We start from the raw sequence: 56926 nt of genomic DNA, 5'->3' as shown, positions 1-56926 counted from the left end.
TTTGGTGGTTTTCATCTTGCGCAGGCGGAACCCTGGTTTGAGAGCAGATCCATGATGCCCGGTTCAGGAGTCCGGTCCCACGTGCATTCTCGCATGATTTAAAGGAATGTGAACCGGCTTATAAAGGACGTTGACGGTGCGTTTCGACGATCCAATACTCAACGCCATATCAGTGCCGCGAGCGCTGCGAAACGTTCTCACCACGAGGTCCACCATGTCTGAAGTTCAGCTTCAAACGCATCGCGAACTGATCGAAAGCCGCAAGAAGGGACACGGCATGCCCGGCGCGTTGTTCGGGCGTCATGACGTCTTCGAGACGGACGTCGAGGTGTTCTTTCACAAGCTCTGGATTCTCGTTGGCGTCACAGCCGATGTACCGGAACCGGGCGATGTCCACACGGTCGACATCGGCCGGGCATCGATCGTCATCGTGCGGGACGACGACGAGAACGTGCGCGCCTATCACAACGTTTGCCGCCATCGCGGCTCGCGGATCATGAAGAAGGCCGGCAAGGCCAGCGTGGGGATGCTCGTGTGCCCATACCATCAGTGGACCTATGATCTCGACGGCAGCCTCAAGCATTCGACGCATATGGGCAACGACTTCGACGCAAGCTGCCACAGCCTGATTCCCGTCCATGTGAAGACGGTGGGCGCGCATATCTTCGTTTGTCTCGCCGACGATCCGCCCGCTGATTTCGAGAAGCTCGAGACCGTGATGGCCCCGCGCTTCGCGCCGTACGATCTGACGCGAACGAAGATCGCCCATGAGATGGAGATCGTCGAAAACGGCAACTGGAAGCTCGTGATGGAAAACAACCGCGAGTGCTACCACTGCGCCGGCACCCATCCCGAACTGACAAACTCGTTCCTGGCGGAGGACTTCGGTTTTTGTCCGGACGGCCAGAGCGAAGAATCGCTGCGAAGCTACGAGGACTACCTGAAACGCAACGCGGCTTGCCGGGAGAACTGGGAAAAGGACGGCTATGCCTGCGCCACGTTCGCATCGCTCGACGAGAGTGTGGAGACCAACTTCCGGACCCAGCGCCTCGTCATCTCGGGGGCCAACGAATCGCAGACACTGGACACGAAAGTCGCATGCACGAAACTGCTCGGCGGAGTCAGCCGGCGCGACCTTGGTGACGTCCACATGTGGGGCCATCATTCGTGGACTCACGTGATGAGCGACCATGCGGTGATCGCCTATCTTTTGCCGCTCGCGCCGGACAAGACGCTCGTGCGCACGGTCTGGCTCGTCCACGCAGACGCGGTTGAAGGTGTGGACTATGACCTGAAGCGGCTAACCGAGGTCTGGATCGCGACGACGAACCAGGACGCGGAACTCGTCGCGAACACGCACGCAGGCACGCAGGATCCGGCTTATATCCCGGGGCCTTTTTCGAGCTATACAGAGGCAGCGCTGGACCAGTTTTCGCGGTGGTACGACGCGAAGCTGAGAGCGCACGGAGTTTGAGGTCGCCATGAACGTTGCCGTGGATTCATGTTTCATCGAGCCGGGTCGGGAAATGCCTGATCCCTTTTGCAGTGCGAGCACGTGGGAACTCGCGGACACGCAGTGGCCGAGTCACGAGCAGCGCACGCTCACGTGCACGCGGGTGTCCGCTGAAACGCACGATGTCCGGACATTCGTGTTTAGCGCCCGGGACGGCCGGCTCTTCAGCTTTGAGCCGGGGCAGTTCATCACGGTATCGGCCGAGATCGCCGGCAAGGAGGTCAGCCGTTGCTACACGATCTCTTCGCCGCCGACACGCCCCCATACGCTTTCCATTACGGTCAAATGCACGCCGGGCGGCGTCATGTCGAACTGGCTGCACGAGAACATTGGGGAGGGTGCCGTGCTGAAAGCCTTCGGGCCCTCGGGCGTATTCACACCTTCTTCGGGCCCCGCTGCAAAGCTTCTGTATCTTTCGGCGGGATCGGGCGTGACACCACTGATGTCAATGACGCGGGCGGCACTCGACCTCGGCCTGAATCGCGACATTGTGTTTATTCATAGCGCCCGGACGCCGGAAGACATCATCTTTCGCAACGAGCTTGCGTGCTTCTGCGCGCTCTCGGACAAGCTCCGGGTCGTGCACGTATGCGAGGCGCCCGGGAATGAGCCTGATTGGTCGGGTCCCGTGGGGCGTCTTGGCCTTGAACTGTTGAGCCAGCATGTGCCGGACTACCGCGATCGTGAAGTGTTCATCTGCGGGCCGGGCGGCTATATGGACGCTTGCAGAAAGATGCTCGAGGAAGGCGGGCACGATCCTTCCCGATATCATCAGGAAAGCTTCAACTTCGCGGAGACTGTGGAGTGCGCTGAAGGGCCGGGCGCGGAGCCCAGCGCAGAAGCGAGCGGGCAGATAGGCTATACGGTGCAGCTGGCGCGCTCGGGTCGCACGTTCACGATGGACGGATCGCAGACGGTGCTCGTCGCCGCGCGCAAGGCCGGTGTGCCCTTGCCATCGTCATGCAGCCAGGGCATATGCGGGACCTGCAAGACGAAAGTACTCGATGGCTCGGTGGACATGAAGCACAACGGAGGCATCCGCCCGCGTGAAATCGACAAGGGCATGCGCTTGATGTGCTGCAGCCGACCGACTTCGGATCTGATTCTCGATCTGTAGCTTTTACCATTCCGGAGGGGCTCAGGGCGCGGATAGCGCGGCCAGCCGCCGCTAAGAGCGGCGGCGCCCGCGAAGTTCGCGCGCCTTCCCGATGCCCCGGTTAGCCTGCCGAGACCAGGGCCTCTCTCGGTCCTTCGGTGTCAGTAATGAACCACGGTCCGGATCGATTTGCCCTCGTGCATCAAATCGAAAGCTTCATTGATGCCAGACAGCGGCCTCGTGTGGGTAACGAACGGCGCGAGTTGGATCTTGCCCTGCATCGCGTCTTCCACCATGCCGGGCAGTTCCGAGCGGCCCTTCACGCCGCCAAAGGCGGTGCCGAGCCAGCGGCGGCCGGTCACGAGCTGGAACGGACGGGTGGAGATTTCCTGACCCGCACCGGCCACGCCAATGACGACCGACTGGCCCCAGCCACGGTGCGCGCATTCCAGCGCCGCACGCATCACGTTGACGTTGCCGATGCATTCGAAGCTGTGGTCCACGCCCCAGCCCGTCATTTCGACGATGACTTGCTGGATCGGCTTTTCGTAATCCTTGGGGTTGATGCAGTCGGTCGCCCCGAAGGCGCGCGCCAGGTCGAACTTGCCCGGGTTGGTGTCAATGGCGATGATGCGGCCAGCCTTGGCGAGCTTGGCGCCCTGGATCACGGCAAGGCCAATGCCGCCCAGCCCGAATACGGCGACGGTATCGCCTTCCTGCACCTTCGCGGTGTTCTTCACCGCGCCCAGGCCCGTGGTCACGCCGCAGCCGAGTAGGCACACCTGCTCGGGATTGGCCTGCGGGTTGATTCTGGCGAGCGACACCTCGGCCACCACGGTGTACTCGCTGAACGTGGAGCAGCCCATGTAGTGATAGAGGGGCTGGCCGTTGTAACTGAAGCGGGTCGTGCCGTCGGGCATCACGCCCTTGCCCTGCGTGGCGCGCACGGACACGCACAGATTGGTCTTGCCGCTCTTGCAGAACAGACACTCGCCACATTCCGCGGTGTAGAGCGGGATAACGTGATCGCCGGGTTTGACGCTCGTCACGCCTTCACCCACTTCCACGACGATGCCGGCGCCCTCGTGACCGAGCACGACTGGGAAAAGGCCTTCGGGATCGTCCCCCGAGAGGGTGAATGCGTCGGTGTGGCACACACCAGTATGCGTAATCTTGATCAGCACCTCGCCCTTGCGAGGCGGTTCGACGTCGATCTCGACGATCTCGAGGGGCTTACCTGGCGCAAACGCAACTGCAGCACGCGATTTCATAGTGGTCCTGTTAAGAAAGGGGCGCCAATTGCGGGGTGGAATTCCCGCATTGAACTAGCGTAGATAGGTTCGAACGAGGGTCACGACATCTTCGATCGACCCCGATGAGGCATCCGCGGATCCCGCAAGGTGCGAGAACTCCTCGCGCAGATGGCTTTCGAGCACACCGGCCATCACACCGTTGATCGCCCCGCGGATGGCCGCCAGTTGCTGGAGCACCGGAGCGCAATCGGCGCCGTCCTCCAGCGCGCGCTCGAGCGCGTCCAGCTGGCCGCGAACCCTGCGCACGCGTGTCAGCACACGTTTCTTTTCTTCGGCGGAATGAGGCATGACGGCAGCGATGTGTTGATACTAGGGGGCAGTATAGGACAATACTTAGGGGGAGTATACGTGTCCCGGGGATTCGGCGGCCGAAACACCAGGTGAATAGCCGGACTGCTCCCATGGTGCATCCGGCGCATAATGAATTCCTATTGGTCGTGCCGCGACGAGGTTGTATGCGCTGCACAAACTGCGGATTCGATAATCTCAGCAGGGCCAGGTTCTGCGAAGCCTGCGGGACCATGCTGACGTGCGTGTGTCCCCGTTGCGGGCGCGAGTCCGCCGCAACCGCCCGATTCTGTAGCGAGTGCGGGGCGCCGCTCAGCGAAGCGCCTGAGCCGGCGAGGTCCGTCCAGCAACCACCGCCCGCACCGGTCAACTACACGCCCCATCATCTTGCCGAGCGTATCCGTGCCGAGCACGTCGCGATGGAAGCAAGAGGCGAAACTGCTGGCGAACGCAAAACCGTCACGGCGCTATTCGCCGACATGGCGGGTTCCACGGCTCTGATCCATGATCTCGACCCGGAAGAAGCCCACCACCTGATCGAGCCCGTCGTCGCGCTGATGATGGAAGCCGTCCACTACTACGAGGGCTACGTCGCCAAATCGCTGGGCGACGGCATCCTCGCGCTGTTCGGCGCGCCAATCGCCCACGAAGACCATCCGCAACGGGCGCTTTTCGCGGCGTTGCGGATGCAGCAGGCGATGCGCCGGCATGGCGACCGGATTCGCCTGGAAAAAGGCATTCCTCTGCAGGTGCGCGTGGGTGTTCACACCGGCGAGGTCGTCGTGCGCTCGATCCGCACCGATGATCTGCACACCGATTACGACCCGGTCGGCCACACGATCCACATTGCATCGCGCATGGAAGAGATCGCCACGCCTACGTCCATTCTCGTCAGCGAGTCGACTCACAGGCTCGCCGAGGGCTATTTCGAGTTCAAGGCGTTGGGGGCCGCCCAGGTCAAAGGCATCCCCGAGCCGCTGCCGGTCTACGAGGTGCTGGGCCCGGGCGCACTGCGCACGCGACTGCAACTGGCGGCGCATCGGGGCCTCGCGCGGTTCGTCGGGCGCGAGACCGAATTGGCGCACCTGAACCAGACGCTCGAAGCGACGCGGGCGGGTCGCGGGCAGGTCGTCAGCGTGGTCGGCGAAGCGGGCGTCGGCAAGTCGCGGCTCTTTCACGAATTCAAGGAGCGTTCGCGGCGAGGGTGTCTGGTGCTGGAAACGTTTTCTGTGTCGCACGGCAAGGCGTTTGCGAATTTGCCGCTGATCGAACTGATGAAGAGCTATTTTCAGATCACCGCCCGCGACGACGAACGACGCTGCCGCGAAAAAGTCATCGGCAAGGTATTGACGCTCGAGCGCAGTTTCGAGGATCTCGTGCCCTACCTGCTGTATCTGCTCGGCACCGGCGAGTCCGCTTCCGCGCTGGCGGACATGGATCCGAAGATTCGGCGGGACCGGACCTTCGACGCGATCACGCAGCTGTTGACGCGCGAGAGCCAAAGCCAGCCGATCGAGCTGCTGTTCGAAGATTTGCAATGGCTGGACCGGGAGACCGAGGCTTTCCTGGTCTATCTTGTCGAGCGCGTGCCGGCCAGCCGAATCCTGCTGCTCGTGAATTATCGGCCGGAATATCAACCAGCCTGGAATTGCAGCCAGCTTCGGCTCGAATCACTCGGTCCGAGAGAGGCCCATGGACTCCTTACGGCCCTGCTCGGCGACGATGCTTCGCTGCTGCCCCTCAAGCAGCGCATCCTCGACAAGACGGAGGGCAACCCGTTCTTCATGGAGGAAGTGGTGCAGACGCTGGCGGAGGAGCGGTCCCTGCTCGGCGAGCCGGGACACTACCGGATCGAACGAACGCCGACGGCGCTGCACATTCCGACGACGGTGCAAGGGGTGCTCGCCGCGCGTGTCGACCGGCTCCCGCTTGCGGAGAAGGACCTGCTGCAGACGCTCGCGGTGATCGGCAAGGAGTTTCCGTTCAGTCTGATCCAGCGCATTTGCGATGGCCAGCTCGCACGCACGGACGATGATCTGCGCGAACTGCTCGCCCACCTGGAAGCCGCGGAGTTCATTTATGAGCGGCCCGCATACCCGGAGGTCGAGTATTCGTTCAAACACGCGCTGACGCAGGAAGTGGCGGGGCACTCGCTGCTCACGGAGCGGCGCAGCGCGTTGCACGAGCGCACCGCGAAAGCCATCGAGGCGCTGTTCCCCACTCGTATCGCGGACTACTGCAGCGAACTCGCACATCACTACAGTCTGAGCGGCAATATTCCGAAGGCTGTTGAATACCTGCACAGTGCCGCGCAGCAGGCGCTCAGGCACGGCGCCCATCTGGACGCGATGCATCACCTCGGTGCCGCATTGGGTCTGCTCGATCGATTGCCCGATACGCCCGCACGCGCATCTCGTGAGCTGATGCTGCTGCTATCGCTGGGCCCTGCCTTGATGGACGTGCGCGGCTATGGGGCGCCGGAGGTGGGCGCGACCTATATGCGCGCACGGCAGTTGTGCGAACAGTTGGGTGAGACGTCGCAACTTTTCGCGGCGCTGCTTGGCTTGAGAATCCACAACGTTTCGCGCGCGCAGTACGCCGTCGGTCGCGAATTTGGAGAGCGGATGCTTCACATGGCGCAGCAAGCGCAAGATGCGGACTGGCTGCTGGAGGCGCACGGCGCACTCGGCGCCTGTATGTTCCCCCAGGGCGAATTGGGCGCCGCCGCCGCGCACCTGAAGCAGGCGCTCGCACTTTATGATCCTGAGCGGCATCAGGCCCACGTTTTTGCTCACGGCGTGGACCCGGGCATCCGCGCGTTGAACTTTCTGGCCTTGATCCTGTGGCTCCAGGGATATCCCGATCAGGCGCGCGAGCGCAGCATGGATGCGCTCGCGCTTGCGCAGAAGCTCGCCTACGGGCCGACGCTGGCGTTCACGCTGGCTTACGCGGCCGAGTTGCATCAGCTGCGGCGCGAGGCCCCTCTGGTTCGCGAGCGAGCCGAAGCGGCCATTGCTGTGTCGATCGAACATGGCTTGCCGTACTGGCTCGCCTGGGGAACCATCTTTTCGGGCTGGGCGCGAGTCCAACCGGGAAATCTGCAGGATGGCATCGCCCAGTTGCGCGAAGGGCTGAGGGCCGAACAATCCGCCGGCGGCGCGGAACAGCGCTCATACTTTCTGGCCACTCTTGCCGACTGTCTGTGGCGGGCCGGCGATGTGGAGGGTGGATTGCGCACGCTGGAGGAGGCCACGTCGATCGTGAACAAAACCGGCGAGCATTTCTTCGATGCCGAATTGCATCGGCTCAAGGGAGTGATGCTGCTAGCTTCGGTTAGCGAAGCTGAGCGTGTGATCGCGTCGAGCGATGAGGCGCAAGCCTGCTTTCTCAGAGCAATTGCGGTGGCTCGCGCGCAGGGCGCCAGAGCGCTGCAACTGCGCGCGGCAACGGATCTGGCCCGCCTGTGGCAGCGTGCGGGCAGACTGGGCGACGCGAGGCAGGTGCTGTCCGAAGTATTCGACACCTTCACGGAGGGTTTGGACACCGGCGACTTGCGAGACGCCAGGGCGCTGCTCGATGCGCTCCCATCGAGCAGCGCGCGAACGATCGATGACGTGCGCGGATAACGGTACTGGCCGTGGAGGTGGCCTATGGCGGTGAATCGTACAAGACGCCACGACGCGTCGGCGCCCAGGTCGATTGCGCTGGCTCTGCAGGGCGGCGGGATGCACGGCGCATTCACGTGGGGCGTTCTCGACCGGCTACTCGAAGACGACCGACTCGAGATCGAAGGCGTGAGCGCGACCAGCGCCGGCGCAATGAACGGTGCAGTGCTCGCATACGGGCTGTTGAACGGGGGCGAGGACGGCGCGCGTCAGGCGCTGCACGACTTCTGGCATGGGGTCGCGGAGTCGGCCGAGCGCTATAGCCCGCTGCGCTGGATGCCGTGGCTCAAGGGCTCGCACAGTTTCGGTCTCGATCATTCACCGCTTTATGCGTTCGCGGACATGATGCTGCGCGTGTTTTCTCCCTATCAGTTCAATCCGCACAATCTGAATCCGTTGCGCGAAGTGCTCGAACGCCAGGTCGACTTTGCGGCACTGCGCCAACGGTGTCCGATACTGCTATATCTGTGCGCGACCAACGTGGAGACGGGCAAGATACGCATCTTCACGGGTGAGGACATCTGCGCGGACGCGGTGCTCGCCTCCGCCTGCGTGCCGACGCTGTTCCATGCGGTGACGATCGCAGGCCAGCACTACTGGGATGGCGGCTATATGGGCAACCCCGCCATTTATCCGCTGATCTATCACTGCAAGACGCGCGACGTGGTGATCGTCCACATCAATCCGCTCGTACGCGCCGGCGTGCCAGTCACGGCCGCCGGAATTCTGAATCGGATCAGCGAAATCAGCTTCAATTCATCGCTGATGCGCGAGATGCGTGCAATTGCATTTGTCACCGATCTGATCCAGCAAGGTAAACTCGATCGGGACGAGATGAAGGAAATGCTGATTCATTCGATCCGCTCCGACGCCGCGATGTGCGCGCTCAGCCTGTCCAGCAAGTACAACGCGGATTGGAGCTTTCTCTGCGAACTGCGCGACAACGGCCGGAACGAGGCCGATGCTTGGCTCGCGCGGCACTACGCGGATATCGGTCGACGCTCCAGCATCGACATTCGCGCGGAGTTTCTCTGAGCAGCCTGCTGAAGAAAGCGGCGGACAGTCGCAGTGAGCCGACGTGCGCAAAGGAGCAGAGATGAGCCACTTGCAGGAACGCTTCGTCGAGTTATGGACGCGCTGCGGCGGCGCACGCGCCGAGGCTGTCTATGCCGATCTCGCGCAACGTTACAGCGAACCCATTCGTCACTATCACACGCTGCGTCACGTTCGCCGCTGTCTGCGCTATTTCGATGCGGCACGCAGCGCGATCCCGCATCCCGATCTCGTGGAACTTGCGCTGTGGTGCCACGACATCATCTATGTTCCAGGCGCAAGCGACAACGAGCGGCGCAGCGCGGACTGGCTTCGACGCTCGGCCGGCGATCGCATCGCGATGTGTGAGCGAATCTGCGCAATGATCCTCGCCACCCGACATACCGGCGCGCCGGAAGAGCTCGATGAGCGCTTTACATGCGACATCGACCTCGCTGTCCTGGGCGCCGCGAGATCCCGGTTTCTCGCGGAAGGAGTGCGCGTGCGCAGAGAGCGCTCGGACCTCGACGACCTCGCATATGACTTGCAGGAGCGAAAGTTCCTGGGCAGCCTGCTTGCACGACCTCGCATCTATTTCACGGACTATTTCCACGCGAGATGCGAGATGCGTGCTCGCGGGAATCTCACGTGGCGGCTCGCGTCGGAGACGCCGGGATCGCGGTAGACCCAGGCGGCCATTGCGACTCCAAGACGCGCACGTTTCATATGCATTTCCTACGCGTAGTAATTTGCTCAAAGTAACGCACATTTCCGAGACGCTCAACGTTTGCTCGGCTACGGGTGTTGCTCATCCAGGAGTTTTTATCACCGCGCTGTGAGAAAAAATCGCGTCGACCGGGTGTTTACGCCAATGTCATCGCGCTCGCCGGCGATGGTCTACTCATCACACCAGTTTTGACCATCCATCCAGCACAGCGGGAGGACGCGTGAACGTTGCAGATCCGGCGGCCGTCGAACGGTCGGCCATTCGAAAGGTGTCGTGGCGACTCGTACCGTTCGTCGCTCTGATGTTCTTCATCAACTTTCTCGACCGGACCGCGATCTCGTTCGCCGGACCCAACGGGATGACCAGGGATCTCGGTCTCAGCGCCGCCCAGTTCGGCCTCGCGGCGGGGGTGTTCTTCATCGGCTATATCGTGCTGGAGATTCCCAGCAATCTCGCTCTGCACAAATTCGGCGCCCGGCGTTGGCTCGCCCGCATCATGGTGACCTGGGGCATCGTTGCGTTGCTGTTCACCTGGGTCAGCAGCGTGAGCGGTCTGTATGCGCTGCGCTTTCTGCTCGGCGTGACGGAGGCGGGCTTCTTCCCTGGCGCGATTCTGTTCCTGAGCATGTGGGTGCCGGCGAGGCACCGCAGTCATATCCTCGCGCTGTTCTATCTCGCGCAGCCGCTGACGATCGTGATCGGCGCGCCAGTCGCCGCGTTGCTGATCGATGCACACGGTCTGTTCGGGCTGGCCGGCTGGCGCATCATGTTCTTCGGCGTCGCGATCCCCGCGATCCTGGTCGGCGTGCTCGCGTGGTTCTATCTGACCGACAAGCCATCGCAGGCTAGCTGGCTGAGTGCCGCCGAGCGCGACTGGCTAAGCACGGAACTCGCAACCGAGGAACGGCAGAAGGGCGCAAGCGCCGCGCCCGCGCAACATGGCAATCCGCTCGCCGCGTTGACCAACGGCCGGGTGTGGATGTTCTCGCTGATGTACTTCGGCCTGATCTACGGCCTGTATGCGCTCGCGTTCTTCCTGCCGACGATCATCGGCGGCTTCGAGACGCGCTTCGGCACCCACTTCAACGTGTTCCAGAAAGGCTTGATCACCGCGATTCCGTATCTGCCCGCGGCGCTCGTGCTGTTCCTGTGGAGTCGCGACGCGACCCGGCGCGGCGTGCGCTCGTGGCATATCGCGGTGCCGTCGCTGATCGGCGCTCTGAGTGTGCCGCTCGCGCTGCAAATGGGCTCGCCCGCCGCGAGCATCGCCGTCATCACCGTCACGGCCTGCGCGATTTTCGCCGCGTTGCCGAATTTCTGGGCGCTGCCCGCGCGCTTCCTGTCGGGCGCGGCGGCCGCGGCGGGCATCGCCCTGATCAACACGGTCGGCAATATCGCGGGCTTCGTCGCGCCGTACATCACGGGCGTCGCGAAGGACATGAGCGGCTCGTATCAACTGCCGATGCTGATCGTCGGCGCGATGATGCTGATGTCCGCCGTGCTCGCGCTGGCGATCGGCCGCACGAGTACCCGCGCGTCGCTCGAGCCGGCACAGGCACATTGAGATCAACCGATTCACGTTCCCGGAACCACGCGTTCCGGCGCATATCGACTGCTGAAGGAGAGTTGCAATGAAGGAGAAAATCGCATTGTTTGGCGCGGGCGGGAAGATGGGCGTGCGCCTGTCGAATAACCTGCTGAAGTCGGACTACCGTGTCGCGCACGTCGAGCCGGGCGCGGCGGGACAAAAGCGCCTGAAGGACGAACTCGGCATCGACGCGGTCGCTGCGGATGCCGCGCTCGACGGCGCCGACGTCGTGATTCTCGCGGTGCCCGATACGCTGATCGGCAAGCTGAGCCATGAAATCGCACCGAAGCTGCGGCCCGGCACGATGGTGATGACGCTCGACGCGGCCGCGCCGTTCGCCGGCCATCTGCCCGATCGCAAAGATCTGACGTACTTCGTTACGCATCCGTGCCATCCACTCATCTTCAACTACGACACCGACGAGAAATCGCTGCACGATCACTTCGGTGGCGCGCACGCGAAGCAGTCGGTCGTCAGCGCGCTGATGCAAGGTCCGGACGAGGCGTTCGATCTCGGCGAAGCGATCGCGAAGGTGATCTACGCGCCGATTCTGCGTTCGTATCGCTTGAGCGTCGATCAGATGGCGATTCTCGAACCCGGTCTGTCGGAAACGGTGTGCGCGACGCTGCTACACGTGATGCGCGAGGCGATGGATGAAACCGTGAAACGCGGCGTGCCGGAGCAAGCCGCGCGCGACTTCCTGCTCGGCCATATGAACATCCTCGCGGCGGTGATCTTCAACGAGATTCCGGGCGCGTTCTCCGATGCATGCAATAAGGCGATCGAGTTCGGCAAACCGCGTCTGATGCGCGATGACTGGAAGAACGTGTTCGACCGCGCGGAGATCGCCGAGAGCATTCGCCGCATTACGTAATCGCGCTGGAGTGCCAAAAGATATGAGCGAAGCCACCCACGCTCGCTGGCCGGACGGCCTGCTGCTCGCCTACTATGGCGACGACTTCACGGGCTCGACCGACGCGATGGAAGCGATGAGCGCCGCCGGCGTGTCCACGCTGCTGTGTCTCGACGCGCCAACGCCCGAACTGCTCGCGCGCTTTCCGGGCCTGCGTTGCGTGGGCCTCGCGGGATCGTCGCGGGGGCGCAGTCCGCAATGGATGGAAGACGAGTTGCCGCGCGCGTTTGCGAGCCTCGCCGCGCTCGGCGCGCCGATCCTCCAATACAAGGTCTGCTCGACGTTCGATTCGTCGCCGGAGACCGGTTCGATTGGCCGCGCAATCGATATCGGCGTGCGGCACATGCCGGGCAGATGGTCGCCGATGGTGGTCGGCGCACCGCGTCTGAAGCGTTATCAGGCGTTCGGCAACCTGTTCGCCGCGGTCGATGACATCGGCTATCGGCTCGATCGTCATCCGACGATGTCGCGCCATCCTGTCACCCCGATGAACGAAGCCGACCTGCGCATGCATCTGGCGCGGCAAACGCAACGCGATGTCGCGCTGATCGACTTCGTGCAACTCGCCGCGCCCGATGTCGCCGCGAAGTTGCACACGCTGATGCGGGACGACCCCGCCGTCGTGTTGATCGACGTGCTCGACGAGGCGTCGCTTGCCGCAGCCGGGCGACTCGTGTGGGAGCAGCGCGGCGCGGGCGTCTTCACCGCGTCATCGTCGGGCTTGCAGTACGCGCTCGCCGCGCACTGGCGCGCGAACGGGCTCGTGCCGGCAACGCCGTCTCTGCCCGTTGCCGGTCCCGTCGACGCGATCGCCGCTGTCAGCGGCAGCTGCTCGCCGGTCACGGCCGGGCAGATCCGCTGGGCGCGCGAGCACGGCTTTCGCGTTGAGCGGCTCGATCTGCGGCGCGCGCTGGATGCCCACACGCGCGAGGCGGAAGTGGAGCGCGGGGTGCGCTTAGCCGTCGATGCGCTGTCGCACGGCCAAAGTTCGCTCGTGTTCAGCGCCGAGGGTCCGGATGACCCCGACGTGCTCGGCTTCGATGAGCTCGCCGCACGCGCATCGCTCACGCGCGCGCAGGCGGCGCGTCGCGTCGGAGAGGCGCTCGCCGACGTGATGCTGCGCACGCTCGAACGCACGCGAGTGTCGCGCGTGGTGGTGGCGGGCGGTGACAGCTCGGGCGAAGTGGCGAGCCGGCTCGGCATCTCGGCGTTGAGCGTCGCCGCGGGCATGGCGCCCGGCTCGCCGCTGTGCCGCGCATGGTCGGACGATCCGGCGCGCGACGGTCTGCAAATCGCGCTGAAGGGCGGCCAGGTCGGCGCGGCGTCGTTCTTCGGCTCGGTGCGCGCGGGACGGCTTCTGGAATAATGTTGGTTTCTTCGACGCGAGTCATCGACGCGAGCAACCGTAATGGCCGAAACGATTCAGCGGCGCAAGCTATATCAGGAAGTGCTGGACCGGCTGATGGAGCGCATCCAGTCGGGCCAGGTCGCGCCCGGCGAGCAATTGCCATCGGAGCGCGAGCTGATGGAAACCTATGGCGTGGGCAGGCCGGCTATCCGCGAGGCGCTGCAAACGCTCGAACGCGCGGGCATCGTCGAAATCGCGCACGGCGAGCGCGCGCGGGTCGTCGTGCCCACCGCGCAAAGCCTGATCGCGCAGATCGCGGTCGGCACGATGCATCTGCTGCGCACGCAGCCGGACATGCTCGATCACTTGAAGTCAGCGCGGCTCTTTCTCGAAACCGGCACCGCCAGGATGGCCGCCGAGCGCGCAAGCGACACCGATATCGAACGCCTGCGCGCGAAGGTGCGGGAACAACGCGCGGCGCTCGCGGACCGCGATGCGTTTGTCGAGCGCGATATGGCGTTTCATCGAGAGATCGCGGCGATTACCGGCAATCCGATCTATCCGTCCATCGTCGAATCGATCTTCAGTTGGGCCGCCGAATACTATCGGCCGATGGTGCGCGCGCCCGGCGCCGAGCAACTGACGCTCGCCGAGCACGAACGGATCGTCGAGGCCATCGCACGCCATGACGGCGAGGCCGCCGCACAGGCGATGCACGCCCATCTGAGCCGTGCGAACGCGTTGTACGGCAAGCTGATCCTGTCCTGACGCGGCGGCGCGCTAGCCGGACCCCTCAACCTGGCGCGTGCAAGTGCGCGGCGCCGCGCGCGTCAGCGTGCTCCGTCGTCGCCAGAAACGCGGTCATCTCTTTCAGACTTTCGTTCATCTCCGCGGTCAGCCATTGCTCCAGCTGCTTGACCTCCGCATGCGCGCGCAGATGCGGCGCGACCCATAGCACCAGCTGACGCGGCCCGCGCGCGAAGCCGAACGGCGCGCACAACTTGCCGGATATCAGGTCGTTCATCACCAGCATCTGCGGCACGAGCGCGACGCCCAGGCCGCACACGGCAGCCTGAATCAGCAGATAAAAGTGATCGTAAGCGCCGGCCGCGTCCTCAGGCAGCGCATCGACTCCGGTCGCGCTGAACCAGTCGGACCACGCTTCCGGGCGCGTTCTGGTCGACAGCAGCGCCGCGCGTGCGAGGTCGCGCGGCGTCGCGAGGCCGTGCTCCTGCGCATACGCGGGCGAGCAGACCGGGCCGATCCATTCGTCCATCAGCTGGCGCGTGAGCGCGTCTTTCGGCGGTTCGATCGTGTTCGCGCGGATCGCCACGCTGATCTTGTCACGCACGAAATCGATCTGGTCGTAGTTCATGTTGAACTGCAATTCCGTCTGCGGATAGCGCTGATGAAAGCCCGCAATGCGCGGAATCAGCCAGTACATCATCACCGACGCCGAGCACGACAGCGTCAGCGGTTCGGGCTTCAGCTGCTCGATGCTCGCATCGATCAGATTGAACGCGGCGCTGAGTCCCTCGGCGAGGCGCGCGCCCTCGGGCGTCGGATCGGATGACTGCGCCGAGCGCACGATCAGCGTGAGGCCGAGCGTTTCTTCCAGCGTTTTGATCTGCCGGCTGATCGCGCCATGCGTCACGCACAACTCATGCGCGGCGAGCGTCATGCTGCGCAACCGCGCAACGGCTTCGAACGCGCGCAATGCGTTCAGGGAGGGGCGGGGGGTGTGCATGAATGTCTCCTTGTCCGTCGAGGGGAGCCCTGTCGGCGCGGAATCCTTGTACGTGATTTCTCTGGATCGTATGAGATTTTCTCACAGCTTGCTGAGAACAAATCGATTGTTCGGCCGTTCCCGCGTGACTAAAGTGCATTCACAAACAAGACGAATGCACAGATTCGAACCGTCCGCGCCGGGCCTCGGCGACAGGTCGAAAATCAGGAGACAGACATGCAACTCAGAACCCTCGCCGCCTCGCTCGGCGCACTCGCGCTCGTGTCGACGCTCGCGCCGAACGCCGTCGCGTCACCGGACAAACCGGTGATCGCACTGGCCAATGCGTACTACGGCAACACCTGGCGGCATCAAATGGTCGACTCGTTCGACGCGGCCGCGAAGCAGGCGAAACAGGAAGGCAAGATCGCCGACTACATCGTCGTCAACGGCGACGGCTCGGTCGCGCAGCAGAACAGCCAGATCGCCGAACTGATTCTCAAGAAAGTCGATGCGATCGCCGTAGACGCGGCCTCCGAGACCGCGGTCAACGGGATGATCCAGAAGGCCTGTCAGGCCGGCATCAAGGTCGTGTCGTTCGACTCGGTCGCGAGCGCGCCGTGCAACTACCAACTGAATTTCGACTTCACCGGCTACAAGAAGCAGGAAGCCGAGTGGGTGATGAAGAAGATCGGCGGCAAGGGCAACGTGATCCAGGTGCGCGGCGTGAAGGGCTCGGCGCCGGACAACGATATGTACAACGCGCAGGTCGAGGTGCTGAAGCACTATCCGGACGTCAAGGTCGTCGCGACCGTGTACGGGCAGGCGACCGCGTCGGTCGCGCAGTCGGCGATCGCCAACGTGCTGCCGAGTCTGCCGCATGTCGACGCGGTGCTCGGCCAGGGCGGCAGCGACGACTTCGGCATCGCCCAGGCGTTCGAGCAGTACGGCGGCCAGTACAAGGACAAGATGCCGGTGATCGAAGGCGGCGGCAGCACCGACTTCATTAAATGGTGGGACGCGCAGAACAAAAAGAACGGCTATACGACGATTTCGATGAACACGACGCCCGGCATCGGCGCGGCGGCGTTCTATCTGAGCCTGTCGCTCGTGAAGGGCGCGCAGCCGCCGAAGAAGATGATCATGCCGGTGGCCACCGTCACCCAGGACAACCTGAAGGACTTCGTGAACAGCCCGTCCGGGATGATCATCAGCCCCACCTACACGCAGGTCTGGGTCGACAAGAATCTGCTGGCCAGCAAGTAACGCGGAGCAAGCGTGATGAACCGCGAGGACACTGTGCAGTTGCACAACCGCGCGCGGCTGGTGGTCCGCGCCAGCAATCTGACCAAGGTATACGGCCCGACGCGCGCCAACGACGACATTTCGCTCGCGGTGACCTGCGGCGACGTGATCGGTCTGGTCGGTGGCAACGGCGCCGGCAAGAGCACGCTGATGCGCATGCTGTGCGGCACCACGCCGCCCGACTCGGGCACGATCGACTTCGGCGACGAAGCGCCCGCCGGCAGCGCCTACGATGCGGGCATCGCGCAGCAACGCGGGATTCGCATCGTGCATCAGGAGCTGTCGCTGTGCTCGAACCTGTCGGTCGCCGAGAACTTCTATCTGGAAGCGCCGGAAGCTGCGCGCTCGCGGCCCGGCTGGCGCCGCGTTTACCGTGAGCGCGCGCGTGCAGCGCTAGACGCGGTGTTCCCCGGTCACGGCATCGACGTGGACGCCGAAGCGGGGCAATTGCCGATCGGCGAGCGGCAGATGGTCGAGATCGCCCGCACGGTCACCGCGCCGCGCGTGAAGCTCGTGATCCTCGACGAGCCGACCTCGTCGCTCGGCCTCGCGCGCAGCCGGCAACTGCGTGCCTACATTCATGCGAAGGCGCTCGAAGGGCTCGCGTTCATTTTCATCAGCCACAAGCTGCACGAAATCGTCGACGTGGCGACGCGCGTGGTGCTGTTGCGCAATGGCCGGCTCGAATGGCAAGGCCCGGTCGCCGATGCCTCGGTGCCGGTGCTGGTGCGCCTGATGGGCGGCGAAGCCGCCGCCGCGCTGCGCGAGGCGGGCGATGCGCAGCCTGCCGAGGGCACCACGGGTCGCACCGCCGAGGTCTGCCTGCGACTCGCTGGCGGCGCGGCCGGCAGCAACACGTTCGAGCTGCGGCGCGGCCAGATCGTCGGGCTCGCAGGTCTCGAAGGCAGCGGCCAGAAAGAGGTGCTGCACCAGATTTTCGCGGCCGCGCGACGCGATGCGCTGAAGGTCGAGCGCATCGGCGCGGTCAGCTTCGTGTCGGGCGACCGTCAGCGCGAGGGCGTGTTTCCGCTGTGGACGGTGCTCTCCAACATTTCGATCGGCAGTCTGGCGGCGGGCTCGCCGTTTCGCCTCGTCACGCCGGCGGGCGAGCGCGGCATCGCAGCTGACGCTGCAGCGCAATTGCGGCTGGACGCGAGCCGCCTCGCGTCGGGCATCCTCGATCTGAGCGGCGGCAATCAGCAGAAGGCGCTGATGGCCCGCGCGCTCGTTTCCGACGCCCCGATCGTGCTGCTCGACGATCCGACACGCGGCGTCGACATCGCGGCCAAGCGCGACTTTTACCGGCTCGTCGCCGAGGTCGCGCGCTCGGGCCGGCTGGTGCTGTGGCACTCGACCGAAGACACCGAATTTCTCGAATGCGACCGGGTGCTGGTGTTCGCCGGCGGCCGCGTGGTGCGCGAGCTGGACGGCACGAGCATCAGCGAGCAGGCCATCGTCGATGCGTCGTTCGTGCAGCCGTCCGGCACGGCCGCCGCGTCTGCCGCCTCGCGCGTGGGCACCGGCGTGCTCGCCCGCCGCGTCGTGCGGATGGCGCCGTTCATCAGTCTCGCGCTCGTATTCGCCGCGATGATGCTCGCGAACCCGGCCGCCGCCGGTGTGTTCGGCCTCGATCTGCTGCTCGGCCCGGCTTTGCCGCTGGTGCTGGTCGCGCTCGGGCAGATGTTCGTGGTCGGCGGCAGTGAAATCGACCTCGGCGCAGGCGCGTTCGCGGGGCTCGTGAATGTCTTGAGCGCGACGCTTCTGTTCGACCAGCCGACGCTCGGCGTGGTCAGCCTCGTCGCCGCGATGGCGACTTACAGCGCGCTCGGCTGGCTGATCCAGGCGCGGCGCATTCCCGCGATCGTTATCACGCTCGGTGCGTCGTTCATCTGGATGGGCATCGGCCATACGCTGCAACCGACGCCGGGCGGCGCGAGCCCCGCATGGCTGTCGGCGCTGTTCACGTGGCAGATACCGGGCGTGCCGACTTCGCTGGTGCTGATCGTCGTCGCCGGTCTCGCCGCCTGGATGCTCGACCGCTCGCCACTCGGCGTCACGCTGCGCGCGTTCGGCAACAATCCGGTCGCGATGGCGCGCGCCGGCTGGTCGGCGCCGCGCTATGCAGCGGTGCGTTACGTGCTCGCCGCCGCATTCATCGTCACCGCGGGCCTCGCGCTCACCGCGATCAACACCGCGAGTGACGTCAATGCAGGGTCGAGCTATACGCTGCTCGGCGTCGCGGGTGTCGTGATCGGTGGCTGCAGTCTGATGGGCGGGCGCATCTCGCCGGCCGGCGTGGTGGCCGGCTCCGTCGCGCTCGCGCTGATCGGCGCGCTGCTCGGCACGCTGAACGTCAGCTCCGATTTCAACGCGGCCGTGCAAGGTGCGCTGCTGGTCGTGATCCTCGCGCTGCGTGCGCTGGTCAGCCGGAACGGGAGTGAAGAATGAAACGCTCGACTTCGAGACACCTGGCGGACTGGACCGCGCGCAATCGCTGGGCGTGGGCCGCGCTTGCCGTCGTGCTGCTGTGGCTGACGCTGTCGGTCGTGACCAGAAATTTCAGCGTCAGCTCGCTGTCGGGCGTCGCGGTGTCGAGTTCCTTTCTCGCGCTGTGCGCGCTCGGCCAGATGGCGGTGGTGACCACGGGGCGCGGCAACATCGATCTGTCGATCGCGAGCGTGATGACGCTGTCCGCGTATCTCGCGCTGATCGTGATGGGCGGCAGCGACGCGCGGCTCGTGGCCGGGGTTGCGGCGACGCTCGGACTCGGTCTCGCGGTCGGCGCGGTGAACGGTGCGCTGGTCGTGCTCTGCCGGATTCCGGCGATCATCGCGACGCTGGCCACCGGCTATATACTCGCGACCGCGACGCTGCTCGCCAATCGCGCGATTCCCGGCTTCAAGGTCGCGCCTGCGATTCACTTCATCGCGACCGGCCGCATCGGTGCGATGCCGGTGATCGTGCTGGTCGCGATCGGCGTGACCGCGCTGTTCTGCGTGACGCTTCGATACACCGCGTACGGCCGCATGTTGTCGGCGGTCGGACAGAACCTGCGCGCGGCGCGGCTCGCCGGCGTACCCACGGCGCGCGTGACCGCGAGCGCGTTTTTTACCAGCTCGGTGCTGGCCGCGGTCGCGGGCCTGCTGCTGGGCGGCTATGTGGGCGGCGCGTTCCTCGAAATGGGCCAGCCATACCTGTTGCAATCGCTCGGCGCGGTGGTGCTCGGCGGCACGCTGATCTTCGGCGGCTCGGCGACGCCGCTCGGCACGCTGATCGGCAGCATGTTGCTCGTGCTGGTCGTCACGACGATGCAGATCGCGGGGCTGCAGCCGGGCATCCAGGACGTGGTGCAAGGCGTCGTGATCATCACCGTGCTCGCGCTGGCGGGTGGCGGCGCGCTGCGCCGTTCGATCCGCAAAGCCCGCTCGGCCACGCCGCCGGCGGGTGGCGGCATCACGCGTCCGGCGGCTTGAGCGGCACGAAGGAGCGATCAGGCCATGTCAGAGCGTGACTTTCTCGAACTCGACGAACGCTTCAGCCGCTGCGTGCGGCGCAGCGAGAACGTGCACCGGCTGTACACCGGATGCCGTTGGGCCGAAGGACCGGTGTACGTGCCGGCGGGCCGCTATCTGCTGTGGAGCGATATCCCGAACGATCGCGTGCTGCGCTGGGACGAAACCGACGGCCGCGTCAGCGTATTCCTCACGCCAGCGTGCTATGCGAACGGCCACACGCTCGATCGCGAAGGACGTGTGCTGCGCTGCGAACATGGCTCGCGTTCGCTTACGCGCATCGAGCACGACGGCAGCGTGACGACGCTCGCCTCTCACCATCAGGGCAAGCGCCTGAACAGCCCGAACGACGTGGTCGTGAAGTCGGACGGATCGATCTGGTTCTCCGATCCGGCCTACGGTATCGACGATGACTTCGAGGGCCATGCGGCGCGCTCGGAGATCGGCGCGTGCCACGTGTACCGCATCGATGCGGAGAGCGGCGAATGCGCGATCGTCGCCGATGACTTCATCCGCCCCAACGGTCTCGCCTTTAGCCCGGACGAGCAGCGGCTCTATATCGTCGACAGCGGCGTCACCCATGTGAAGAACGGCCCGCGTCATATCCGCGTTTTCGAGGTCAGCGGGCACGAACTGCGCGGCGGCGAGCTGTTCGCGAGTTGCACGAACGGCATGTTCGACGGCCTGCGTGTCGATAGCGCGGGGCGGCTGTGGGCAGGCGCGGCGGACGGCGTGCATTGCTATCACCCGGACGGCACCCTGCTCGGCAAGATTCTCACACCCGAACCGGTCGCCAACGTCGCGTTCGGCGGCCCGCAACACAACCAGCTTTTCATTTGCGCGACCACGTCGCTCTATGCGGTCAGGCTGCCTGTCACCGGCGCACGCAGACCGGCCGCTCCATCCGAACACGAATCGTCAAGGAGCCCATCGTGACCGAACGCATCCACGCGACCTACTGGCTGGAAACCGGCGTCGACCCGCAAGAGGCCGCCGACGTGATTGCCGGCGAGCAGTCGAGCGGCACCTTCATCGCGCTGCCCAACGAGACGCCGGAACTGAAAGCGCGCGCGGGCGCCCGGGTCGAGCGTCTGGAGCGGCTCGGTCACAGCGACACGCCCAGTCTGAGCGGCGGCGTGCGGTCGAGACGCTATACGCAGTGCCTGCTCGAGTTGTCGTGGCCGATCGAGAACTTCGGCGCGTCGCTGCCGAACCTGATGTCGACGGTCGCGGGCAATCTGTTCGAGCTGCGCCAGGTGTCGGGCTTGCGGCTCAAGGATCTGCAACTGCCGGCGTCGTTCGCGGCCGCCTATCCGGGGCCCGCGTTCGGCATCGATGGTACGCGCCGGCTGTCGGGGGTCACGCGCGGCCCGCTGATCGGCACGATCATCAAGCCGAGCGTCGGCCTGTCTCCACAAGAAACCGCCGAGCAGGTGAAGGAGCTGGTCGCGGGCGGCATCGATTTCATCAAGGACGACGAACTGCAGGGCGATGGTCCGCATTGTCCGTTCGACCAGCGCGTGCGCGCCGTGATGCGGGTCGTCAACGAGCACGCGGAGCGCACCGGCAAGAAGGTGATGGTCGCGTTCAATCTGACCGGCGATCTCGACCAGATGAAGCGTCGTCACGATCTGGTGCTGGCCGAAGGCGGCACCTGCGTGATGGCGGTGCTCAATTCGGTCGGTCTCGTCGGGCTGCACGAATTGCGACGCCATAGCCAGTTGCCGATTCACGCGCATCGCGCGGGCTGGGGTTATCTGACCCGCTGCGAAGCGTTGGGGTGGGACTACGCGCCGTGGCAAAAGCTCTGGCGTCTCGCGGGCGCGGACCATCTGCACGTGAATGGGCTGCGCAACAAGTTCAGCGAATCGGACGACAGCGTGATCACCGCCGCGCGCGCGGTGCTCGCGCCGGCGCTCGACGCAGCGCCGATGCGCGCGATGCCCGTGTTCAGTTCGGGCCAGACGGGATTGCAAGCGGCTGACACGTATGCGGCAATCGGCTGCGCGGATCTGATCCATACGGCGGGTGGCGGCATCTTCGGCCATCCGCAGGGCGTGGCCGCGGGCGTCGAGGCATTGCGCGAAGCGTGGATCGCGGCGATGGAAGGCGTGCCGCTAGCGGGTCATGCCGAGCGCAGCCACGCGCTGGCAGGTGCGCTGGAATTCTGGAAGTGAGCAGATGTGCAAGATGCAGTGCTTGGTGTAGCTGTACCCGATAACGAAGTACACAGGAGACAGACCATGAAAGCATCGAAGCAGTTGTTCGCCTTCGCGTTGGCCGCTCTCGCGCTCGTCGGTACGACGAGCGCGCAGGCCGCCGACCTGATCGCCATCATCACCCCGTCGCACGACAATCCGTTCTTCAAAGCCGAAGCCGATACCGCGGATGCTCGCGCGAAAGCGCTCGGCTACAACACCATCGTGCTGGTCCACGACGACGACGCGAACAAGCAGTCGCAACTGGTCGACACCGCGATTGCGCGCGGCGCGAAGGCGATCGTGCTGGATAACGCCGGTTCGGAAGCGTCGATCTCGGCGGTCAAGAAAGCGAAGGACGCGGGCATTCCATCGTTCCTGATCGACCGCGAAATCAATGCGACCGGCATCGCGGTCGTGCAGATCGTGTCGAACAACTATCAGGGCGCGCAACTGGGCGGCCGTGCGTTCGTCAAGGCGCTGGGCGAGAAGGGCAACTACGTCGAGCTGGTCGGGCGCGAGTCCGATATCAACGCGGGCATCCGCTCGAAGGGCTATCACGACGTGATCGATCAGTTCCCGAACATGAAGATGGTCGAGCGGCAATCGGCGAACTGGAGTCAGACCGAAGCGTATCGGGTGATGGAAACGATTCTGCAGAGCCATCCCGACATCAAAGGCGTGATCGCCGGCAACGACACGATGGCGATGGGCGCGTCGGCCGCGCTGAAAGCGGCAAAGCGGCCGGACGTGATCGTGGTCGGCTTCGACGGCAGCAACGACGTGCGCGATGCGATCAAGCGCGACGAAATCCGCGCGACCGTGCTGCAACCGGCCGCGCTGGCCGCCAACGAAGCGGTCGAACAGGCCGACAAGTATCTGAAGACTGGCTCGACCGGCAAGCCCGAAAAGCAGCTGATCAACTGCACGCTGATCACCAAAGCGAACGCCGGCAAGCTCGACCTGTTCGCGCTGCGCTGAGTGCAGAGGCCGTGAGGATGCCGGGGTCTATCCTCGCGGCGCGACATGCTGTTCCATCGGTGTGGCATGAGGTGAACCATGAGAGGTTGCATCTGCGGCACGCTCATCGTCATCGCAATGAGCGGTGCGCTGACCGGCTGCAAGCTGGTCAAGCATGACGCGCAGGCGTCGAAACATTCGCGCGATGCGTACTCATCCGCGGGCTACGATCCGAACGCGATGGTCGCATCGATGTGGGCCACGAAGATCTTGCCCGACGTGGAGAAACGCGCGACCGACTACCCGGCGTTGCGCGACGCGATCAAGGCGGACCCGGACGCAGCGGGCCGCAAGTACGGCTATCGCGGCAAGGACGACAGCGCGCCGTGGAATTTCCCGACCAGGCTGCACGGCAAGATCGTCGAAGTGGACACGCAGTCGAGCCAGGGCACGGTCGGCGTCGATGTCGACGGCGACGGCAAGGTCGATGTGATCGTCGATGTCGGCCCCACGGTGCTCGGCACCACGTTGCGCGACACGCTCGATTTCATTTCATTCGAGAGCTTTCGCAATCAGATCGAATATGCGCAGTTCGGCACCGCGCTCAACAGCTATGCGGCGACGCACGTGATGAAGCCGCTGCCGCGCGACGGTCTGAAAGGCAAGGAAATTACCGTGACGGGCGCGTTCTCCTACGACTCGTCGGCGGAACAGCCCGAAGTGGTGCCGCTCGCGATCGCGGTGGGAGACAAGCGATGAGTGCGACACCTGCGCAGGACGAGGTGATTCTGCAGGTCGAGGCGGTGACCAAGGTCTATCCGGGCACGATCGCGCTGAAAGAAGTGAACTTCGCCGTGCGGCGCGCGGCCGTCAACGTGCTGGTCGGCGAAAACGGCGCGGGCAAGTCCACGCTGATGAAGATCATCGCGGGCGCCGAGAAGCCCACCTCGGGACGGCTGATGCTCGACGGCGCGCCGATCGAACTGGAGAGCAGCGCGCAAGCGCTGCAGCGCGGCATCGGCATCGTCTATCAGGAACTGAATCTGTTTCCGAACCTGTCGATTGCCGAGAACGTCTTCATCGCGCACGAAATCACCCGAGCCGGCGTGCACATCGACATCGACGCGCAACGGCGGCGCGTGCGTGAGTTGCTCGCGCGTCTCGAACTCGATCTGAGTCCGGACACGCTGGTCGAGGACCTGCGCATCGGCCAGCAGCAACTCGTCGAAATCGCCAAGGCGCTCGCGCACGATGCGCGCGTGCTGATTCTCGACGAACCGACTTCGGCGCTGAGCGCGGCCGAGGTCGAGGTGCTGTTCCGGGTGATCGCCGAGCTGAAAGCGCAGGGCGTCGCGATCGTCTATATCTCGCATCGGCTGGAGGAGCTGATCCGCATCGGCGACTACATCACGGTGCTGCGCGATGGCCGTATCACCGGTCATCAGCCGATGGCGCAGGTCGACGTGCCGTGGATCGTGCGTCAGATGGTGGGCCGCGACACCAAGGATTTCTCGCGGCCGATCGGCCATGCGCGCGGCGCGGCGGTGTTATGCGTGCGCGATGTGTCGCTGCCGGGCAAGACCCACGGCTTCACGGTCGATCATGTGTCGCTGACGCTGCATGCCGGGGAAATCGTCGGCATTTACGGACTTATGGGCGCGGGCCGCTCGGAGCTGTTCGAATGCATCCTCGGCTGTCACGGCGAGGCGGCTGGCGAGGTCGTGCTCAACGGCAAGCCGCTGCAGGGCAAGCCGGTGGCGGCGCGGGTCGCGGCGGGCATCGCGCTGATTCCAGAGGATCGCAAGACCGATGCGCTGCTGCCGGTGCTGTCGATCGGCGAGAACATGACGATCGCGAGCCTCTCCGAATTCGCGCGCGGCTTTCACCTCGATTCCGCGCGTGAGCAGCGCACGATCGGCCAGTACATCCGCGAACTCGCGATCAAGGTCGCCGACTGGCGGTTGCCGGTCAGCTCGCTGTCGGGCGGCAACCAGCAGAAGGTGGTGATCGCGCGGGCGCTGATGACCACGCCGACCGTGCTGCTGATGGACGAGCCGAGCCGCGGCATCGACGTCGGCGCGAAGGCGGACATTTTCAAGGTGATGCGTGATCTGGCCGTGAAAGGGCTCGGCATTCTATTCGTCACGTCGGATCTCGAAGAGGTGATGGCGCTGTCCGATCGCATTCTGGTGATGTCGAACGGGCGCCTGACCGCCGAGTTCGACGCGGCCGAGGCGACCCAGCACGCGCTCGTCGCTGCCTCGGCGATCGGGCATCGCACGGCTCACGCGAGCGCATCCACCGACACAATCACTGTATGAGGGAGAACCGGATGGCGATCATCTTGAAGGGTGAGGCACCGGGCGCGAGCCTGAGCGAGGCGCCGCTTCTGTTGCTGCTCAAGCTGCGCACGTTCATCGCGTTGTTCGCGGTGGTGATTTTCTTCTCGTTCGCGGCGCACAACTTCCTGAGTTGGGAAAATCTGCTGATCATGTCGCGCCACGTCGCGCTCAATGCCTTTCTCGCGATCGGTATGACCTTCGTGATCGTGGCGGGCGGCATCGATCTGTCGGTCGGGTCGATCGTCGGCCTGTCCGGCATGGTGGCGGGCGGACTGATCCTGCACGGCATTCCGCTCGGCGACGAGTACACGCTGTACCTGAGCGTGCCGGAAGTGATCATCGTCGCGCTGCTGAGCGGCGTCGCGGTCGGCGCGATCAACGGGTTGCTGATCACGCGGCTGAACGTCGCGCCGTTCATCGCGACGCTCGGCACCTTGTATATCGCGCGCGGCGCCGCGCTGTTGTCGTCGAATGGCGAGACGTTTCCGAATCTGACCGGCAATCCGGACTATCGCACCACCGGTTTTCCGATCATCGGCTCGGCGACCATCCTGGGGATTCCGTTGACCATCTGGCTGCTGGTCGCGGTCGGCTCGCTCGCCGCGTACATCGCCGGGCGCACGCCGCTCGGCCGTCAGATCTATGCGGTCGGCAGCAACGAGCGCGCGGCGCAATTGTCCGGCGTACGGGTCAATCGCGTGAAGATGTTCGTCTATATGTTCTCGGGGCTGTGCGCGGCGATCGTCGGCCTGATCATCGCGTCGGAACTGGTCGCCTCGCATCCGATGAGCGGCGAGACCTTCGAGCTCAACGCGATCGCGGCGGCCGTGCTCGGCGGCACCTCGATGTCGGGCGGGCGCGGCAAGATCGGCGGCACGATCATCGGTGCATTCGTGATCGGGATTCTGTCGGACGGGCTCGTGATGATGGGCGTGAGCGCGTTCTGGCAGACCGTGATCAAGGGTGTGGTGATCGTCGCGGCAGTCGTCGTCGACCAGCTCCAGCGGCGCGTGCAGCAGCGCTTCGCATTGCAGAAGCAAGCGACGACGGGGGCTTGAGCGATGAGTGCGGCGAGCATGCAAACCATGTCTAGCGGAGAGCAGAACGTGTTCAAAGGCGCGCTGATCGGCTGCGGGTTTTTCTCGCGTAACCATTTGCATGCGTGGCGCGATATCGAGGACGCGCGCATCGTCGCGCTGTGCGATGCCGACGAATCGCGGCTACATGCGGCCGGGCGTGAGTTCGGTATCGAGCGTCTTTATACGGATGCCGCCGCGCTGCTGGAAAGCGAGCAGCTCGATTTCGTCGATATCGCCACTACGGTGGCGAGCCATAAGGCGCTTGTCGAACTTGCCGCACGGGCCAAAGTCGCGGTTATCTGTCAGAAGCCATTCGCGCGCTCGCTCGAAGATGCCCGCGCGATGGTCGACGCATGCAACGACGCGGGTGTGCCGCTGATGGTTCACGAGAATTTCCGCTGGCAAAGCGCGATCCAGGCGGTCGGCGCGGCCTTGCATCGCGGCGAGATCGGCCGGCCGTTCTGGGGGCGGGTGTCGTTCCGCTCCGGGTTCGACGTGTTCAGCGGTCAACCTTATCTGGCCGAAGGCGAGCGTTTCATCGTCGAGGATCTCGGCATTCATGTACTCGATATCGCGCGGTTTCTGTTCGGCGAAGTGAAGCGGCTGTATGCGAGCACATCGCGCGTGAATCCGGCGATCAACGGCGAGGACGTCGCGACGATCATGCTGAGTCATGAGCAGGGCGTGAACAGTATCGTCGACTGCAGTTACGCGACGCGGCTGCCCCGCGAGCTGTTTCCGCAAACGCTGATCGAAGTGGATGGCTCGGCCGGCACGCTGCGCCTGTTCGCGGACTACCGGTTGCAGATTCACAACGCCGCGGGAACCGAACTGCGAGATGTGACACCGCCTGCGCTGTCATGGGCGAGCGCGCCTTGGGAAGCGATTCAGGGCAGCGTGGCCAGCATTCAGTCACACTGGATCGACTGCCTGCGGCGCGGCGTCGAGCCGGCCACCAGCGGGCGCGACAACCTGGCGACGCTCGCGCTCGTCGACGCGACCTACCTGTCGGCGCGGCAAGGACGCAGCATCGAGATGTCGGAGATGTTCGGCGCCGACACGAAGGGGACGCGATGAGCGTGGACCTCGCGATGGCCCGATACGGCACCACGCAGGCCAGGGAGCAGGAGCGCAGCGTGCTTGCCGGCCCTTGGTCGGCGCTGCTGGTCGACGGCGCGTTGCGCGAGATTCGCTATCGCGGCGTCGAAGTGATCCGCTCGGTTGCGTTCCTCGTTCGTGACAAGGACTGGGGCACCTGTCGTCCGCTGCTGGCGGCCGTCGGAATCGACGAGGACGAGTACGGCTTCCGGCTCGTCTATCGGGCCCAGTGTGCGAATCCTGATGGACAGGTGCTGAACTACGATTTGGGCATCGTTTGTTCGGCTGATGGCGTGCTGCGATTCGACGCATCCGTCACCGCGCACGATGCTTTTCTGACGGCCCGCTGTGGATTCTGCGTGCTGCATCCTATCGACGGCGTGGCGGGCGCGCCGGCGCGTGTCGAGCATGGCGACGGAACACGTGAGGAATCCGCGTTTCCCGAACTGATCGATCCGTGGCAGCCGTTCAAGGACATCCTCGCGATCGAACACGATCTCGCCTGCGGGCTCACGGTGCGCTGCGCATTCACCGGCGACGTGTTCGAGATGGAAGACCAGCGTAACTGGTCTGACGCATCGTTCAAAACCTACTCGCGGCCGCTTGCGTTGCCTTGGCCTTATACGCTGGAAGCGGGTTCCACGCAGCGCCAGAGCGTGACGCTGAGCGTCTCGGAGAGGAGCGGGGTCTGGCCGGGCAGCGCACGCGCGCCGTCGATCCCGGCGCAGGACGACCTCACGACGATCACGCTCGACCTCGCGCTGGCAGGGGGCGAGACGATGCCGGCACTCGGCATCGCAATCGCCGCAAGCGAGATCGATGCTGCGCTCGCGCATCCTGAGCTGCTGGCCGAGTTGGCCCCGCAACGAATCATGTTGAGCTTCGATCCGGTAGCTGGCCACGGGCTGGCTGAACTCGAGCGGTTCGCGGCCTTGCGGCGGTGCGCGAATCTGCCGGCCGTGCTCGAATACGCGCTGCCGGGCGCCGATGATCCGCGGCGCGAACTGAATGCGCTGGCCGCGCTGATCGAGGCCGCGGGGTTGCAGATCGTCGGTATCGTCGTCAGCCCGTCCGTGCATCGGCAGTCGAATCCGCCGGGCAGCATCAGCCCGCCGTGTCCCGCCCTCGACGACGTCTATCGCGCCGCGCGCGCGGCCTTGCCGGGACTCCGGATCGGCGGCGGGATGTTGAGCTATTTCACTGAACTCAATCGCAAGCGTCCGCCGCTTGAACTCGTGGACTGGGTGACTCACGCGACCTGTCCGATCGTCCACGCGGCCGACGATCGTAGCGTGATGCAAACGCTCGAAGCCATTCCACATATCACCCGTTCATGCCGCTCGCTGATCGGCGCACAGCCTTACTCGATCGGACCAGTGTCGATCGGCATGCGCCAGAATCCGTACGGCTCGCGCGTGATGCCCAATCCGCACCGCGAACGCATTGCGATGGCCGGCTTCGATCCGCGCCAGACCTCGCTGTTCGGGGGCGCGTGGCTCGCCGGCTATGCGGCGGCGCTGGAAGGGGCGCGGATCGACACATTGACGCTGGGTGCGTTGACGGGAGAGCGGGGTCTCGCAGACGTCAGCGATGGGGTGACGCGGTATCCGATGTATGTAGTTGCCCGCGCGCTCGCCGCTATGTCGGGATCACACAGGCTACCTGTTGCCGTCAGGGCGGCGGAGCCGTCCGCGGTCGCATGTATCGCCGCGCGTGACGCGCAAGGGCGCATTCGCATTGTGGTGGCCAATCTGACTGACCGTGCGCGTACAGTCCGACTGACGTTTCGTGGGCGGGATGTGCCTCTCGATGCGTTCATCAGCGACGAGGAGACGGTGCGAGCGGCGGGCGACATGCGGGGGAGCGCGTCGGTAGAGCTTACTCGCCCGGTGGTGCTGCGCCCGTATGCGTTCGTTATCGGGGTGTCTTTGTGAAACGTGAGACAGGACAACCTGCTTGAAAAGGAGACCCCGGCAGTCAACCGCCGGGCTCGTACTTGCCGCGCGCTGCGAGGTCGCCGCTAGTTCTGCACTTCGGCGTGCTTAATCCCGGGCGCAATGCTTAGAGCCGGGCGCCGCCGGTCGCGTCGATCACCTGTCCCGTAGTCCAGCGTGCGTCATTCGAGGCCAGGAAGGTGATCACGTCAGCCACGTCGTCAGGTCGACCCACTCGCGAGAATACCGACATGGCCTCCGCGCCGGCGCGCGCCTCCGGTACGGTAAGCCACTCCGCATTCATGTCGGTGTCCGTCACACCCGGCATGACCGTATTGACCGTGATGCCGCGACGCCCGAACTCAGGAGCAAGCGCCAGCGTCAGGGTCTCAACGGCACCCTTCGATGCGGCGTACGCGGGATGCGTTGGCGCGGCCACACGCGTAAAGCCGGTCGAAACGTTGATAATTCGTCCATTGTCGCGGAGATGATCGGCAACGGCCTGGATCAGAAAGAACGGTGCCTTGAAGTTGACCGTCAGGACCTCGTCGAAGGTCGCCTCACTGGTCTCGGACAAGGGAATCCCGGGTGCAATGCCGGCGTTGTTGACTAGAATGTCAAGCCGAGGTTCGCCCGTGGCGGCAATCGCAGCTGCCTTGAACTGCTCCCAGATACTGTCCGTTGCTTCCTTCCCGCGGTTCAAGTCCGCTTTGATGGCGACGGCTTTTGCTCCGAGGGCCTCGATCTCGCGAACGGTGGCGTGAGCGGCATCCGCGTTGCTGCCGTAATGCACGCCGATGAGCGCGGCTCCTTCTCGCGCGAAGGCCAGTGCCACAGCACGGCCGATACCACGCGAGCTTCCCGTTATGATGGCCGTTTTGCTTGAAAGTTTTCCAGACATCATTCACTCCTTTCCGAATTGAATAGTGATCGTTATATTAATGACGCTGAAAACACGCTGTCAATGTTTTTTATAGGAATCGCTACAAAATGAGTCACCCCGCCCGAAAACGTGGCAGACCGAGGTTGCTGGAGCGCGACGTGGGGCTTGATATCGCCGCGCGGCTGTTCTGGGAGCATGGATACGAGGGCACCTCGATAGCCGACCTGACCGAGGCCATGGGTATTCCGCCGCCATCCCTCTACGCAACGTTTGGCTCGAAGGAGGAGCTTTACAGACAGGCGGTCGACCATATCAGCAAGCGTGAGAACGGGCAGTGGCTGGAAGCGCTGCAAGGAGACATGCCGGCCTACGACGCGATAGCGTTCTACCTGCACGACGCCGCGGCACGCTTTACCGACCCCGGAAGGCCGCGCGGCTGCATGATTTCCACGGCTGTTCTTCAATATGCCGAAAAGAGCGAGTCCGTCGCACGGACGGTCGCCGAGCGGCGGGAGTCCTGGTTCCAGGCCGTCAAGGCACGCTTCGACCGTGCCGTCGCCGAGGGTGAGCTTGCCGCTGAGACCGACACCGAAGCTCTCGCCCGCTTTTACGAGGCGGTTGTGCAAGGCATGTCGGCGCAAGCCTGTGACGGGGCATGCAGGGCAATATTGAAGCGGCTGGCTGATATTGCGCTGTCGGCATGGCCTCGGCCTCAACCTCGTCGCAAGAAACCGGTTGCGTGAGTGCATTGGTCCGGAATTGTGTAAAGGCAATCTGAACCGCGAACCTCAATGCGTCGCTTCTGCCAGCAGTTGCGCAGCCAGGTCTGCCGGACGATCCAGCATGATGGAGTGACCACACGGAATATCGTGGACCTCCCATCGGGGGGGGCGTCCTTCAATCGGGCATACGTCTCGACAAACCAATCGCCTCCGTTATCGCTCGCGCGTCCAAAGCTGATTGGCAATCCCGGCAATTCCAGCCGGCGATTGCGTCAATCCTATGAATGAACACGCGAAATTTCTCCCCCCATGAAACAGCAAATAAGGAGGATCGGCCAAATCTCGGGGCCGCGGATTCGTGCCGCGAAGGGAATGAGAATCGCGGCAATCACGGCAAATCGCAGCCCAGCGAAGAATAGCGGTGGCAGCACCGTGAACCCCGCTTTTACGACGACAAACTGAAATCCCCACAGCAAAGGAACAAGCTGGGCCGCTGCTATATGAATAGCGTCCATTGATAACTGAACCAATCAGTCCACAAATAGACGCGGGAAATGCGTCGCGCCCCATCGTCAGCAGTTAAGCAGCCAGGCTGCTGATCAGTGTCTGCACGGCATCACGGCATACCTGCTTGCGCGGCGCGAATCATTGCCCGAAGGCTCGTCTGCACATCCGTGTCAGTGGTGGCCCAACTGGAGACGCTGATTCGCATGGCGACGCGGCCCTGCCATACTGTGCCGCCACAGCAGCAAATCCCCTCGGCCTGAAGACGGTTAATCACGGCGCGCGTCATCTCCGGGGTACCAAATGAGACGAGCACCTGATTGAGTACGACACGATTCAGGATTTCAAAGCCACTGGCCTCGAGACCTTGGGCAAACATTCGGGCATAGCGGCAGGTACGTTCGACTAGCCCCGCAACGCCATCTCTGCCCAGGTTAAGAAGCGCGGCCCAGATATCCACGCCACGCGCTCGTCTCGAGGATTCCGGCGTGTAGTGCGACGGTTCCCGGTCAGTCGCATCGCCCTCTGCCAGGTATGCGGCATTCAACGACATTGCCGCACGCAGAGTGGCAGCTCTGCGCACTAGAACGATGCCATTGTCATACGGTACGTTGAGCCATTTATGCCCATCCGTCGCCCAGGAGTCGGCTTCGGCGACGCCATCCGTCAGAGTGTCGAACTGACGGTTTGCAAGCGCCCATAGACCGAATGCACCATCAACGTGGACCCAAGCACCGGCTTTCCTCGCGAGGCGGCATATCTCGCGCGCCGGATCGAAATTTCCGGTATTCACGTTGCCAGCCTGGATGCACACGATCGTTTGCTCATCCAGTTCCGGAAGCTCGCTGAGTCGCATCCGGCCCTGGTGATCTGTTGGCACTACGATGACCCGCTCGCGTCCGAGTCCTAACATCGACAACGCCTTGGAGACGGTCACGTGAGTCTCTTTACTGACGACTACACGGAGTTCCGGAGCGCCGTAGAGTCCCTTCGCCTCTACGTCCCAGCCCAGGCGGGATAGCAGGGCGTGGCGTGCTGCTGCCAGCGCCGCAAAGTTCGCCATCGAGGCACCCGTAACGAAGGCTCCTCCAATGTCGTCCGGCAAGCCGAACAGGTCGCCGATCCAGCGTAGCGCGACGTCTTCGAGCGTTGCCGCGATCGGCGAGGTCCATCGAAAACACGCGTTTTGATCCCAGGCAGTGGCGAGCCAGTTCGACGCGATGGTTGCGGGCAGCGCCCCGCCGATCACCAAACCGAAGTACCGTCCGCCCGTTGTCGCGACGGTAGCGGGTGACCCAGCCTCGTCGAGACGGCGCAAGACTTCACGTGCATCCAGCCCGGCGTCTGGCAGTGAGTGCCGGAATTCGTTCATGCCTCGCAATGCGTGGGTAGAAACGTTGACCGGCCTGTCATGCACAGACTGAACATAAGCGAGCGCACGTTGCGCGGCGTCCTGCAGCAGTTCGGCGGTCGGGAGCAGTCCGGCTGCTTTTGCACTTTCGTCGAGTGTCATATGGTTCGTCCCGGAGGTTTAGGCATACGATCATGCGGGCGCAATAGAAACCGGTCACGTTTCTCAAGCAGCGCCTTGCGACCAACGCTACCCGAGCGACGCTGGATCGCTCACTACCTTGGTCTGGTATTGCGCACGCAATGATGCGGCGAAAATCGTATCTATCTCGCGCGAAATACCCGGGCGGGTGAACAGCGCAACGGGTGGCAAGGTCCAGTCGAACGCATAGGGGACAATCGCCACACCCGCAATCCGTACCAGTTCTTCCGCGATGTCTGCCGGCATGATGGACACCGCGTTCTCGTTCAATGCGACCGTCTCGCCAATCAGCCGCGGCGAAAGGCTTTCGACAACGGGAAAGGGCGGTGTAACGCCGGCGTGCAGGAACAGATCGGATATCTGGTCGCGCATCGGGGTTTGCGATGCACCGAGAATCCAGTCGAGTTCGGCGAGTTTTCGCCAGTTCATTGCGCTGCGCGAGAGTCTGGCAGCGAGGCGTCGGGACGCGATCAGACGGGGTTTTTGCTGATGAATTACTTCGAAATGAAGGTCGTCGAGATCGACGCTCGACGATGCCCGTCCGATCACGATGTCGAGGGTATGGTCGCGCAATTGGGACATTAGCCCTTCGCTCGTGCCTTCGTGGATGGAAAACGTGAGCCGCTGCGAAATCTGCGACTGCGTATGACGGATTGCCGACGCCAGAGTCTTTCCTGAAATGAAGGAAATCACGCCAATGTGAAACCGCGTTGCGTGACCGGAGATCAGCGCACCGACATCGGATGCGAGGTGGTCGAGATCGTGCAGCATCGACTCGGCGCGTGCGAGGACGGTCGTGCCGAGCGCCGTCGGAATCATGCCGCGCGACGAACGCTCGAACAGCGAGCCGCCGAACATATCCTCCAGTTCAGCGAGGGCATTCGTGATGGCCGGCTGACTGCTCGCCATGTGCTCGGCTACGCGTGTTAGAGAGCCATGTTGCCGTATTTGCAGCAGCAACATGAGATGGCGCATTTTCAGGCGTGCGCTCAAGCGCCTTATCACTTCGTCCGTGTTGAATGACACGATCGTGGGAATCCAGACATAACCAAAAGGTGATGCCCCGATAATAAAACAAAATAAACCCCGCATGCCTCGTTCCTAGAATGCGTTCCATGACGATCAGCCGGGATGGGCCCGGCGTACACATAGGAGCACGGCACATATGGACAGGACCGAACGCGAGGCAGCCCTGCAGTATCACGAGTTTCCTACGCGGGGGAAGATATCGGTGAGCGCAAGCAAACCGCTCGTCACGCAGCGCGATCTCGCACTCGCCTATACGCCGGGCGTGGCGGTCGCATGCGAGGAAATCGCGGCGGACCCGCGCGAGTCGTTCCGCTACACGAGCCGAGGAAACCTGGTCGGCGTGATCACGAACGGCTCGGCGGTGCTGGGTCTCGGCAATATCGGTGCGCTTGCGTCCAAGCCGGTGATGGAGGGCAAGGCGGTGCTGTTCAAGAAGTTCGCGGGCATTGACGTCTTCGACATCGAAATTACCGAGAGCGATCCCAACAGGCTCGTGGATATCATCGCGAGCCTCGAGGCGACATTTGGTGGCATCAATCTGGAGGACATCAAGGCGCCCGATTGCTTTATCGTCGAGCAAAAGCTGCGCGACCGTATGAAGATTCCCGTTTTCCATGACGACCAGCACGGTACTGCGATCACCGTGTCCGCCGCGTTTCTCAACGGTCTGAAAGTGGTGGGCAAGGATATCTCGAAGGTTAAGGTCGTCACTTCAGGCGCAGGGGCCGCGGCGCTCGCGTGTCTCGAACTGATGGTCGATCTCGGACTGCCCCGCGAAAACGTCTGGGTGACCGACATCGAAGGTGTGGTCTATCAAGGACGCAAGGCAGCGATGGACCCCGACAAGGCGCGCTTTGCACAGGCCACGTCGGCGCGGGTGCTGTCCGATGTCATCGAAGCTGCCGACGTATTCCTTGGGCTTTCGGTGGGGGGTGTGCTGACGGCGGAAATGGTGAAGCAGATGGGGCCGCGTCCGCTGATTCTCGCGCTCGCCAATCCGACGCCGGAGATCTTTCCGGAGAAAGCGCGCGAAGCCCGTGATGACGCGGTCATCGCGACGGGCCGTTCGGACTATCCGAATCAGGTCAACAATGTCCTGTGCTTTCCTTATGTGTTCCGCGGTGCGCTGGATGTTGGCGCGACCACCATCACGCGGAACATGGAAGTGGCCGCCGTTCACGCGATTGCCGGCCTCGCGCAAGAGGAACCGAACGACTCCGTCGCGGCCGCGTATGGTGCGTACGATCTTTCCTTCGGGCCGCAGTATCTGATTCCAAAGCCGTTTGATTCCCGGCTTATCGTGCGCATCGCACCCGCCGTCGCAAAGGCCGCGATGGAGGACGGCGTGGCTACGCGCCCGATTGCCGATTTCGATGCTTACGCGGATCAGCTTCAGCAGTTCGTCTATCACTCCGGTGCGTTCATGAAACCGTTGTTCTCCGCCGCGAAGCAATTCGTGCGCGAGGGTGGGAACTCGCGCATCGTCTTCACGGAGGGCGAGGAGGAACGTGTTCTGAGGGCGGTTCAGGTGATCGTCGACGAGAAGCTGGCGCGGCCGATTCTTGTCGGCCGACCGGAAGTGCTGCTATCGAGAATAGAAAAATTCGGGCTGCGGCTGAAGCTCGGCGAGGACGTCGAGGTCACGAACCCGGAAAACGACGAACGCTTTCACCAATACTGGACGACGTATTGGGAACTGCGGTGCCGCGATGGGATCACGAAGGAAATGGCGCGGGTTGAAATGCGCCGCCGCCTGACGCTGATCGGCGCCATGATGGTGCGACTGGGCGACGCGGACGGGATGATATGCGGGACTGTCGGTGCTTATCACAAGCATCTGCGCTTCATCGACGAAGTGATCGGCAGGAAACACGACGCACAAACTTATGCGGCGATGAATATCCTGCTGCTCGACAAGCGCACGCTGGCACTCGTCGACACACACGTCAACGACAACCCCACGGCTGAACAGATTGCGGAGTTCACGATTGCGGCCGCAGCGCAAATGGCATGGTTGAATCTGTCGCCCAAAGTTGCGTTGTTATCGCGTTCGAATTTTGGCTCGGGCAGTTCTGCATCGGGCGAGAAGATGCGCAAAGTACTGGCACTCGTCAGCGAACAGGCACCCGACATCGAGATCGACGGTGAAATGCACGGAGATTGCGCGCTGGATGAAGCGCTGCGTCAGCGTGTTTTACCCACGTCGCGACTGAAGGGCGCCGCCAATCTGCTGGTCTGTCCGAATGTCGATTCGGCAAATATTGCGTATAACCTGCTGAAGACGGAGGCAGGAAGTAATGTTGCTGTGGGGCCGTTCCTGCTCGGCGTCAATGCACCCGTCAACATAGTGACGTCCAGTTCGACGGTTCGTCGGATCATCAATATGGCCGCGCTCACGGTGTTGCAGGCAAATCGCGACTGAGTACAAAGCAACGTTCCTCTGGAACAATGCCAGTTGCCGCTGCGCGCTCGACGACGTGAGCGCGATGCCAGGGCGGTTCAGATGGTGGCGGGGCCGTTTTGCCAGTTGCTGCGGTATGAAGGAACGAGCTGGCGACGAGGCGCCAGTCGCGACGACGTACTATCATGCAATGAAGGGAAGTCCACGTACTATGACCAAGTCGCTTAAGACAGGATTGACGCTTCCTGCCGCGGTACTTTTGCTCGCTGGCTGTGTCGTCGGCGGCATGCCATATACCGGGCGGCATCTCAGCCCGGCGGAGTGCCGCGACCTGGCGGCTCTCAAAACCAACGCGCCTCCGACCTTGGCACAGCACCAGAACGAACTCGCGGCCTTGAGGAAAGCAGGTTACGACCCGTCGCCGTGGAATGACGACCCGTACTACCCGGATGATCTGCAAGCGGCCCAGCGCCTGGTCGACTATTGGTTCCAAACTGAGTGCGTGCCGCAGTGATTGCACTTGGCCCGGCGTCTTCGGCTATCAACCGCTTACTGCGGCTTCGTCAAATCCTGCCCAATTGCTGCGACGACCGCCTGTTCGCAATCCTTGAGGCCTGTCACCGACTGATCGAACTGGTCGGTCAGCGTGCCGAAACTGCCATAACGATATTTGGCGTCTGCTTCGATATGAATCGAATTGGCCTTGATGTCCCAGCCGCAAGCGAATGTCTTAAAGTACATGTCCTGCCTGGACTTAGAATCGAGCAGGCGCGCACGAATAACGACCCACGGAATGAAGTCGCTCGTGTCCGGTGGGGATGCATAGCCAAAGGAAGTAATCCACACGTTCAGGATGGCATCCGCGTCGGTCTTGATATCTGAGAAGTCGTCCGACTTGCCATCGCTTGCGAGCTTGACGCTCTGGCCGTGCAACGCAACGATCTGATAGCCGGCATTGGAAAGTCGCGCTGTAAGGCCATCGTCAACAACGGGAGCGAAAACGATTTTTTCGCTCGCCACACGCTGCGTGTACGTACTCGTATGATTGGCGTTGACCCCTGCTTGCACCAATCCGCCAATCAATCCAAATGCTCCAGCAGCGCCACCGAAGTTGACCACGCTCTCTCCGCGCGGTTCCTTGACGTCCAACATGGCGATCGTATGGAGCTTTTGTCGATTGCTGGCGGCAAGGTCGGTTTTCGGAAGCGAAGTGCAACCGGTGAGCAGTGTTGTGACGACAAAACCCGCGGCGAGCACGAACTTTGAAAGTGCTTTGGTCTTCATGATTGCGTATCTGTGGATTGAGAGCGTCGACGCCCAGCGCCTTTTTGAATAATGGCTATCCCTGTAAATCAGGGACCGGCAAGCCATTTATCGGCATCACTGGTATGAACTTTAGAACTGCGACGGAGCTAGACCCGCTTTCTGATCCATGAAGACATCGAACACTATTGCGCGTGTGCGCACTCGACAAACAAAGTTTTACACGGCGCGACGGGCTGTTTCCGGACCGAAACCAGCCATCTACTCGCAGCCTCTCGATTGCTCGTCGGTTTGCGACCGACCTCGTCGTCGTCGGGGATTGCTTTGGGAGCGACGCGGCCTGGCCTCAAGCTGCTACGTCACCGTCCAGCGGCTCGGCAACTTCATGTCCTCAGCCCTGTTTCCGATGCTGATCGGCAGCACCCTCTGCATGGCTCATGGCATGGCTGCATCGCAGTCTTTTGGCCTGGTGATGTTCGGCGTCGCAACGCGCCAGGGCGAGTCCGGGTGAACCTCCCGCGAGGTCGGCGGTTATCTCGTCTCACCCGGCAAGTCGGCGCGTTCGCGCTGCTCCCGTATTTGACGTTAGGGGCGTTTTTTGATGTTTCGCACCAACATAACGGCGCCCGCGTTTGCAATGTCTCGTGTCACCGTCGCATGAGGCCCATCACGAGCGTGATAAGGAAAATCACAACGAATATGACGAAAAGTATTTTTGCGATGCTGGCTGCGCCTGCAGCGATGCCGCCAAAGCCGAATGCTGCGGCAATGATCGCAATGATGAAAAATACAAGGGCGTAATACAACATGATGTGTCCTCCTCCCATCGCGGGCAGCTCGCGTTATATGCACGCTTGACGTTTTAGTTGGAGCAACTCCCGTTCCTCACCGGATGGCGCAGGCATATCAATGCCACGCGAACGGAATCAGCCAGCTATCGCAGTACTCCGGGATTGCCGCAGGGTGGCGCTTCCAGTCATGGATGGTCCGACGAATGACCACCCGGTTCATTCATCGCGGCCGGCGGCTTCGAAGTCTCACGCCCAGAAAAACCTTCCTTTGGCCTTCAGCCGACAGGTTGCGTCGCTGGAGGAATGGCTCGGCGTGCCGCTATTCATGCGCACTGAACGCCATGCTGACTGCCAGTCGGGCGTCGATGGGAGTTTGCGTTTGGGCAGCACCCGAGGCGCGGCGACTCATGATGCGTGTCTGGCATATTCGTTGCGCTTCGGGAAATGCCGGCTTGCGAAATCTGGCCCCCCCCCGGGTATGGCGCAGATTCGCCCCAACGGCGTTGCCGCGAGTTTGCGGTCATTCAAGGGAGGCAATCATGAAAGCAACGAAGACAGTAACCGTCTGTCTTGCATTGGCGCTAGCGTCGGTCGGCGCGGCCTATGGGCAGGGCGGTGGAGGCGGGGGAGGCGGGGGAGGCGGTGGGACGAGCGCTGGTGCTGGCGTGGCGGGAGGAGCCAACGGAGCGGGCCAGGGTGGTGCGGGAATCAGTGCGCCGAACACAGGCGCGACCAGCGGTTCGACTTCCATGTCGAAAGGTTCGACGGCGGGGTCGCCAACCCGACTCCCACAGAAAGGCCCACACGCTAAAGGCGCGTCGGACACGGCTGCATCAGGTGCGCAGTAAACAGGCACAGCGAGGCGATGTCCGATGAGCAGATTCCTCGGGCACTCGTTTTGTCAGTCGCATGTTTGCATCCCGACGGGGACGTATGAGGTTTCAGGAATGACCACTGATGCAACGAAAACAGGCTGAAGCCGAACGCGCGTCAACGGAGGACCAATGACTCAGTCATGCATTGCCATAACCGTCCGGCGCGAGGACCCTGCCTCGCTTGATGGACAAATCCTGCTTGATGAACTCAGCGCCACGCTGGCGGTATTTTCAGGCGATGGCGGGCAGTCGAGGTTTTGTCTCGCCGACTTTCACTCGTCGAATGGAAGGTTTTACGTTGCCCGCACCCTCGTCGGGGAACCGGTTGGATGCGGCGCATTCTGCCATTTCGACTCGCGCACGGCGGAACTCAAGCGAATCTACAGCAGGCCGCATTATTCAGGCGTCGGCAAAGTGATTCTGCAGCAGCTTGAAATCAACGCGTCAGCCGCCGGTTATCAAAGGCTGGTCCTCGAGACTCGCGCGGTAAACAGGCGCGCGATCCGATTTTATGAGCGCAACGGCTTCAGGGCGGTTCAACGGTACGGGTCCTATATTGAACAGTCCGACGCATGCTGCTTCGAAAAGATGCTCCTTACCGCAGCAGGTGAAGAGGCTGATTGGCCGACCGGCAGGCAAGGCGGCCGAGATCGATCAATGCGCGAACGGGGTCGTGGCGATGCCGATCGAATTGACCGTCGCCAATGAAGCCGAATAGGCTCATCACATGAGCAGCCGGTGGAACTCCTCGCGCACCCGTCGCGCCCATTCTCCTGTGGGTAAGCCCGGAGCGTTCCCCGTTCTGATCGAGCCACAGCTCGCTACGCTGGTCGATCGCGCACCGGCAGGCGGCGACTGGTCGTACGAAATCAAGTTCGACGGCTATCGGATGATGGTCCGCATCGAGCGTGGCACCGTCCAGATTTTTACCCGCAACGGACATGATTGGACTTCACGTATGCCCAGTCTGACCGACGCACTCTCGGTATTGCCCGTCGAGGAGGTGTGGCTCGACGGCGAGGTGGTCGTGTTGGACGCGGCGGGTCGCCCCGACTTCAATGCGCTTCAAAATGCCTTTGACCGGCGCAGCACTGCGGACATAGTCCTATTCGTCTTCGATATCCTCTGGCTGAACGGCACCGATCTGCGTGAACACCCGTTGCGTGTCCGTCGCAAGCTTCTTCGCGGATTGATGCATGAAACGGACGCCGATGTGTTGCGATTGTCGGAAGACTTCGCGAAAGACCCGGTGTCGCTGGTCGCTTCAGCTTGCCGCATGAAGCTCGAAGGGATCATCGGCAAGCGTGGCGATGCGCCATACCGCTCCGGACGATCTACCGAGTGGATCAAGCTCAAATGCAATTTGCGCCAGGAGTTCGTGGTCGGCGGCTTCACCCGGACCAAAGGCGCGCGCTCAGGTGTTCATTCCCTTCTGCTCGGCGTGTACGAACAGGATGGGTCATTGCGCTACGCGGGCAACGTCAAGCCATACTTGTCCAGTCGCGCCGCGAACGCCTTCCTGCGGCGCGCCAGTACAGTCACCGCTCGCGAAACAGCGTTCTACAACCCGCCCAAACCGGAGAAAAACCGCGACTGCCTCTGGTTGGAGCCGTTGCTCGTCGTCGAGTGTTCGTTTCTCGAATGGACGCCCGCTGGCGAAGTCCGACATCCAGTTTTTCACGCGATCCGGGAAGACAAGGCCGCGGGCTCGATCACCGAAGAGCCGATGATCGCTGTCGAGTCAGACGAACCGGTCGAGGCCGATGCGGGTTCGACTCGCCAGCGTCCAGGGCCGAAAGGAGCCGTGACGATCGGCGGCATCCGGATATCCAACCCCGAGCGGGTCATGGATGAGGTTACCGGGCACACCAAGCGCGACATGGTCGAGTACTACGCTGCGATATCCGAATGGGCGTTGCCGCATCTGCATAACCGGCCGTTGGCGTTGGTTCGCGCGCCAAACGGAATTCAGGGCGAATTGTTCTTCCAGAAACACAGCGAAAAGTTCCAGATTCCCGGCGTCGAAGAACTGCCTGCCGAATTGCATCCGAGGCATCCGCCGCTGCTAGTTGCCAACAAACCGGAGGCGCTGATCGGTCTCGCCCAGATGGGCGTTGTCGAACTGCACTGTTGGAACGCCGCAGCACCCGACCTCGAGCATCCCGACAGGATCATCTTCGACCTCGATCCCGACCCGAACCTGCCATGGAGTGCAATGCTCGAAGCGGCCGAACTGCTGAAGGTCGTACTCGACGAGATAGGTCTGCGGTCATTCCCGAAAACCAGCGGAGGCAAAGGATTCCATGTCGTCGTGCCGTTGACGCGACGTCAGGCCTGGAGTGAAGCAAAGGAGTTCGCGCAGGCGGTCGCCCGTCACATGTCGCGGGTGGTGCCAGACCGCTTTTCGGCGGTTCTCGGTCCGAAAAACCGTATCAACAGAATCTTTATCGACTATCTTCGCAATGGCCGCGGCGCGAGCACCGTCGCCCCTTTCTCGGTCAGGGCCCGTTCCGGAATGGCAGTTTCGATGCCGGTCTCGTGGGACGAATTGCGGCGAGTCGGCCGAGGCGACGAATGGACCATGCACAAGGCAATCGAACGTCAGCGTTCCCTGAGGTTCGATCCATGGGAAGGCTACTGGCGCACGCGGCAGGGAATCACTGCCGCGATGCGCCGCGCCGTGGGCATGAAGCGCTAGCTGCCGCGCTGCTCGGTGCTTTTCACGTTGGCTGAAGCGAACCGGTGCGCGCAGCCGACCGCTCATGTGTTTGAGCAGGAGGGCGGCTGGCCTTGGGGCTTCAGTGCGAGTTGCAAAGTCGCCAGCGGGACCCCGGCGGCCGCAGGGCGAACGCCCCACAGTCTTTCAGCTTGGCGCAAATCTGCACCAGGAGTGCTGGCGGCGGATCGGCCGCGACCAGCAATGCGTGGCCGGCACGCCCGTCCTCACTTATGCTCGCTACGAAACAGTCGGCTTGCGGCTCGATGAACCGGTTGACGGCGATTAACCCCCATTCCCCGTGAGCAGCATATTCCGCATGATCCATTTCGTGCGTCGGGAACACCGATTTCGGGGCGCCACGGGAAGCCGCGAGTGAGAAAACGAACACGTCCAACTCGCACAAATCGGACTCAGCGAGAGCTTGGCGTGCGTCAGAAGCATCGCGATACGAGCGGAAGATTGCGCTCAGATACTCGGCCATTTGGCGCCCCGTCCTTTTCTATCGCTTAAGCGGGAAGCACGCTCTGTGCCGCGTTCCGACCTCCGGTCCATATCTTCAGCGGCTACGCCAGTCCCCGAACGTCAGCTACATCGCATAGCAGGCGCGGGTGTCTGGGATCGGAGACGTCGATCTGGTTCCACGAAATCCGCTGATGCCGCCAGCGCCCCTTGCGCTGCGCCACGTCACGCAACAGCCTTGGCAGCCAGCGTACGGCGAGCCGCTCGACCAAGGCACTCGGACCGATGTGAAATTCGCTGATCATCCAGGCGTCGTGGTCTTGAACGAGCTTGATTGCCTCGATGCGGCCTAGTGATGAGCCGTCTGGCGTCAGCTTGCCGACCGACGATCAGATCGATGTTGATCTGCGCCATCATCGCGATCCCGGAATGCGCTCGACGACGTGCTCGCGTAGCCAGCGCTGCCAGTTGCCAAGCGGGGTATCGCGCGCATCCAGGTCCACCTCGATGTCGACCCCCAAGCGACGGACCCGACTCCCGGGAATCCGGTTGACGAGGCCGAGCAGCGACATGCCTTTTTCGATCAGTCCGAACGTGCTACGCCACAGGACAAACCATGCCAGCACCGCAACCGGCAGGGCCCACCATTCGTGTCTTACCCCGCTGGCCAGTTCGAGCGATACACTGACGCCTCCAATCTCCGCCGACAGCACCAGGGCGTTGACGATGAGCGTCGTGACGAAGGGGAAAAGGAAGAATTTGATGCCAAACCGGTCACGAATTCCGTCGGCGATCGTATGGCTGCTCACCGCGGCGAATCGTCCCGACATCTCGGTCAGAAAGACGATGCATACCGTGCCGACGACGATCGGCCAAGCCAGCTGGAAACGGAACGCGGCGCCTCCCTGCGCCGCCGTCGACAGCGACCCCATCTCCAGAAAGCCCCCAACGCTCGTCACAATGCCGAGAGAAATCTCGAGCAGCTTTTTCATCCGTCCCGCTCCCGCTGAGCACCGGGTGAGTCGGGCCCTTCGCTCGGCGCCTTGCGCACGGTCGCCTGAGAGCGCACAACCTCGTGTCGTCGCCACCCCCACGCCCGCGCGCAATGCGCGGCATCGTGGGTGCGCAACCGGCGTGCCAAGGAATGCCGCTCCTTTGCAATTGCGAGCCTGTCGGGCCCGGTGCATGGGGTCGGAGTGCGGAAGCCTTTCGCACCATTCGATCGCCAATGCCCGTTTCTGCCCGGAAACCCCGGCTTGTGAGCCGAACTTCCCGAGGTTGCCGATGCGCGGTAACTCGCGCTACGCGCCTTGAAATTTTCTCCGTGCATACTATTCTAAATTCCGCTCAGGCAGTCGCGCCGGCCATGCGGCGCGCTGCGTGTTTCGATTTGTTTGCCGCAGCCCGGCAGACGGACTGGAGCGCGTAGGCCGGTTCGTTTCCGTGCTGCATCGAAGGAGGAAACGATCATGAGTGACCTTTACTTCGGAGCCGACCTGTTCAGTGAGTTCGACCGTCTGCAACGGCAGATGGCGAGCCTCTTCGGCGGCTTCCCTTCCAGTATCCGTTCTGGCCGCGCTGGCGCCTTCCCGCAGATCAACATCGGTTCGACCGACGACTCGATCGAGATCGTCGCGTTCGCGCCGGGAGTCGATCCGGCCACGCTCGACGTATCGCTAGACAAGGGGTTGCTGACCATCAGCGGCGAGCGCGCGAGCTCGCAACCGGAAACCCGCGGCGACGATGTGCGCACCTATGCACAGGAGCGATTCGTGGGCACGTTCCGGCGCGTGGTCGAGCTCCCGCAAAACGCGGACCCTGGCAAGGTCAGCGCGCGGTACACCAATGGATGCCTGATGGTGAGCATCGGCAAAAGCGAGGCGTCAAAGCCGCGGGCGATCACCGTTCAGTGAGCGGCTGGCAGAACTACGGAGGACATCATGAACGACACGACTGAACTCGCCAGAAAGGACCAAACGGCGGTGGCCCAGCGCGACGGTGATGCGTCGCAACGCCGGATCACGTTGACACCGCCGGTAGACATCTTCGAGGACAGCCACGGCATCACGCTGTGGGCGGATCTTCCGGGCGTGACCAGGGAGCGGCTGGACGTCAAGGTCCACGATGGCAACCTGTACATCGAAGCAGAGGCGATGGTGCCGACACCGGCGGAACTGCGTCTGCAGCATGCGGAGATCCGTCAGCCTCACTTCGCGCGGGCGTTTTCGATGAGCGCCGACTTCGATGCGTCGAAAATCGAAGCCAATCTGAAGGACGGCGTATTGAAGCTGACGATACCGCGCCGCGACGAAGCGCGACCGCGCCGGATCGAGGTGCGTACCGACTGAAGTCGGCCGGGGGAGGGACAGCAGTAGCAAGAAGCTGGATGCTGTCCTCCGGCCACCGCCTTTCGGCTGTCGAGTCGAAGCGATCGCGGCGCGGAGACCGGAATCCCGCTTCGTCGCTGATAGGAAAGGAGCACACGATGAACACTGATCCGAAAAAATGGAACCCGTTCAAGTTCCTTCGCGGAGGCGCCCGCAAATCCGATGCGGACGACACAGACGGTCGGCGCGCGGATGAGTGGCGGGCTGCATGGCCCGATATTCCACGACTATCTCTTCGCGAACCGTGGCGGGCCGTGGAGGAATTCTTTCGTGATCCATTTGCAGGCGGTGGTGCGTTTGAACGATGGTTTGGCGACTTCAGTTCGTCGCGCTTCCAGCCGCGCATCGACGTCGTCGACGAGGGGCAGGTGCTTCGCGTTACTGCAGAACTGCCCGGGATGGGACGCGAGGACTTGAACGTGAGCGTCGAGGAAGGGGCAATCGTGCTGCGCGGCGAGAAGAAGCAGGACGTGCGCAGCGAGGAAGATGGATGCTACCGGTTGGAGCGAGCCTATGGAAGCTTCGTGCGCAGAATTCCGATGCCGGACAATGCCGACCCGGACCACGCATTGGCAAAGTTTGACAACGGCATTCTTACATTGACCGTGCCGAAAACGGAACCGGCACGGTCCGCTAGTCGAACCATCGATATCGGTTAGCACCGACGCCAGAATTGCCCGGCCGCGGGTGACTTTCTGGCTGGCCGGGCCGTTAGCTCAATTGGTAGAGCAGTAGCGGTCTGTGCGCGATCGGGAAGCAGCGTGGCTTTACGAAAACCGTGCGTTGTTGAAAACCGCGGGCGATTCTTCACGCGCGTCGAATCCGTGAGTATCTTGACGCATGAGGGGTACACGCAAAGCGGCAGCTTGCGCTTATCAGATTCCACTTGTCGCGTCGATGTCGAATCGTCGCACCAGCACGTATTCCGCAAATTGCGCATCGCTGTCGTGCAACGCCAGGCATAGAAGCAGAAGGCCTGACCTGTCCGCGACGCGAATCGTCATGTGGATCAGCATCTTTGACCTGTTCGCTTGCCACGGGGAAGGGGAGCATCCGACCCACGGACGAATGTGATTGGCATGACTCGAAGGTAAATCACAAGATGGCGAGCACAGGCAGACCATTCGATCGGTACGCCTGCGCTGTGTCCTCATGGTTTACTGTTGCATAGCCTCCTTGTTACCGGCCCTTTCCGCAAACTCGGTAAGCTTGAGGTCCGTCGCCTTTTCTTCGTCCAGCGTCTCTTTCAGCAGTTTCACGGCTTCGGTGAAACCCAGTTGTTTGCCAATGGCGCACAGACTACCGTAGGTAGCGATCTCGTAGTGTTCGACCTTCTGCGCGGCAGCCACGAGGCCCGCATCCAGGACCGGACCTTTTTCAATCTCGTCGATCAGTTCCTGTCCTTCTTCTATCAATCCCTCCATCGCGATGCACTTCATTCTCTTCAGGCGGATGTCGCAGGTTTCCACCACCTTGTCGATCCGTTCGACCTGTCCTTGCGTTTCTTCAAGATGAGTCTTGAATGCGTCGCTCAGCGCCGGGTCGGAAGCGGCGCGGGACAGTTTCGCCAGCGCTCGCGTCAGTTGCTTCTCCGCGCTATAGATATCGGAAAGCATGTGCACGAACAGATCATCGACCGTCTTTCGCTGTGACATTTGTGAGCTCCTAAAAGGTTGTTCGGAGCCCTTAGCGGCGCAACGAGTATGCCCGAGACCGACCGACACCGACCCAGACCGGCTGCCGCAAGTGGATCGTGAATGGTCTCGCCGCAGCGACGTTTGCTGGACTCTCGGTATGTCTTCGCACAGGTGGAGAGTGCCGCATTCCCTGACCATCGCGAACACCGAAACATCTGTGGTCTACCGTGGAGGTCGCAAAAACCGCGCAACCGTGCCGGCAAATGCATCGGCTGCAAAGTACACCGACCCATAGACGGGGGGCTTCGGTGTCGAAATAGCCGATGTCGGTGAAGTGAAAGACCTGGCGATTGTTCACGTAGTCCTGAGGGCGGCGCTCAACCTCCACGCGAGCGTGGTAGTGAAAGCCTCTCTTCTCGGGTAACGAACGAATCACCCACTCCCGATGCGTCACCTGCCATGATACGTCGGTCATTCTGACTTATATGGACGCCTCCCCGATTGCCAGGTGCGACCATTCTCCGTAGTAAGTGGGTCTTCTACGCGGCGCAAACCGCGCAACCGGGTTGATACGTTCGACCATGAGCCATTAGCGCTGGAACCCGCATCAGTCGCCTCGCACGTCGTTCTCGCCACTCCATGCGGCGGGCCGATGTTCGATCGTCGTCATGTCCGCCGCGGCTTATGATTTTCCACGAGCCGACGCTCATTGGCTGCAGTCATAGTCCTCTTTGGCCTCTACGCTTCGATGCATGTTTCGCAAGCAGTCCATGTGCCTCGGCGGTTCGCATATGCGTGTCCGAAAGACGCGGTCAACGGCGCACACTCGTGCGCGGATTCTCGGCCACCCTCGAAAATGGGGACGTTTGCGCGGGATGCTTTCCTGGCTAGCACCCAGCGTGCGGGAGGGGTTACTGAAATCCAACTCGATTACGTCTGGTTCATCGTACGCGTAGATTGTTCTTTCGCGTCGTCGGGTACGGATTGATCAACTAGCTAGAAGGACCTTGCGCCAATCAAGGTTCACTCAGAACGATGGACTTGTGAACATTCTCGTAAGGATGTTGCTCACAACCGCTTCGGCTGAAGTCTTCGACAGCTCGTTGGGCATGGTAATGGTGAAATAGAGGACGTCGTCCATCAATGCGATCGTGGCAAGTGCCTGGGCGGCACAGGCTCCTGGCACTTGCATGTTGACGTGCTTGCAGAACTGCTCGATGAAGGAGGCGATCATATCGCGCTTTTCTAGCCAAAGGACGTTCATCTGTTGTCGGAACTTCGCGTCACGCATGGCATGCAGGCGTGCCTCGGCCCACATGACGTAGTGGTTGTCGTCGCGATAACGCTGCGCGTATAACAAGGTGAGCTGCTTTCGCAGGTCCTGGCTGGACGAACCGGCCTCTAACAGCTTCCGCAAGTTTTCCTGGATGTTCTGGTGATCGAGACGGAGCAGTTCGACGAACAGGTCGCTTTTGCTGTCGAAGTTCGAGTAGAACGCACCGCGGGTATAGCCGGCCCGGGCGGCGATATCCTCTACGCTCGTGGCGGCCAACCCCTTCCTGGCAATGCTCAAGGCCGCTGCACCGAGCAGGCGCCTGCGGGTCTCTTTGCGGGTTTCTTCCCGGGTCAATCGTTTGCGTGACATGCGATTAGGCGGTGTGGACGAAACGCTGCGCTTCCAATTCTTGATGGCAAGTGACTGGAGGGACCTTTCGACAGGTAGCCGCTCCGCTGCGCGGGCGAAGCGGAGTCCTCATCAACGGCCATCGAAGAACAAAGATTGCGAAATTTCCGGCGCCGCTTTGCGTGCTTTCGGCGCGTGCGCTAGCTACCTGGTGGCGACCGTCGCTTCGGATTCGCTGGGTTGCCAACCACCCCCGAGCGCCTTGAAAGCAGCGACTGCTGCGCGGGCTGATTCCGTTTGTGCCTGCACTCGCGCATCGGAGGTGCGTAGCAGGCTGTCGTCGGCCTGCAGGACTTCAATCAGACTGACCACGCCTTTTTGATAGGCTGCAAACGAGGCAGCTCTTGCGCGGCCGAGCGAGTCCACGCCCTGCGTGAGCGCAGCAGCCTGTTCCTCGCGCTTGACCAGTGCCGAAAAAGCGTTCTCCACGTCCTCAGTCGCATGTAATGCGGCAAGCCGATAGGCAGCCAGCATCTCGGCCTCCTGACCCTTAGCCTGGCTGATCTGCGCATTGATCCGGCCGAAGTCGAACAAACGCCAGCGCAGACCCAGCACGCCGGCGGCCTGGCTGGCGCCGCTCGTGAACAGATTGCCGCTGGCCACGGATGTCGCGCTGCCGATCAGTCCACTAAGGGAGACCTTGGGGTAGTACTCGGCGATGGCCACTCCGATACGTGCATTCGATGCGGCGAGGTGTCGCTCGGCCACGATCAGGTCTGGCCGCCGCCTGAGCAACTCGCGCGGCGATCCGGTGGCTCCGATCTGCGGGGGGACGGGGATGTCGCCAGCTTCGAGCAGCTCGGCCCGATGTACGCCGGGCTGCGCGCCGAGCATCACATCCAGTGCGTTCATGGCCGCGTCGAGGCCCGTCTCGAGGACCGGGACCGAGGCCTGGACCTGGGCAAGCGCCCCCTCGGCCTGTCTTACCTGAAGCTCGGCTGCCAACCCCTTGCCATACAGAAGGTTGATGGTGGAGAGCAGATCCTGCTGCGTCTGCACCTGTAGCCGCGCGACGTTCAGACGGGCTTGCAATCCGCGGATGCTGATATAGATGTCGGCGGTCTGTGCCGCCACGGCCAGGCGTGTGGCCGCGGCGCCGGCTTGCGAAGCCTCGTACTCGGCGAGCGCCGCTTCCCGTCCACGACGCAGGCCTCCGAACACATCCAGTGCCCAGCTCGCGCTGAGATTGGCTTCGTACTGGTTGCCGTAGCGGTCGAAACCGGGCGTCGAGTTCAAAACTCGCCCGAGGGGCGTTTCAACGGACTGGTAGACCCTGGCTGCCTGGCCGCTGACATTGCCGGAAGGCAGCAGCGCGGCATTCGCCGCCCCAAGTGCTGCACGTGCCTGGGCGACACGAGCAGAAGCTTGCGCGAGGTCAAGGTTCTGCTCCAGCGCAAGCGTGACGAATCGCGTCAGTTGCGGATCGCCAAACGCCGTCCACCAGGTGACGAGGTCCGCAGTGGCCGTTGCATGCCGCTGATCGACCGCAGTCTGGCCCATGAACCGCTCCGGCATCGGTACATCGGGCCGAACGTAATCGGGACCTACCGCGCAGCCTGCCGAAAGGCTGGCGACGATAAGCATGGCAAGGGTGCGTTTGGGCAGCATGAGCTTCTTCCGGGCGACGAGGACGAGTAAAGGTGACTATAATACAATGTAGTCACTTGTTGTCGGTTTTTGGGGGCGGCGGTAAGCTAGGAACCATGAAAAATGCAGCCACCTATCCCATTTCGGCCCGCGGCCCAGCCGACCATGACGTGCGCGATCAGATCGTTGCCGCGGCCACCGAGCACTTCAGCCGGTATGGCTACGAGAAAACGACCGTCTCTGATCTCGCCAAGTCCATCGGCTTTTCCAAGGCGTATATCTACAAGTTCTTCGAGTCCAAGCAGGCTATTGGCGAGATGATCTGCGCGAACTGCCTGCGCGAGATCGAAAGCGAGGTCAAAGCTGCCGTCGAAGAGGTCGACCGGCCGCCAGAGAAACTGCGGCGGATGTTCAAGGCGATCGTCGAGGCGAGCCTTCGCCTGTTCTCCCAGGACCGCAAGCTTTACGAGATTGCAGCGTCGGCCGCCACCGAGCAATGGCAGGCGACGCGCGCCTATGAAGAGCGCATCCAGAAGCTGCTCCAGGACGTCCTCCAGGAGGGGCGGCAAAGCGGGGACTTCGAGCGCAAGACGCCGCTGGACGAGACCGCGATGGCGATCTACCTCGTTTTACGCCCGTACCTCAACCCGTTGATCCTGCAGCACAGCTTCGATTACACCGAGGAGGCGCCGGCGAAACTGTCCAGTCTGGTGCTCCGCAGCCTCTCACCTTAACGCACACCATTTGTGACCGTTGACTATGTTGGTCACTAGAACCATAATGCGATCCATCATCCTTTCGTCGATGGGTCTTTCATGCTTGCGCGCCGCCTCGCTACCTCAGCCGTCGTCTTCGCCTTGCCGTTTGCGCTGGCCGCTTGCGGCGCAAAAGCACCGCCCGATCCGCGCACGGAGGCGCCGCTGGTGCATGCCGCCATCGTTCGGGACGCACCGCCTGCCTCGCGCTCATTTACCGGAACCGTAGCCGCCCGGGTGCAGAGCGACCTGGGGTTTCGGGTCTCCGGCAAGGTGCTCGAGCGGCTGGTCAACGCCGGGCAGAGCGTCAGGCGCGGCCAGCCGCTCATGCGCATCGACCCCGTCGATCTGAAGCTGGCCGCGCAGGCGCAGCAGCAGGCCGTCGCTGCCGCGCGGGCACGGGCGCAGCAGACGGCAGAGGATGAAGCGCGCTACCACGATCTGCGCGGCACGGGCGCCATTTCCGCCTCGGCCTACGACCAGGTCAAGGCCGCGGCCGATGCTGCCAAAGCCCAGCTCAGCGCAGCCGCAGCCCAAGCCGACGTCGCGCTTAATGCGAGTCGCTATACGGAGCTGGTGGCCGACGCCGATGGTGTCGTCATGGAAACGCTGGCCGAGCCCGGGCAGGTCGTCAACGCCGGGCAGACCGTGGTGCGCCTGGCTCACGCAGGACGTCGCGAGGCCGTCATCCAGTTGCCGGAAACCCTGCGCCCTGAGGTCGGTTCCGTAGCGCAGGCAACGCTCTTCGGCAAGCAGGACGTCATGGTTCCCGCCGAATTGCGGCAACTGTCCGATGCTGCGGACCCGCTCACCCGCACCTTCGAGGCTCGGTACGTGCTCGACGGCACGCTGTCCGATGCACCGCTAGGAGCAACGGTCACCATCCAGATTCCGGATGCGCGTCGTTCCGTGCCAAGCGCGCTGAAGGTGCCGCTTGGCGCCCTTTTCGATGCTGGCAAGGGACCGGGAGTATGGGTCGTCGACGGCGAGCCGCCAAAGGTCTCCTGGCGGGCGGTCACGGTCGAGCACGTGGATGACGACGACGTCCGCATCAACGGCCAGATCAAGCAAGGCGACCGGATCGTCGCGCTCGGCGCGCATCTGCTACGCGAGGGTGAACTGGTCCGTGTGGCGGGCCAGGCTCCTGTGACCGCAACCGAGGGAGCCCGTCCGTGAGCGAAGGTCGTTTCAACCTTTCCGCGCTCGCTGTGCGCGAGCGCTCCATCACCCTGTTCCTGATCTGCCTGATCTCGCTGGCCGGACTCGTTTCATTCTTCAAGCTCGGCCGTGCCGAAGATCCCGCCTTCACGGTCAAGGTGATGACCATCATCACTGCCTGGCCGGGGGCCACCGCGCAGGAAATGCAGGACCAGGTCGCCGAAAAGCTCGAAAAGCGCATGCAGGAGCTGCGCTGGTACGACCGTACGGAGACCTACACAAGGCCGGGCCTCGCCTTCACGACCTTGACCCTGCTCGACAGCACACCGCCTTCGGAAGTGCAGGAACAGTTCTACCAGGCCCGCAAGAAAATCAGCGACGAGGCAGGCAACCTGCCGCCTGGTGCGATCGGGCCGATGGTCAACGACGAATACGCAGACGTCACCTTCGCGCTGTTTGCGCTCAAGGCCAAAGGCGAACCGCAGCGCCTGCTGGTACGCGACGCCGAGACGCTGCGCCAGCGGCTGCTGCACGTGCCAGGGGTGAAGAAGGTCAACATCATTGGCGAGCAGGCGGAGCGGATCTATGTCGAGTTTTCGCATGACCGTCTGGCAACGCTGGGCGTCAGTCCGCAGGACGTGTTCGCCGCGCTGAACGGCCAGAATGCGCTGACGCCCGCCGGCTCGGTGGAGACCAGGGGCCCGGAGGTGTTCATCCGCCTCGACGGCGCGTTCGACGCGTTGCAGAAGATCCGCGATACGCCCGTCGTGGCGCAGGGACGCACGCTGAAGCTATCGGACATTGCCACCGTCACGCGTGGCTATGAAGATCCGGCGACGTTCCTGATCCGCAACAACGGCGAACCTGCCCTGCTGCTGGGCGTCGTGATGCGCGACGGCTGGAACGGCCTCGACCTGGGTCGCGCGCTGGACCGCGAGGTGGGCGCGATCAACGGCGGGCTGCCGCTCGGCATGAGCCTGACCAAGGTCACCGACCAGGCCGTCAACATCAGTTCGGCGGTCGATGAGTTCATGGTGAAGTTTTTCGCGGCCCTGCTGGTGGTCATGCTGGTGAGCTTCGTGAGCATGGGCTGGCGCGTGGGCCTGGTGGTTGCCGCGGCCGTGCCGCTGACCCTGGCGGTGGTCTTCCTGGTGATGCTCGCAACTGGCAAGAACTTCGACCGCATCACGCTGGGATCGCTGATCCTGGCGCTGGGCCTGCTGGTGGACGACGCCATCATCGCCATCGAAATGATGGTGGTGAAGATGGAAGAGGGCTACAGCCGCGTTGCCGCCTCCGCTTATGCCTGGAGCCATACCGCGGCGCCGATGCTGTCCGGCACGCTGGTCACGGCGGTCGGCTTCATGCCCAATGGCTTCGCCCGATCCACTGCGGGCGAGTACACGAGCAACATGTTCTGGATCGTCGGGATCGCGCTGATCGCATCGTGGGTGGTCGCCGTGGTGTTCACACCTTACCTCGGCGTCAAGATGCTGCCCGACTTCAGGAAAGTCGAAGGCGGCCACGACGCGCTTTATGACACGCCGCGATACAACGGTTTCCGTCAACTGCTGAAGCGCGTCATTGCGCGCAAGTGGCTGGTCGCCGGTTCGGTCGTGGGCCTCTTCGTGCTGGCCGTCCTTGGCATGGCGGTAGTCAAGAAACAGTTCTTCCCGATCTCCGACCGCCCTGAAGTGCTGATCGAGGTGCAGATGCCGTATGGCACGTCGATCGCCCAGACCAGCGCCGCCACAGCGAAGGTCGAAGCCTGGCTGGCGAGACAGAAGGAAGCGAGAATCGTCACCGCCTATGTCGGTCAGGGCGCACCGCGGTTCTACTTCTCGATGGGACCGGAGCTGCCCGATCCATCATTTGCCAAGATCGTGGTGCGCACGGACAACCAGGACGAGCGCGAGGCACTCAAACAGCGGCTGCGCCAGGCAATCGCCGATGGGCTTGCCCCTGAGGCGCGCCTGCGCGTCACGCAACTCGTATTCGGCCCGTATTCGCCGTTCCCGGTTGCTTACCGGGTCACGGGTCCGGACCCGGACAAGCTCCGCGGTATCGCGGAGCAGGTTCAGCAGGTGATGGATGCGAGCCCGATGATGCGCACCGTCAACACCGACTGGGGCACGCGCACGCCCACGCTGCACTTCACCTTGCAGCAGGACCGGCTGCAGGCCGTGGGGCTGACATCGAGCGCGGTCGCGCAACAACTGCAATTCCTGCTCACCGGCGTGCCTGTCACCGTCGTCCGCGAGGACATTCGCACGGTGCAGGTCATCGCGCGTTCGGCCGGCGAGGTCCGGCTCGACCCGGCGCGGATCGGCGACTTCACGCTGGCTGGCGCCAACGGCCAGCGCATCCCGCTGTCGCAGGTGGGCAAGGTCGACGTGCGCATGGAGGAACCGATCATGCGCCGGCGCGACCGGATGCCGACGATCACCGTGCGCGGTGACATCGCCGATGGCTTGCAGCCGCCAGACGTATCGACGGCGATCACGAGGCAGCTTCGGCCCATCATGGACAAGCTGCCGGACGGCTACCGCATCGAACAGGCTGGCTCGATCGAAGAATCAGGCAAGGCGACGACAGCCATGTTGCCGCTCTTTCCGATCATGCTGGCGGTCACGCTGCTCATCATCATCCTGCAGGTGCGCTCGATCTCCGCGATGGTCATGGTCTTTCTGACCAGCCCGCTGGGACTGATCGGTGTCGTGCCAACCTTGATCCTTTTCCGGCAGCCGTTCGGAATCAATGCGCTGGTCGGCCTCATTGCGCTATCGGGGATAGTGATGCGCAACACGCTGATTCTGATCGGCCAGATTCACCAGAACGAACAGGCCGGGCTGGCTCCGTTCAATGCCGTGATCGAGGCAACCGTGCAGCGTGCGCGACCCGTGATCCTGACCGCGCTGGCGGCGATCCTGGCGTTCATCCCGCTGACCCATTCGGTGTTCTGGGGGACGCTCGCGTATACGCTGATCGGTGGCACTTTTGCAGGAACGATCCTGACCCTGGTGTTCCTGCCGGCCATGTATTCCATCTGGTTCAGGATTCGGCCGGGCGATACGACTAATCTGCGCAGAGCCAGGCATGAGCAGGCGCAGCCTGCGAAAGAAATGCCGCAGGATGTGCTCGCTGCCAGGCAATGAACCTTGGTTGCAAGATCGATCGGAGCGGCTGATCCGCTATTTATCCCATTCACCTGCATCGAACGGAACTGTCATGTCGAATTCTAAAGTCGTCGTTGTTACTGGTGTGTCGTCGGGGATCGGACGAGCCACCGCGGAGAAGTTTGCCAGCCGGGGTTGCCGGGTATTCGGCACCGTACGCAACGCTACAACCGCGCGATCGATACCCGGTGTTGTGCTGGTCGAGATGGATGTCCGTAACGACGCCTCAGTGGAACATGCAATCCAGAGCGTCATCGCGGAAGCCACGCGCATCGATGTGCTTGTCAATAGCGCGGGCGTGACGCTGCTCGGCGCGACGGAAGAAACGTCGATTGCCGAGGCTCAGTCGCTATTCGATACCAACGTTTTCGGGATTTTGCGCACAACACGCGCGGTACTGCCGCACATGCGCTCGCAACGTTCGGGAAGAATCGTCAATGTGAGCTCAGTGCTGGGCTTCCTTCCGGCTCCGTACATGGGGCTCTATTCAGCATCCAAGCATGCCGTCGAGGGAATGTCTGAAACCTTGGACCATGAGGTGCGTAAATTAGGAATCCGCGTGGTGCTTGTCGAGCCTTCCTATACCAGGACCAATCTGGATCTCAATGCACCGCATGCGGCTTCCAAAATCGCAGCCTATGACGATGAGCGCGCCATCGTGTCCCGCGCGATTCAAAAAAATGTCAATGAGGCGCCGGCACCTGATGGCGTCGCAACCACGATTGTCGATTCCGCGTTGTCCGCATGGAGAATGAGGCGCACTCCAAAAGGCCACGCTTCTCTCCTAAGCAAATTGCGTCGCTTCATGCCTGCCGGGCCCGTCGACGCAAACCTGAGAAAGACATTTGGACTCTCGTGAAGTCGCCTACCGATTTCACGTCGCAGCAGCCAGGTTGAAACGCGTCGCTCGCCGAGCCGGACCACTCGCGGCCACCGCGACATCGAGGAAGACGGTGCGCTCGGAAGGATTGGCGAACGGTCTGGCCTCAGAGCGGTCTTCCTCGTCAGCGCGGTGATAGACGACGTCGTGACCTCGCAAACTCATGTCTGGACTGCCAACCGAATTTAAAAATCGCTTTCGCGAATATCACGATTGATTTACAACGCCAGAGAAAATTGGTGTGGTCTCCTATATTCGCCGATCCTATTTTGTCTGATAAAAACGCGCTTAAACCATATCTAATTCCCGATAGAACAAATCAATATCGCGCCAACGTTTGCGCATTCGATAGGCGGGGCAATCCTGGCTTCAGTTCATTAAGTCTGCCGCCGTAAATGCATATGCGAGGCGCATCAGTTTTCACGGGCGCGGCCGCATACCGGTGCGTGACTCGGGCATCAAGAACGATCGCCCGCATTTACGTGTCTTTCCGTCGAAAATGGAAGCGAAAAATGATCCTGAATAACTTGTCTGTGAAGACAAAGCTTACGGTGGCTTTCGGAGCACTGGCCGTTGTTGTACTGCTCGTTTCAGGACTCGCTTTGAAGGAGCTGAACGACGCGAATGACCGCTTTTCCGGCTACATCAATGGTATTAACGCACGGGCCACGGTGGCTGAAGGGGTCCGCACCGCAGTTGATGATCGTGCCGTGGCGGTGCGCAATCTGGTGCTGGTCACCACGCCTGAGGACATCGAGCTGGAAAAGGCCGCCGTCATCGACGCTGAACGCAGAGTCGAGGCTAACCTGGAAAAGTTCAATGCCATG

Annotated in this window: 51 protein-coding genes (2 of these 51 running past the window's edge); 34 read left to right on the top strand and 17 right to left on the bottom strand. The window is 62.7% G+C overall.

Annotation, left to right across the window (positions count from 1 at the left end; all coding sequences use genetic code 11):
- Nucleotides 1–15, bottom strand: the beginning of a protein-coding gene (locus G5S42_RS33920; RefSeq protein WP_176111132.1) for a LysR substrate-binding domain-containing protein. It extends 912 nt beyond the left edge of the window; 15 of the gene's 927 nt are visible here — the first part of the coding sequence; its start codon is at nt 13–15; its stop codon lies off the left edge, out of view.
- A gap of 199 nt (nt 16–214) precedes the next feature.
- On the opposite strand from G5S42_RS33920, the gene G5S42_RS33915 reads away from it, so the two are divergent.
- Both G5S42_RS33915 and G5S42_RS33910 read left to right on the top strand, forming a co-directional pair.
- Nucleotides 215–1474, top strand: a complete 1260-nt coding sequence (locus tag G5S42_RS33915; RefSeq protein WP_176111131.1) for an aromatic ring-hydroxylating oxygenase subunit alpha — start codon at nt 215–217, stop codon at nt 1472–1474.
- A 52-nt stretch (nt 1475–1526) separates the two neighbouring features.
- Nucleotides 1527–2630 (top strand): FAD-binding oxidoreductase, encoded by a 1104-nt coding sequence (locus G5S42_RS33910; RefSeq protein ID WP_246392264.1) that lies wholly within the window; start codon nt 1527–1529, stop codon nt 2628–2630.
- A gap of 140 nt (nt 2631–2770) precedes the next feature.
- Here G5S42_RS33910 and G5S42_RS33905 read toward each other — a convergent pair whose 3' ends face one another.
- Together G5S42_RS33905 and frmR are read right to left on the bottom strand one after the other, a co-directional pair.
- Entirely contained in the window at nt 2771–3880 is a 1110-nt protein-coding gene (locus tag G5S42_RS33905) for an S-(hydroxymethyl)glutathione dehydrogenase/class III alcohol dehydrogenase (protein WP_176111129.1), read from the bottom strand.
- A 54-nt stretch (nt 3881–3934) separates the two neighbouring features.
- Nucleotides 3935–4210, bottom strand: a complete 276-nt coding sequence (gene frmR / locus G5S42_RS33900) for a formaldehyde-responsive transcriptional repressor FrmR (protein ID WP_176111128.1) — start codon at nt 4208–4210, stop codon at nt 3935–3937.
- 167 nt (nt 4211–4377) lie between these two features.
- Here frmR and G5S42_RS33895 point away from each other — a divergent pair, with 167 nt between their 5' ends.
- From G5S42_RS33895 to G5S42_RS33865, 7 genes are all read left to right on the top strand, one after another.
- Nucleotides 4378–7836, top strand: a complete 3459-nt coding sequence (locus G5S42_RS33895; protein WP_176111127.1) for an adenylate/guanylate cyclase domain-containing protein — start codon at nt 4378–4380, stop codon at nt 7834–7836.
- A 24-nt stretch (nt 7837–7860) separates the two neighbouring features.
- Entirely contained in the window at nt 7861–8910 is a 1050-nt protein-coding gene (locus tag G5S42_RS33890; RefSeq protein WP_176111126.1) for a patatin-like phospholipase family protein, read from the top strand.
- Between the two features lie 61 nt (nt 8911–8971).
- On the top strand, nt 8972–9592 hold the full coding sequence (locus G5S42_RS33885; protein WP_176111125.1) for an HD domain-containing protein: 621 nt from the start codon (nt 8972–8974) through the stop codon (nt 9590–9592).
- A gap of 262 nt (nt 9593–9854) precedes the next feature.
- A complete protein-coding gene (locus tag G5S42_RS33880) occupies nt 9855–11198 on the top strand; it encodes an MFS transporter (protein ID WP_176111124.1) in 1344 nt (447 codons plus the stop codon).
- A 67-nt stretch (nt 11199–11265) separates the two neighbouring features.
- Nucleotides 11266–12096, top strand: a complete 831-nt coding sequence (locus tag G5S42_RS33875) for a phosphogluconate dehydrogenase C-terminal domain-containing protein (RefSeq protein ID WP_176111123.1) — start codon at nt 11266–11268, stop codon at nt 12094–12096.
- Nucleotides 12097–12118: 22 nt separating this feature from the next.
- Complete coding sequence (oiaK, locus tag G5S42_RS33870) at nt 12119–13501, top strand: 3-oxo-isoapionate kinase OiaK (RefSeq protein WP_176111122.1); 1383 nt, start codon at nt 12119–12121, stop codon at nt 13499–13501.
- A 42-nt stretch (nt 13502–13543) separates the two neighbouring features.
- The gene (locus G5S42_RS33865; RefSeq protein WP_176111121.1) at nt 13544–14251 is read left to right on the top strand and encodes a transcriptional regulator NanR; all 708 of its coding nucleotides are present in this window, start codon (nt 13544–13546) and stop codon (nt 14249–14251) included.
- A 25-nt stretch (nt 14252–14276) separates the two neighbouring features.
- Here G5S42_RS33865 and G5S42_RS33860 read toward each other — a convergent pair whose 3' ends face one another.
- Nucleotides 14277–15230: a LysR substrate-binding domain-containing protein gene (locus G5S42_RS33860; RefSeq protein ID WP_176111120.1), complete on the bottom strand. Its 954-nt coding sequence runs from the start codon at nt 15228–15230 to the stop codon at nt 14277–14279.
- A gap of 216 nt (nt 15231–15446) precedes the next feature.
- Between G5S42_RS33860 and G5S42_RS33855 the strand changes: the two genes are divergently transcribed.
- The 11 genes from G5S42_RS33855 (at nt 15447) to apnL (ending at nt 29637) form a co-directional block, all read left to right on the top strand.
- Nucleotides 15447–16475 (top strand): ABC transporter substrate-binding protein, encoded by a 1029-nt coding sequence (locus tag G5S42_RS33855; RefSeq protein ID WP_176111119.1) that lies wholly within the window; start codon nt 15447–15449, stop codon nt 16473–16475.
- Nucleotides 16476–16490: 15 nt separating this feature from the next.
- Entirely contained in the window at nt 16491–18962 is a 2472-nt protein-coding gene (locus G5S42_RS33850) for an ATP-binding cassette domain-containing protein (RefSeq protein ID WP_176111118.1), read from the top strand.
- On the top strand, nt 18959–19987 hold the full coding sequence (locus G5S42_RS33845; RefSeq protein WP_176111117.1) for an ABC transporter permease: 1029 nt from the start codon (nt 18959–18961) through the stop codon (nt 19985–19987). Before G5S42_RS33850 ends, G5S42_RS33845 begins: the two co-directional genes overlap by 4 nt.
- Nucleotides 19988–20011: 24 nt before the next feature.
- Entirely contained in the window at nt 20012–20962 is a 951-nt protein-coding gene (locus G5S42_RS33840; RefSeq protein ID WP_176111116.1) for an SMP-30/gluconolactonase/LRE family protein, read from the top strand.
- Nucleotides 20959–22203 carry a ribulose-bisphosphate carboxylase large subunit family protein gene (locus G5S42_RS33835; protein WP_176111115.1) on the top strand — a complete coding sequence of 415 codons (1245 nt, stop codon included), beginning with the start codon at nt 20959–20961 and terminating at the stop codon, nt 22201–22203. The genes G5S42_RS33840 and G5S42_RS33835 overlap by 4 nt, the downstream gene beginning before the upstream one ends.
- 66 nt (nt 22204–22269) lie before the next feature.
- Nucleotides 22270–23205 carry a D-ribose ABC transporter substrate-binding protein gene (locus tag G5S42_RS33830; RefSeq protein ID WP_176111114.1) on the top strand — a complete coding sequence of 312 codons (936 nt, stop codon included), beginning with the start codon at nt 22270–22272 and terminating at the stop codon, nt 23203–23205.
- A 78-nt stretch (nt 23206–23283) separates the two neighbouring features.
- Nucleotides 23284–23943 carry a DUF2291 family protein gene (locus tag G5S42_RS33825; protein ID WP_176111113.1) on the top strand — a complete coding sequence of 220 codons (660 nt, stop codon included), beginning with the start codon at nt 23284–23286 and terminating at the stop codon, nt 23941–23943.
- Complete coding sequence (locus tag G5S42_RS33820; protein ID WP_176111112.1) at nt 23940–25505, top strand: sugar ABC transporter ATP-binding protein; 1566 nt, start codon at nt 23940–23942, stop codon at nt 25503–25505. The genes G5S42_RS33825 and G5S42_RS33820 overlap by 4 nt, the downstream gene beginning before the upstream one ends.
- Before the next feature lie 11 nt (nt 25506–25516).
- A complete protein-coding gene (locus G5S42_RS33815; protein WP_176111111.1) occupies nt 25517–26584 on the top strand; it encodes an ABC transporter permease in 1068 nt (355 codons plus the stop codon).
- A gap of 18 nt (nt 26585–26602) precedes the next feature.
- Entirely contained in the window at nt 26603–27682 is a 1080-nt protein-coding gene (locus G5S42_RS33810; RefSeq protein ID WP_246392262.1) for a Gfo/Idh/MocA family protein, read from the top strand.
- Nucleotides 27679–29637, top strand: coding sequence for a D-apionate lactonase (apnL, locus tag G5S42_RS33805; RefSeq protein WP_176111109.1), 1959 nt, complete (start codon nt 27679–27681; stop codon nt 29635–29637). Before G5S42_RS33810 ends, apnL begins: the two co-directional genes overlap by 4 nt.
- A 127-nt stretch (nt 29638–29764) precedes the next feature.
- On the opposite strand, the gene G5S42_RS33800 is transcribed toward apnL, so the two are convergent.
- Entirely contained in the window at nt 29765–30538 is a 774-nt protein-coding gene (locus G5S42_RS33800) for an SDR family oxidoreductase (RefSeq protein WP_176111108.1), read from the bottom strand.
- Nucleotides 30539–30627: 89 nt separating this feature from the next.
- Between G5S42_RS33800 and G5S42_RS33795 the strand changes: the two genes are divergently transcribed.
- Nucleotides 30628–31263: a TetR/AcrR family transcriptional regulator gene (locus G5S42_RS33795; protein WP_176111107.1), complete on the top strand. Its 636-nt coding sequence runs from the start codon at nt 30628–30630 to the stop codon at nt 31261–31263.
- Between the two features lie 257 nt (nt 31264–31520).
- Here the strand turns inward: G5S42_RS33795 and G5S42_RS45870 are convergent, their stop codons facing one another.
- The 3 genes from G5S42_RS45870 to G5S42_RS33785 all read right to left on the bottom strand — a co-directional run bounded on the left by G5S42_RS45870 (nt 31521) and on the right by G5S42_RS33785 (nt 34273).
- Entirely contained in the window at nt 31521–31757 is a 237-nt protein-coding gene (locus G5S42_RS45870; RefSeq protein ID WP_376777058.1) for an EamA family transporter, read from the bottom strand.
- Nucleotides 31758–31858: 101 nt separating this feature from the next.
- A complete protein-coding gene (locus G5S42_RS33790) occupies nt 31859–33259 on the bottom strand; it encodes a pyridoxal phosphate-dependent decarboxylase family protein (protein ID WP_176111106.1) in 1401 nt (466 codons plus the stop codon).
- A gap of 87 nt (nt 33260–33346) precedes the next feature.
- A complete protein-coding gene (locus G5S42_RS33785; protein ID WP_217710272.1) occupies nt 33347–34273 on the bottom strand; it encodes a LysR family transcriptional regulator in 927 nt (308 codons plus the stop codon).
- A 190-nt stretch (nt 34274–34463) separates the two neighbouring features.
- Between G5S42_RS33785 and G5S42_RS33780 the strand changes: the two genes are divergently transcribed.
- Complete coding sequence (locus G5S42_RS33780) at nt 34464–36749, top strand: NADP-dependent malic enzyme (protein ID WP_176111104.1); 2286 nt, start codon at nt 34464–34466, stop codon at nt 36747–36749.
- 190 nt (nt 36750–36939) lie between these two features.
- On the top strand, nt 36940–37242 hold the full coding sequence (locus tag G5S42_RS33775; protein WP_176111103.1) for a DUF4148 domain-containing protein: 303 nt from the start codon (nt 36940–36942) through the stop codon (nt 37240–37242).
- Nucleotides 37243–37277: 35 nt separating this feature from the next.
- On the opposite strand, the gene G5S42_RS33770 is transcribed toward G5S42_RS33775, so the two are convergent.
- On the bottom strand, nt 37278–38012 hold the full coding sequence (locus G5S42_RS33770; protein WP_176111102.1) for a hypothetical protein: 735 nt from the start codon (nt 38010–38012) through the stop codon (nt 37278–37280).
- A 364-nt stretch (nt 38013–38376) separates the two neighbouring features.
- Here G5S42_RS33770 and G5S42_RS45285 point away from each other — a divergent pair, with 364 nt between their 5' ends.
- Complete coding sequence (locus tag G5S42_RS45285) at nt 38377–38502, top strand: hypothetical protein (protein WP_281375140.1); 126 nt, start codon at nt 38377–38379, stop codon at nt 38500–38502.
- A gap of 136 nt (nt 38503–38638) precedes the next feature.
- On the opposite strand, the gene G5S42_RS33765 is transcribed toward G5S42_RS45285, so the two are convergent.
- A complete protein-coding gene (locus G5S42_RS33765; RefSeq protein WP_176111101.1) occupies nt 38639–38800 on the bottom strand; it encodes a DUF1328 family protein in 162 nt (53 codons plus the stop codon).
- A gap of 986 nt (nt 38801–39786) precedes the next feature.
- Between G5S42_RS33765 and G5S42_RS33760 the strand changes: the two genes are divergently transcribed.
- Nucleotides 39787–40365 (top strand): GNAT family N-acetyltransferase, encoded by a 579-nt coding sequence (locus tag G5S42_RS33760; protein ID WP_176111100.1) that lies wholly within the window; start codon nt 39787–39789, stop codon nt 40363–40365.
- A gap of 19 nt (nt 40366–40384) precedes the next feature.
- Entirely contained in the window at nt 40385–42355 is a 1971-nt protein-coding gene (ligD, locus tag G5S42_RS33755) for a DNA ligase D (RefSeq protein ID WP_176111099.1), read from the top strand.
- Nucleotides 42356–42455: 100 nt separating this feature from the next.
- Here ligD and G5S42_RS33750 read toward each other — a convergent pair whose 3' ends face one another.
- The 3 genes from G5S42_RS33750 to G5S42_RS33740 all read right to left on the bottom strand — a co-directional run bounded on the left by G5S42_RS33750 (nt 42456) and on the right by G5S42_RS33740 (nt 43827).
- Nucleotides 42456–42857, bottom strand: coding sequence for a hypothetical protein (locus G5S42_RS33750; protein WP_176111098.1), 402 nt, complete (start codon nt 42855–42857; stop codon nt 42456–42458).
- 82 nt (nt 42858–42939) lie between these two features.
- Nucleotides 42940–43140: a hypothetical protein gene (locus G5S42_RS44580; protein ID WP_246392260.1), complete on the bottom strand. Its 201-nt coding sequence runs from the start codon at nt 43138–43140 to the stop codon at nt 42940–42942.
- A 108-nt stretch (nt 43141–43248) separates the two neighbouring features.
- Nucleotides 43249–43827, bottom strand: a complete 579-nt coding sequence (locus G5S42_RS33740) for an NRAMP family divalent metal cation transporter (RefSeq protein ID WP_246392258.1) — start codon at nt 43825–43827, stop codon at nt 43249–43251.
- Between the two features lie 477 nt (nt 43828–44304).
- Here G5S42_RS33740 and G5S42_RS33735 point away from each other — a divergent pair, with 477 nt between their 5' ends.
- The 3 genes from G5S42_RS33735 to G5S42_RS33725 all read left to right on the top strand — a co-directional run bounded on the left by G5S42_RS33735 (nt 44305) and on the right by G5S42_RS33725 (nt 45881).
- A complete protein-coding gene (locus G5S42_RS33735) occupies nt 44305–44748 on the top strand; it encodes an Hsp20/alpha crystallin family protein (RefSeq protein ID WP_176110730.1) in 444 nt (147 codons plus the stop codon).
- 27 nt (nt 44749–44775) lie between these two features.
- Nucleotides 44776–45183: an Hsp20/alpha crystallin family protein gene (locus G5S42_RS33730; protein WP_176111097.1), complete on the top strand. Its 408-nt coding sequence runs from the start codon at nt 44776–44778 to the stop codon at nt 45181–45183.
- A gap of 137 nt (nt 45184–45320) precedes the next feature.
- Nucleotides 45321–45881 carry an Hsp20/alpha crystallin family protein gene (locus G5S42_RS33725; RefSeq protein ID WP_176111096.1) on the top strand — a complete coding sequence of 187 codons (561 nt, stop codon included), beginning with the start codon at nt 45321–45323 and terminating at the stop codon, nt 45879–45881.
- 498 nt (nt 45882–46379) lie between these two features.
- On the opposite strand, the gene G5S42_RS33720 is transcribed toward G5S42_RS33725, so the two are convergent.
- From G5S42_RS33720 to G5S42_RS33710, 3 genes are all read right to left on the bottom strand, one after another.
- The gene (locus tag G5S42_RS33720; RefSeq protein WP_176111095.1) at nt 46380–46877 is read right to left on the bottom strand and encodes a YciE/YciF ferroxidase family protein; all 498 of its coding nucleotides are present in this window, start codon (nt 46875–46877) and stop codon (nt 46380–46382) included.
- Between the two features lie 1009 nt (nt 46878–47886).
- Nucleotides 47887–48504, bottom strand: coding sequence for a TetR/AcrR family transcriptional regulator (locus tag G5S42_RS33715; protein ID WP_176111094.1), 618 nt, complete (start codon nt 48502–48504; stop codon nt 47887–47889).
- A gap of 183 nt (nt 48505–48687) precedes the next feature.
- Nucleotides 48688–50151, bottom strand: a complete 1464-nt coding sequence (locus tag G5S42_RS33710) for an efflux transporter outer membrane subunit (RefSeq protein WP_176111093.1) — start codon at nt 50149–50151, stop codon at nt 48688–48690.
- Nucleotides 50152–50246: 95 nt separating this feature from the next.
- Between G5S42_RS33710 and G5S42_RS33705 the strand changes: the two genes are divergently transcribed.
- From G5S42_RS33705 to G5S42_RS33690, 4 genes are all read left to right on the top strand, one after another.
- Nucleotides 50247–50864: a TetR/AcrR family transcriptional regulator gene (locus G5S42_RS33705; protein WP_176111092.1), complete on the top strand. Its 618-nt coding sequence runs from the start codon at nt 50247–50249 to the stop codon at nt 50862–50864.
- Between the two features lie 81 nt (nt 50865–50945).
- A complete protein-coding gene (locus G5S42_RS33700; protein ID WP_176111091.1) occupies nt 50946–52061 on the top strand; it encodes an efflux RND transporter periplasmic adaptor subunit in 1116 nt (371 codons plus the stop codon).
- Complete coding sequence (locus tag G5S42_RS33695; protein WP_176111090.1) at nt 52058–55198, top strand: efflux RND transporter permease subunit; 3141 nt, start codon at nt 52058–52060, stop codon at nt 55196–55198. The genes G5S42_RS33700 and G5S42_RS33695 overlap by 4 nt, the downstream gene beginning before the upstream one ends.
- 73 nt (nt 55199–55271) lie before the next feature.
- On the top strand, nt 55272–56078 hold the full coding sequence (locus G5S42_RS33690; protein ID WP_176111089.1) for an oxidoreductase: 807 nt from the start codon (nt 55272–55274) through the stop codon (nt 56076–56078).
- 15 nt (nt 56079–56093) lie between these two features.
- Here G5S42_RS33690 and G5S42_RS33685 read toward each other — a convergent pair whose 3' ends face one another.
- Nucleotides 56094–56264 carry a hypothetical protein gene (locus G5S42_RS33685; protein ID WP_176111088.1) on the bottom strand — a complete coding sequence of 57 codons (171 nt, stop codon included), beginning with the start codon at nt 56262–56264 and terminating at the stop codon, nt 56094–56096.
- 347 nt (nt 56265–56611) lie between these two features.
- Between G5S42_RS33685 and G5S42_RS33680 the strand changes: the two genes are divergently transcribed.
- A protein-coding gene (locus G5S42_RS33680; protein ID WP_246392256.1) for a methyl-accepting chemotaxis protein crosses the window boundary here: on the top strand, nt 56612–56926 show its 5' end (the start). 1362 nt of this gene lie beyond the right edge of the window; the window shows 315 of its 1677 coding nt (coding positions 1–315); the start codon lies at nt 56612–56614; its stop codon lies off the right edge, out of view.

The organism is Paraburkholderia youngii, assembly GCF_013366925.1.
In the GTDB taxonomy this organism is placed as follows: Bacteria; Pseudomonadota; Gammaproteobacteria; order Burkholderiales; family Burkholderiaceae; genus Paraburkholderia; species Paraburkholderia youngii.
Note: the sequence above shows the minus strand (reverse complement) of the source record. Positions and strands in the feature narration are given on the sequence as shown.

Excerpts from the sequence above, each read along its gene's own strand:
- G5S42_RS33915 (WP_176111131.1), top strand. The coding sequence starts at position 215 with ATGTCTGAAGTTCAGCTTCAAACGCATCGCGAACTGATCGAAAGCCGC.
- G5S42_RS33910 (WP_246392264.1), top strand. The coding sequence starts at position 1,527 with ATGCCTGATCCCTTTTGCAGTGCGAGCACGTGGGAACTCGCGGACACG.
- G5S42_RS33905 (WP_176111129.1), bottom strand. The coding sequence starts at position 3,880 with ATGAAATCGCGTGCTGCAGTTGCGTTTGCGCCAGGTAAGCCCCTCGAG.
- frmR (WP_176111128.1), bottom strand. The coding sequence starts at position 4,210 with ATGCCTCATTCCGCCGAAGAAAAGAAACGTGTGCTGACACGCGTGCGC.
- G5S42_RS33895 (WP_176111127.1), top strand. The coding sequence starts at position 4,378 with ATGCGCTGCACAAACTGCGGATTCGATAATCTCAGCAGGGCCAGGTTC.
- G5S42_RS33890 (WP_176111126.1), top strand. The coding sequence starts at position 7,861 with ATGGCGGTGAATCGTACAAGACGCCACGACGCGTCGGCGCCCAGGTCG.
- G5S42_RS33885 (WP_176111125.1), top strand. The coding sequence starts at position 8,972 with ATGAGCCACTTGCAGGAACGCTTCGTCGAGTTATGGACGCGCTGCGGC.
- G5S42_RS33875 (WP_176111123.1), top strand. The coding sequence starts at position 11,266 with ATGAAGGAGAAAATCGCATTGTTTGGCGCGGGCGGGAAGATGGGCGTG.
- oiaK (WP_176111122.1), top strand. The coding sequence starts at position 12,119 with ATGAGCGAAGCCACCCACGCTCGCTGGCCGGACGGCCTGCTGCTCGCC.
- G5S42_RS33865 (WP_176111121.1), top strand. The coding sequence starts at position 13,544 with ATGGCCGAAACGATTCAGCGGCGCAAGCTATATCAGGAAGTGCTGGAC.
- G5S42_RS33860 (WP_176111120.1), bottom strand. The coding sequence starts at position 15,230 with ATGCACACCCCCCGCCCCTCCCTGAACGCATTGCGCGCGTTCGAAGCC.
- G5S42_RS33855 (WP_176111119.1), top strand. The coding sequence starts at position 15,447 with ATGCAACTCAGAACCCTCGCCGCCTCGCTCGGCGCACTCGCGCTCGTG.
- G5S42_RS33850 (WP_176111118.1), top strand. The coding sequence starts at position 16,491 with ATGAACCGCGAGGACACTGTGCAGTTGCACAACCGCGCGCGGCTGGTG.
- G5S42_RS33845 (WP_176111117.1), top strand. The coding sequence starts at position 18,959 with ATGAAACGCTCGACTTCGAGACACCTGGCGGACTGGACCGCGCGCAAT.
- G5S42_RS33840 (WP_176111116.1), top strand. The coding sequence starts at position 20,012 with ATGTCAGAGCGTGACTTTCTCGAACTCGACGAACGCTTCAGCCGCTGC.
- G5S42_RS33830 (WP_176111114.1), top strand. The coding sequence starts at position 22,270 with ATGAAAGCATCGAAGCAGTTGTTCGCCTTCGCGTTGGCCGCTCTCGCG.
- G5S42_RS33825 (WP_176111113.1), top strand. The coding sequence starts at position 23,284 with ATGAGAGGTTGCATCTGCGGCACGCTCATCGTCATCGCAATGAGCGGT.
- G5S42_RS33820 (WP_176111112.1), top strand. The coding sequence starts at position 23,940 with ATGAGTGCGACACCTGCGCAGGACGAGGTGATTCTGCAGGTCGAGGCG.
- G5S42_RS33815 (WP_176111111.1), top strand. The coding sequence starts at position 25,517 with ATGGCGATCATCTTGAAGGGTGAGGCACCGGGCGCGAGCCTGAGCGAG.
- G5S42_RS33810 (WP_246392262.1), top strand. The coding sequence starts at position 26,603 with ATGCAAACCATGTCTAGCGGAGAGCAGAACGTGTTCAAAGGCGCGCTG.
- apnL (WP_176111109.1), top strand. The coding sequence starts at position 27,679 with ATGAGCGTGGACCTCGCGATGGCCCGATACGGCACCACGCAGGCCAGG.
- G5S42_RS33800 (WP_176111108.1), bottom strand. The coding sequence starts at position 30,538 with ATGTCTGGAAAACTTTCAAGCAAAACGGCCATCATAACGGGAAGCTCG.
- G5S42_RS33795 (WP_176111107.1), top strand. The coding sequence starts at position 30,628 with ATGAGTCACCCCGCCCGAAAACGTGGCAGACCGAGGTTGCTGGAGCGC.
- G5S42_RS45870 (WP_376777058.1), bottom strand. The coding sequence starts at position 31,757 with ATGGACGCTATTCATATAGCAGCGGCCCAGCTTGTTCCTTTGCTGTGG.
- G5S42_RS33790 (WP_176111106.1), bottom strand. The coding sequence starts at position 33,259 with ATGACACTCGACGAAAGTGCAAAAGCAGCCGGACTGCTCCCGACCGCC.
- G5S42_RS33785 (WP_217710272.1), bottom strand. The coding sequence starts at position 34,273 with ATGCGCCATCTCATGTTGCTGCTGCAAATACGGCAACATGGCTCTCTA.
- G5S42_RS33780 (WP_176111104.1), top strand. The coding sequence starts at position 34,464 with ATGGACAGGACCGAACGCGAGGCAGCCCTGCAGTATCACGAGTTTCCT.
- G5S42_RS33775 (WP_176111103.1), top strand. The coding sequence starts at position 36,940 with ATGACCAAGTCGCTTAAGACAGGATTGACGCTTCCTGCCGCGGTACTT.
- G5S42_RS33770 (WP_176111102.1), bottom strand. The coding sequence starts at position 38,012 with ATGAAGACCAAAGCACTTTCAAAGTTCGTGCTCGCCGCGGGTTTTGTC.
- G5S42_RS45285 (WP_281375140.1), top strand. The coding sequence starts at position 38,377 with ATGTCCTCAGCCCTGTTTCCGATGCTGATCGGCAGCACCCTCTGCATG.
- G5S42_RS33765 (WP_176111101.1), bottom strand. The coding sequence starts at position 38,800 with ATGTTGTATTACGCCCTTGTATTTTTCATCATTGCGATCATTGCCGCA.
- G5S42_RS33760 (WP_176111100.1), top strand. The coding sequence starts at position 39,787 with ATGACTCAGTCATGCATTGCCATAACCGTCCGGCGCGAGGACCCTGCC.
- ligD (WP_176111099.1), top strand. The coding sequence starts at position 40,385 with ATGAGCAGCCGGTGGAACTCCTCGCGCACCCGTCGCGCCCATTCTCCT.
- G5S42_RS33750 (WP_176111098.1), bottom strand. The coding sequence starts at position 42,857 with ATGGCCGAGTATCTGAGCGCAATCTTCCGCTCGTATCGCGATGCTTCT.
- G5S42_RS44580 (WP_246392260.1), bottom strand. The coding sequence starts at position 43,140 with ATGATCAGCGAATTTCACATCGGTCCGAGTGCCTTGGTCGAGCGGCTC.
- G5S42_RS33740 (WP_246392258.1), bottom strand. The coding sequence starts at position 43,827 with ATGAAAAAGCTGCTCGAGATTTCTCTCGGCATTGTGACGAGCGTTGGG.
- G5S42_RS33735 (WP_176110730.1), top strand. The coding sequence starts at position 44,305 with ATGAGTGACCTTTACTTCGGAGCCGACCTGTTCAGTGAGTTCGACCGT.
- G5S42_RS33730 (WP_176111097.1), top strand. The coding sequence starts at position 44,776 with ATGAACGACACGACTGAACTCGCCAGAAAGGACCAAACGGCGGTGGCC.
- G5S42_RS33725 (WP_176111096.1), top strand. The coding sequence starts at position 45,321 with ATGAACACTGATCCGAAAAAATGGAACCCGTTCAAGTTCCTTCGCGGA.
- G5S42_RS33720 (WP_176111095.1), bottom strand. The coding sequence starts at position 46,877 with ATGTCACAGCGAAAGACGGTCGATGATCTGTTCGTGCACATGCTTTCC.
- G5S42_RS33715 (WP_176111094.1), bottom strand. The coding sequence starts at position 48,504 with ATGTCACGCAAACGATTGACCCGGGAAGAAACCCGCAAAGAGACCCGC.
- G5S42_RS33710 (WP_176111093.1), bottom strand. The coding sequence starts at position 50,151 with ATGCTGCCCAAACGCACCCTTGCCATGCTTATCGTCGCCAGCCTTTCG.
- G5S42_RS33705 (WP_176111092.1), top strand. The coding sequence starts at position 50,247 with ATGAAAAATGCAGCCACCTATCCCATTTCGGCCCGCGGCCCAGCCGAC.
- G5S42_RS33700 (WP_176111091.1), top strand. The coding sequence starts at position 50,946 with ATGCTTGCGCGCCGCCTCGCTACCTCAGCCGTCGTCTTCGCCTTGCCG.
- G5S42_RS33690 (WP_176111089.1), top strand. The coding sequence starts at position 55,272 with ATGTCGAATTCTAAAGTCGTCGTTGTTACTGGTGTGTCGTCGGGGATC.
- G5S42_RS33685 (WP_176111088.1), bottom strand. The coding sequence starts at position 56,264 with ATGAGTTTGCGAGGTCACGACGTCGTCTATCACCGCGCTGACGAGGAA.